This is a genomic window from Shewanella sp. Isolate8 (assembly GCF_022398495.1).
In the GTDB taxonomy this organism is placed as follows: domain Bacteria; phylum Pseudomonadota; class Gammaproteobacteria; order Enterobacterales; family Shewanellaceae; genus Shewanella; species Shewanella aquimarina.
In genome coordinates this window covers 287,102-343,980 of the sequence record NZ_JAKEVI010000003.1, presented here as the reverse complement: position 1 = coordinate 343,980, position 56,879 = coordinate 287,102, and the positions used below count along the sequence as shown (strand labels likewise).

The 56,879-nt window shown below is 55.7% G+C and carries 52 protein-coding genes (1 of these 52 cut by a window edge); 19 read left to right on the top strand and 33 right to left on the bottom strand.

The window, feature by feature from the left end; genetic code table 11:
* From L1D43_RS13995 to L1D43_RS13925, 15 genes are all read right to left on the bottom strand, one after another.
* Positions 1–1,562, bottom strand: partial view of an ATPase, T2SS/T4P/T4SS family gene (locus L1D43_RS13995; RefSeq protein WP_041508436.1) — the 5' portion only. 145 nt of this gene lie to the left of the window's left edge; only the first 1,562 of its 1,707 coding nucleotides appear in the window; its start codon is at positions 1,560–1,562; its stop codon lies beyond the left edge, outside the window.
* 9 nt (positions 1,563–1,571) lie between these two features.
* Positions 1,572–2,882, bottom strand: a complete 1,311-nt coding sequence (locus tag L1D43_RS13990) for a pilus assembly protein N-terminal domain-containing protein (RefSeq protein ID WP_239852524.1) — start codon at positions 2,880–2,882, stop codon at positions 1,572–1,574.
* The gene (gene cpaB / locus L1D43_RS13985; RefSeq protein WP_239852522.1) at positions 2,879–3,775 is read right to left on the bottom strand and encodes a Flp pilus assembly protein CpaB; all 897 of its coding nucleotides are present in this window, start codon (positions 3,773–3,775) and stop codon (positions 2,879–2,881) included. The genes L1D43_RS13990 and cpaB overlap by 4 nt, the downstream gene beginning before the upstream one ends.
* A 14-nt stretch (positions 3,776–3,789) precedes the next feature.
* Complete coding sequence (locus tag L1D43_RS13980; protein WP_239852520.1) at positions 3,790–3,981, bottom strand: hypothetical protein; 192 nt, start codon at positions 3,979–3,981, stop codon at positions 3,790–3,792.
* A 7-nt stretch (positions 3,982–3,988) separates the two neighbouring features.
* Complete coding sequence (locus tag L1D43_RS13975) at positions 3,989–4,660, bottom strand: hypothetical protein (protein ID WP_239852518.1); 672 nt, start codon at positions 4,658–4,660, stop codon at positions 3,989–3,991.
* 4 nt (positions 4,661–4,664) lie between these two features.
* A complete protein-coding gene (locus L1D43_RS13970) occupies positions 4,665–5,525 on the bottom strand; it encodes a hypothetical protein (protein ID WP_239852517.1) in 861 nt (286 codons plus the stop codon).
* The gene (locus L1D43_RS13965; protein ID WP_239852515.1) at positions 5,525–6,883 is read right to left on the bottom strand and encodes a hypothetical protein; all 1,359 of its coding nucleotides are present in this window, start codon (positions 6,881–6,883) and stop codon (positions 5,525–5,527) included. Before L1D43_RS13965 ends, L1D43_RS13970 begins: the two co-directional genes overlap by 1 nt.
* Positions 6,884–6,962: 79 nt before the next feature.
* Positions 6,963–7,271, bottom strand: coding sequence for a pilus assembly protein (locus L1D43_RS13960; RefSeq protein ID WP_239852513.1), 309 nt, complete (start codon positions 7,269–7,271; stop codon positions 6,963–6,965).
* Positions 7,272–7,332: 61 nt separating this feature from the next.
* Entirely contained in the window at positions 7,333–7,605 is a 273-nt protein-coding gene (locus L1D43_RS13955; protein ID WP_041508442.1) for a pilus assembly protein, read from the bottom strand.
* 123 nt (positions 7,606–7,728) lie between these two features.
* A complete protein-coding gene (locus L1D43_RS13950) occupies positions 7,729–8,349 on the bottom strand; it encodes a LuxR C-terminal-related transcriptional regulator (RefSeq protein ID WP_239852511.1) in 621 nt (206 codons plus the stop codon).
* Positions 8,350–8,612: 263 nt separating this feature from the next.
* A complete protein-coding gene (locus L1D43_RS13945) occupies positions 8,613–10,055 on the bottom strand; it encodes an insulinase family protein (RefSeq protein ID WP_239852509.1) in 1,443 nt (480 codons plus the stop codon).
* Entirely contained in the window at positions 10,052–11,479 is a 1,428-nt protein-coding gene (locus L1D43_RS13940) for a pitrilysin family protein (RefSeq protein WP_239852507.1), read from the bottom strand. The genes L1D43_RS13945 and L1D43_RS13940 overlap by 4 nt, the downstream gene beginning before the upstream one ends.
* A gap of 24 nt (positions 11,480–11,503) precedes the next feature.
* Entirely contained in the window at positions 11,504–13,039 is a 1,536-nt protein-coding gene (gene norR / locus L1D43_RS13935) for a nitric oxide reductase transcriptional regulator NorR (RefSeq protein WP_239852506.1), read from the bottom strand.
* A gap of 174 nt (positions 13,040–13,213) precedes the next feature.
* Positions 13,214–15,505 (bottom strand): nitric-oxide reductase large subunit, encoded by a 2,292-nt coding sequence (locus L1D43_RS13930; protein WP_239852504.1) that lies wholly within the window; start codon positions 15,503–15,505, stop codon positions 13,214–13,216.
* Between the two features lie 321 nt (positions 15,506–15,826).
* The gene (locus L1D43_RS13925; RefSeq protein ID WP_239852502.1) at positions 15,827–16,753 is read right to left on the bottom strand and encodes an LpxL/LpxP family Kdo(2)-lipid IV(A) lauroyl/palmitoleoyl acyltransferase; all 927 of its coding nucleotides are present in this window, start codon (positions 16,751–16,753) and stop codon (positions 15,827–15,829) included.
* A 105-nt stretch (positions 16,754–16,858) separates the two neighbouring features.
* Here L1D43_RS13925 and hldE point away from each other — a divergent pair, with 105 nt between their 5' ends.
* Positions 16,859–18,289 (top strand): bifunctional D-glycero-beta-D-manno-heptose-7-phosphate kinase/D-glycero-beta-D-manno-heptose 1-phosphate adenylyltransferase HldE, encoded by a 1,431-nt coding sequence (gene hldE / locus L1D43_RS13920; protein WP_239852501.1) that lies wholly within the window; start codon positions 16,859–16,861, stop codon positions 18,287–18,289.
* A complete protein-coding gene (locus tag L1D43_RS13915; RefSeq protein ID WP_239852499.1) occupies positions 18,286–19,137 on the top strand; it encodes a hypothetical protein in 852 nt (283 codons plus the stop codon). Before hldE ends, L1D43_RS13915 begins: the two co-directional genes overlap by 4 nt.
* A 109-nt stretch (positions 19,138–19,246) precedes the next feature.
* Here the strand turns inward: L1D43_RS13915 and L1D43_RS13910 are convergent, their stop codons facing one another.
* The 4 genes from L1D43_RS13910 to L1D43_RS13895 all read right to left on the bottom strand — a co-directional run bounded on the left by L1D43_RS13910 (position 19,247) and on the right by L1D43_RS13895 (position 22,630).
* A complete protein-coding gene (locus tag L1D43_RS13910; protein WP_239852497.1) occupies positions 19,247–19,531 on the bottom strand; it encodes a hypothetical protein in 285 nt (94 codons plus the stop codon).
* A 265-nt stretch (positions 19,532–19,796) separates the two neighbouring features.
* Entirely contained in the window at positions 19,797–21,179 is a 1,383-nt protein-coding gene (locus tag L1D43_RS13905; RefSeq protein ID WP_041508451.1) for an NAD(P)(+) transhydrogenase (Re/Si-specific) subunit beta, read from the bottom strand.
* A gap of 6 nt (positions 21,180–21,185) precedes the next feature.
* Positions 21,186–21,461: an NAD(P) transhydrogenase subunit alpha gene (locus tag L1D43_RS13900; RefSeq protein ID WP_011864469.1), complete on the bottom strand. Its 276-nt coding sequence runs from the start codon at positions 21,459–21,461 to the stop codon at positions 21,186–21,188.
* Positions 21,461–22,630 carry a Re/Si-specific NAD(P)(+) transhydrogenase subunit alpha gene (locus L1D43_RS13895; protein WP_239852496.1) on the bottom strand — a complete coding sequence of 390 codons (1,170 nt, stop codon included), beginning with the start codon at positions 22,628–22,630 and terminating at the stop codon, positions 21,461–21,463. Before L1D43_RS13895 ends, L1D43_RS13900 begins: the two co-directional genes overlap by 1 nt.
* A 332-nt stretch (positions 22,631–22,962) precedes the next feature.
* Between L1D43_RS13895 and L1D43_RS13890 the strand changes: the two genes are divergently transcribed.
* The 4 genes from L1D43_RS13890 (at position 22,963) to L1D43_RS13875 (ending at position 29,458) form a co-directional block, all read left to right on the top strand.
* Positions 22,963–24,747 carry an assimilatory sulfite reductase (NADPH) flavoprotein subunit gene (locus L1D43_RS13890; protein ID WP_239852494.1) on the top strand — a complete coding sequence of 595 codons (1,785 nt, stop codon included), beginning with the start codon at positions 22,963–22,965 and terminating at the stop codon, positions 24,745–24,747.
* A 78-nt stretch (positions 24,748–24,825) separates the two neighbouring features.
* Positions 24,826–26,523 carry an assimilatory sulfite reductase (NADPH) hemoprotein subunit gene (cysI, locus tag L1D43_RS13885; RefSeq protein ID WP_239852492.1) on the top strand — a complete coding sequence of 566 codons (1,698 nt, stop codon included), beginning with the start codon at positions 24,826–24,828 and terminating at the stop codon, positions 26,521–26,523.
* Entirely contained in the window at positions 26,516–27,268 is a 753-nt protein-coding gene (locus L1D43_RS13880) for a phosphoadenylyl-sulfate reductase (RefSeq protein WP_239852490.1), read from the top strand. Before cysI ends, L1D43_RS13880 begins: the two co-directional genes overlap by 8 nt.
* A 474-nt stretch (positions 27,269–27,742) precedes the next feature.
* The gene (locus L1D43_RS13875) at positions 27,743–29,458 is read left to right on the top strand and encodes a hypothetical protein (RefSeq protein WP_239852487.1); all 1,716 of its coding nucleotides are present in this window, start codon (positions 27,743–27,745) and stop codon (positions 29,456–29,458) included.
* A 72-nt stretch (positions 29,459–29,530) separates the two neighbouring features.
* On the opposite strand, the gene L1D43_RS13870 is transcribed toward L1D43_RS13875, so the two are convergent.
* The 3 genes from L1D43_RS13870 to L1D43_RS13860 all read right to left on the bottom strand — a co-directional run bounded on the left by L1D43_RS13870 (position 29,531) and on the right by L1D43_RS13860 (position 32,766).
* Positions 29,531–30,061 (bottom strand): redoxin domain-containing protein, encoded by a 531-nt coding sequence (locus L1D43_RS13870; RefSeq protein ID WP_239852485.1) that lies wholly within the window; start codon positions 30,059–30,061, stop codon positions 29,531–29,533.
* A complete protein-coding gene (locus L1D43_RS13865) occupies positions 30,054–31,541 on the bottom strand; it encodes a S41 family peptidase (RefSeq protein ID WP_239852483.1) in 1,488 nt (495 codons plus the stop codon). The genes L1D43_RS13870 and L1D43_RS13865 overlap by 8 nt, the downstream gene beginning before the upstream one ends.
* 298 nt (positions 31,542–31,839) lie before the next feature.
* Entirely contained in the window at positions 31,840–32,766 is a 927-nt protein-coding gene (locus tag L1D43_RS13860) for a phospholipase A (RefSeq protein ID WP_239852481.1), read from the bottom strand.
* A gap of 234 nt (positions 32,767–33,000) precedes the next feature.
* Between L1D43_RS13860 and cobA the strand changes: the two genes are divergently transcribed.
* The gene (gene cobA, locus L1D43_RS13855; protein WP_239852476.1) at positions 33,001–33,822 is read left to right on the top strand and encodes a uroporphyrinogen-III C-methyltransferase; all 822 of its coding nucleotides are present in this window, start codon (positions 33,001–33,003) and stop codon (positions 33,820–33,822) included.
* 23 nt (positions 33,823–33,845) lie between these two features.
* On the opposite strand, the gene L1D43_RS13850 is transcribed toward cobA, so the two are convergent.
* Both L1D43_RS13850 and L1D43_RS13845 read right to left on the bottom strand, forming a co-directional pair.
* The gene (locus tag L1D43_RS13850) at positions 33,846–34,682 is read right to left on the bottom strand and encodes a TIGR03899 family protein (RefSeq protein WP_239852475.1); all 837 of its coding nucleotides are present in this window, start codon (positions 34,680–34,682) and stop codon (positions 33,846–33,848) included.
* A gap of 91 nt (positions 34,683–34,773) precedes the next feature.
* Positions 34,774–35,940 (bottom strand): MFS transporter, encoded by a 1,167-nt coding sequence (locus L1D43_RS13845; RefSeq protein WP_239852473.1) that lies wholly within the window; start codon positions 35,938–35,940, stop codon positions 34,774–34,776.
* A 202-nt stretch (positions 35,941–36,142) separates the two neighbouring features.
* Here L1D43_RS13845 and L1D43_RS13840 point away from each other — a divergent pair, with 202 nt between their 5' ends.
* The 5 genes from L1D43_RS13840 to L1D43_RS13820 all read left to right on the top strand — a co-directional run bounded on the left by L1D43_RS13840 (position 36,143) and on the right by L1D43_RS13820 (position 41,796).
* A complete protein-coding gene (locus L1D43_RS13840; RefSeq protein ID WP_239852472.1) occupies positions 36,143–37,564 on the top strand; it encodes a FlxA-like family protein in 1,422 nt (473 codons plus the stop codon).
* Positions 37,565–37,597: 33 nt separating this feature from the next.
* Complete coding sequence (locus L1D43_RS13835; RefSeq protein ID WP_239852471.1) at positions 37,598–38,746, top strand: imelysin family protein; 1,149 nt, start codon at positions 37,598–37,600, stop codon at positions 38,744–38,746.
* 112 nt (positions 38,747–38,858) lie between these two features.
* Positions 38,859–40,490 (top strand): di-heme oxidoredictase family protein, encoded by a 1,632-nt coding sequence (locus L1D43_RS13830; protein ID WP_239852470.1) that lies wholly within the window; start codon positions 38,859–38,861, stop codon positions 40,488–40,490.
* A 195-nt stretch (positions 40,491–40,685) separates the two neighbouring features.
* On the top strand, positions 40,686–41,207 hold the full coding sequence (gene hemG, locus L1D43_RS13825) for a menaquinone-dependent protoporphyrinogen IX dehydrogenase (RefSeq protein WP_239852468.1): 522 nt from the start codon (positions 40,686–40,688) through the stop codon (positions 41,205–41,207).
* A 64-nt stretch (positions 41,208–41,271) separates the two neighbouring features.
* Positions 41,272–41,796, top strand: a complete 525-nt coding sequence (locus tag L1D43_RS13820) for a cytochrome b/b6 domain-containing protein (RefSeq protein ID WP_239852466.1) — start codon at positions 41,272–41,274, stop codon at positions 41,794–41,796.
* A gap of 106 nt (positions 41,797–41,902) precedes the next feature.
* Here the strand turns inward: L1D43_RS13820 and L1D43_RS13815 are convergent, their stop codons facing one another.
* Positions 41,903–42,946, bottom strand: coding sequence for a DUF2955 domain-containing protein (locus L1D43_RS13815; protein ID WP_239852465.1), 1,044 nt, complete (start codon positions 42,944–42,946; stop codon positions 41,903–41,905).
* Complete coding sequence (locus tag L1D43_RS13810; RefSeq protein WP_239852463.1) at positions 42,936–43,970, bottom strand: HlyD family secretion protein; 1,035 nt, start codon at positions 43,968–43,970, stop codon at positions 42,936–42,938. Before L1D43_RS13810 ends, L1D43_RS13815 begins: the two co-directional genes overlap by 11 nt.
* Before the next feature lie 401 nt (positions 43,971–44,371).
* Here L1D43_RS13810 and L1D43_RS13805 point away from each other — a divergent pair, with 401 nt between their 5' ends.
* Both L1D43_RS13805 and L1D43_RS13800 read left to right on the top strand, forming a co-directional pair.
* Positions 44,372–44,779, top strand: coding sequence for a hypothetical protein (locus tag L1D43_RS13805; RefSeq protein ID WP_239852461.1), 408 nt, complete (start codon positions 44,372–44,374; stop codon positions 44,777–44,779).
* A gap of 66 nt (positions 44,780–44,845) precedes the next feature.
* On the top strand, positions 44,846–45,553 hold the full coding sequence (locus L1D43_RS13800) for a DUF4328 domain-containing protein (protein WP_239852459.1): 708 nt from the start codon (positions 44,846–44,848) through the stop codon (positions 45,551–45,553).
* Positions 45,554–45,625: 72 nt separating this feature from the next.
* On the opposite strand, the gene L1D43_RS13795 is transcribed toward L1D43_RS13800, so the two are convergent.
* The 3 genes from L1D43_RS13795 to nfsB all read right to left on the bottom strand — a co-directional run bounded on the left by L1D43_RS13795 (position 45,626) and on the right by nfsB (position 47,952).
* Complete coding sequence (locus L1D43_RS13795; protein WP_239852457.1) at positions 45,626–46,288, bottom strand: thiol:disulfide interchange protein DsbA/DsbL; 663 nt, start codon at positions 46,286–46,288, stop codon at positions 45,626–45,628.
* Positions 46,289–46,477: 189 nt separating this feature from the next.
* Positions 46,478–47,137: a DNA-J related domain-containing protein gene (locus L1D43_RS13790; RefSeq protein ID WP_239852455.1), complete on the bottom strand. Its 660-nt coding sequence runs from the start codon at positions 47,135–47,137 to the stop codon at positions 46,478–46,480.
* A 161-nt stretch (positions 47,138–47,298) separates the two neighbouring features.
* Positions 47,299–47,952: an oxygen-insensitive NAD(P)H nitroreductase gene (nfsB, locus tag L1D43_RS13785; protein ID WP_239852453.1), complete on the bottom strand. Its 654-nt coding sequence runs from the start codon at positions 47,950–47,952 to the stop codon at positions 47,299–47,301.
* Positions 47,953–48,301: 349 nt separating this feature from the next.
* On the opposite strand from nfsB, the gene L1D43_RS13780 reads away from it, so the two are divergent.
* The 5 genes from L1D43_RS13780 (at position 48,302) to L1D43_RS13760 (ending at position 53,014) form a co-directional block, all read left to right on the top strand.
* Positions 48,302–49,132, top strand: coding sequence for a hypothetical protein (locus tag L1D43_RS13780; RefSeq protein ID WP_239852451.1), 831 nt, complete (start codon positions 48,302–48,304; stop codon positions 49,130–49,132).
* Between the two features lie 156 nt (positions 49,133–49,288).
* Positions 49,289–50,371 carry an endonuclease/exonuclease/phosphatase family protein gene (locus L1D43_RS13775; protein WP_239852449.1) on the top strand — a complete coding sequence of 361 codons (1,083 nt, stop codon included), beginning with the start codon at positions 49,289–49,291 and terminating at the stop codon, positions 50,369–50,371.
* 177 nt (positions 50,372–50,548) lie between these two features.
* The gene (locus L1D43_RS13770; RefSeq protein ID WP_239852447.1) at positions 50,549–51,685 is read left to right on the top strand and encodes an AI-2E family transporter; all 1,137 of its coding nucleotides are present in this window, start codon (positions 50,549–50,551) and stop codon (positions 51,683–51,685) included.
* 4 nt (positions 51,686–51,689) lie between these two features.
* Positions 51,690–52,622: a hypothetical protein gene (locus L1D43_RS13765; RefSeq protein WP_239852445.1), complete on the top strand. Its 933-nt coding sequence runs from the start codon at positions 51,690–51,692 to the stop codon at positions 52,620–52,622.
* Positions 52,623–52,804: 182 nt separating this feature from the next.
* On the top strand, positions 52,805–53,014 hold the full coding sequence (locus tag L1D43_RS13760; RefSeq protein ID WP_239852443.1) for a hypothetical protein: 210 nt from the start codon (positions 52,805–52,807) through the stop codon (positions 53,012–53,014).
* 52 nt (positions 53,015–53,066) lie between these two features.
* Here the strand turns inward: L1D43_RS13760 and L1D43_RS13755 are convergent, their stop codons facing one another.
* The 4 genes from L1D43_RS13755 to rihA form a co-directional block, all read right to left on the bottom strand.
* A complete protein-coding gene (locus L1D43_RS13755) occupies positions 53,067–54,008 on the bottom strand; it encodes a DMT family transporter (RefSeq protein WP_239852441.1) in 942 nt (313 codons plus the stop codon).
* 148 nt (positions 54,009–54,156) lie between these two features.
* On the bottom strand, positions 54,157–54,378 hold the full coding sequence (locus L1D43_RS13750) for a ribosome alternative rescue factor ArfA (protein ID WP_239852439.1): 222 nt from the start codon (positions 54,376–54,378) through the stop codon (positions 54,157–54,159).
* 263 nt (positions 54,379–54,641) lie between these two features.
* Positions 54,642–55,559, bottom strand: a complete 918-nt coding sequence (gene rbsK / locus L1D43_RS13745) for a ribokinase (RefSeq protein ID WP_239852437.1) — start codon at positions 55,557–55,559, stop codon at positions 54,642–54,644.
* 45 nt (positions 55,560–55,604) lie between these two features.
* Positions 55,605–56,615, bottom strand: coding sequence for a pyrimidine-specific ribonucleoside hydrolase RihA (gene rihA, locus L1D43_RS13740; protein ID WP_239852436.1), 1,011 nt, complete (start codon positions 56,613–56,615; stop codon positions 55,605–55,607).
* Between the last annotated feature and the right edge of the window lie 264 nt (positions 56,616–56,879).

Below are 56,879 nucleotides of genomic sequence, written 5' to 3'. Positions count from 1 at the left end.
AACTTGAAGATCTCCGAGAGCTGCACCACCGCGCCCTCGATGCCTGTTACCTCACAGATACTGGTGACCCGGCGCGAGCCGTCACAGAAGCGCGACTGCTGCACTATGATGTTGACCGCCGAGGTGATCTGTTCGCGAATCGCCGTTACCGGCAGATCCATGCCCGCCATCATCACCATCACCTCCAGACGTGAGATACAGTCTCTGGGAGAGTTGGAGTGTGCCGTGGTGAGCGAGCCGTCGTGACCCGTGTTCATCGCCTGCAGCATGTCCAACGCTTCACCGCCACGACACTCACCAATCACCACACGATCGGGGCGCATCCGCAGACAGTTCTTGACCAGATCACGGATCTCGATGGCACCCTTGCCCTCCTGATTGGGGGGACGGGCCTCGAGGGAGACCAGGTTGGGTTGATAGAGCTGTAGCTCGGCGGCATCTTCCACCGTGACGATACGCTCGTTATCGGGAATAAAGTTAGACAGCACGTTCAGCAGGGTGGTCTTACCCGAGCCAGTGCCCCCCGAGATGACCACGTTGCGCTTCTGCTTCACGGCGATTTCGAGGAACTCTGCCATGGCCGGGCTCATGGAGCCGAAGGCCACCAGATCGTCACAGCTCAGGCGTCGCTGCATAAACTTACGTATGGTGATGCAGGGGCCCTTGAGCGCCAGCGGGGGGATCACCGCATTCACGCGGGAGCCATCCTTGAGGCGGGCATCCACCATGGGCGAGCTCTCATCGATACGTCGGCCTATGGGGGTCACGATACGTTCGATGGCGCCCAGCACCGCCTGATCGTCTGAGAAGGCGATATCCGATAGGTAGAGGTTACCCGCTTTCTCATAGAAGATCTGATCATGGCTGTTGACCATGATCTCGGTGACATCCGGGTCGGCAATCAGCCCCTCGAGTGGCCCCAGGCCTATGGTCTCGTCCAGTACCTCTTTGGTGATCGCCGAGATCTCGATATCTTCGGGTAGCTTGAAGTTGTCGATGATCTGCTTGAGCAGCACCTCGCTCTGGGCGCGAAGCTCGGTATCGCTCATCTCGTTCACATTGACCCTACGCAGATCCATCTGCTTGAGTAGCTCGGTATGCACCTTGCGGCGCCACTCGTTGCGCCTTTGGATTTGGGCGCTCTGCTCTGACACTATCTGAGGTGTTGCCTCGACCGATGCTGCCACGGGCATGCTTGCTACAGGGGCGGCTGCGACGGGAGCCGCTGGTGGTGGCGTCTCAGCGGGGACGCTGGCCTGAAATTGTGGATCGCTGCTCTGTACCCTGAGCTGGTAATCACCTACTTGGATCTTGTCGTTGAGACTGAGGGGGCCGAACTCCTGATGCTTCTCATCGTTCACGCGTACGCCAGTGCGGCTTTTGTTATCGACGATGAAGATGCCATCCTCATTTTGCCGTAAGGTGGCGTGATGCTTGGAGATCTTAAAGCCTCGAAGGACGATCAGCTGGTCGGGATCTTTGCCCACGCGACATTCGCGATGGATACACTGAAACTCGCCGACCTTGGTGCCCTTAGTGGTGCTGACTAAGATATTAAACATGCGCTGCTCCTAGTCCAAGATGTAGAAAGCTTCGAGCTTGGTGGCTTCTTCTGCCATCTCCAGGCCACGATTGAGCTGAGTGTCATGCTCTTGCTGCCCCGGATAGACCACCACGGGCGTGACGAAGATAACCAGTTCTGTCTTGTCGTCTTTAAAGTCGCGCGACTTAAAGAGTTCACCCAGAATGGGAATATCGCCCAGCAGAGGGAACTTGTTGACTATCTTAGACATCTCGCTGTTGACTAGGCCCGAGATCACTATGGTTTCGTTGTTTTTTACGTTGATAACCGACTCGGTGCGGCGGGTTAGCATGCCAGGCACACCATCGACGGCCACCGAAGGGTCGATGGAGCTGACCTCGGCCATCACCCGGCTGACGATGTTTTGTTGATCATCGACCACAGGCTCGATATCCAGCTTGATACCGTATTCTTTGTATTCGACATCCACGGCGCCCAGGCCGCTGACGCTACGTATGGGGAACTCGCCACCGGCCAGGAAGCTGGCCGACTCGCCGCTGCGGGTGGTCAGATTGGGCTGCGCCAGCAGGCGGGCGTCGCCTTTTTCTGACAGCAACTGGATCTGGCTGCCGATGCCCGAGACGATACCCAGTGAGCTCCAGCCGCGGGTATCCAGCACACCAATGTTGCTGGTTATGGCTTCTGTGATGGCCTCGGTATATTGCCCGGGGGAGGCGACGTTGAAGATAGGATTGGCGGTGAACCCCTTGGCTACACCATAGGCCGGTCCGGCCATGGAGGTCTCCCATTTGATGCCGACGTTGTTGAGGGTCGACTTGTTAAACTCGACGATCTTGACCTGCATCTTCACCATGGGGGACATGGTCTTGGCAAACTTGAGGTATTTCACCAGAGAGACGATGTTAGGGCCGCCTTCGAGGACCTTCTCCAGCTGCTCCTTCTGCGCTAGGTCGGCTTCGCCCTGAACTATGATCAGGCCATCGCTTTCCGATACGGTGAGCGATGGGAAGGCGCTCAGCATCTTCTTGACCATGGCGGTCGTGGCAAGGCTGTTGTCTGGGGTGACGGTGAGGCTGAGCTTGATCAGCTTGCCATCTTTCTGCCACAACTGCAGGTCGGTATTGCCCGGGGCTTCGCCGATCAGCAAGACCCCCTTGTTGTCGACGACCTTGGCGCTGAGCACCTTGCCGTTACCCACGACGATGCGCTCGACATTGGCCGCCTTGTAGAGTTCGACGGCACCGACATAGAGCTTCATCGGGCGGTTGTTGTGCGCCATGCTCGAGGCGGGGAGCAGTAGGCATATCCAAAAAAATGCGACAATTTTCAATGTTTTCATAGTACGGCTTTATCTTTCAGTTGACTGAGTTGCTCTAGCATCTCTTTGGGAAGCGGGTAGGTTTGGGTACTGGTCTTGATGCCACTGCCGCCGGTGATCACCTCGACGGCAAGCTCGTGGTTTTTCTCTTCGCGGTTAAACAGCTGGCCCTCATGCATAGAGATAAACTCTAGCGCGCTAGACTCCTTCTGGTTTCTCAGCAGGGTGACGAACTTGCCTTTCTCTTTTGCCAGGGAGACGCGGGCCGCGTCGTTGACCGATAGCGCCAGGGTCACAGTGTTATAGGCGTTAGGATTGTCGTACAGGGTGTCGACCAGCTCTGGATTAACATCTATGCTGCGTCTGCCGGTGGCCAATACGGTGACATCTTCAAGCAGTAGCTGAAGTCTCTTTCGCTCGCCATCGCGGCCCTCTTCTTTGAAGGCCAGCAGGAGGTCGACATGATCCGAGGGCACCAGCATGCCGGCATTCGAGTTAAGTTCATCGATATCTATGGTGACGGCGCGCTGACCCTCTTTGAGGATGTCAGAGAACTGTGCCACACGCATGCCGGGCAGATAGGTTTCGATCAAGGGGCGGCCCGGAGCCATGGGTTGCAGCAACATCTGACCTGAGACCTCGCCGAAGCGGCTGGGGTGTATGGCATCCAGCGGCAGGGTATCGGCGCGGATCTGACGTACCGACATGTTGGCCTGGGAGATGATGTCGCCCTTTTGCAATTGCTGGGTGGCGACGATCACGTCGGCCATGGCGATGTTGTCCTTGGTTAACTCATCTCTGAGTTCCTGCTCTTTGGCTATGAAGTAATTCTTGGTCGCCCACGCCGAAATACCACCTAATATCAAGGCAATAACTAGCAGCACCCAATTGAAGTCAATTGATTTTAATTTCATCGTTAAACCTGAAGTTAGTTGGGGAGTATCGAGAGCGATTTCGTATAGGCAAACGCCGTATACCACTCGGTGAGGGCATCGGCGCACAGATCCAGCACATTGTCATCATTGCTGACGGGTGTGAGCAGAGCGGTGACTAAGGCGCCGCATACCACTAGGTATTCGACGCTGGCCTGGCCCCGACAGCGGGTGTTGCTTAACTGCATGGGTTCATCATCCTTGTTTCACTTGATTGGCAACTATGTAAACTTGCGAATTACGGGTATCGAAGCTGATGTCGACACTATTGGTTCCCTGGCTCATCTGCAGGGCGGCCTTACCCGATTGGGTATCGAGTATGGCGGTTTCTTCAATCCAGCCTCGCTGCTGGTAGTGGCGGCGGTAGTAGTGATAGTTGCTGGCCAGGCTACGAGTGCTGCTCAGCACTATGGTGCGTCCCTGTTTGTAGAGATCGGTCGAGGCGATATCCGACAGCAGGGTCGCGCCACTGGGCTGGGGGAAGGTGTTGCGTCTGACTTTAGTCAGCTCATTCTCTTCCATGTTCTTAGTGATGCCGACAAAGGCGGTGACGCCATCAAACTGCTGGCTGATACGAGCGGTCAGCAGATAGGGAGGCTGCAGGCTGTTGATCACTAGGTCGCCGTTAAAGGGACGCGAATCGAAGCGTTCGCTGTCCTTCTGCCAGGCCTTAGTAAAGAAGGCTGCCAGCTGAGCCTGGGTCTGGGTGTCTTTGACCACCCAGGTCTTCATGGGGTAGCCGTTGTAGCGCATCTCATCGGCGACTATTTCTACCTTGGCTGTGTCGGGAAAATCTATTTCTGGCCAGTCGCTTGCGTGTGAGAGGCTGGTGAACAGGACGAGGATAAGGGGGAAAAGCGATTTCATGGGGTTAGCCTCCACAGTTCTTGGTGCCATAGGTACATAGGCGATTAGCGGGTAGCACATCGGGCTCGACGAAACCTAGCTTCAGCGAGTTGGACTTGATCTCTTTGCCGAAGGGGATAATGCCGATGAGGTTCTGGGCGGTGCGGATCACGCCAACGTCCATATAGTTGGTCAGCACCAAGCGTCTAACCCGGTTCCTCACATGGTAGGGGCCGGCGGCGTTCCATCCCGAGGCGAGCAGGGCGCTTTGGCCGTGAACACTCAGATCCAGCTCGTCAAAAGGGCTCATGTTGAGGTTTTCCAGATCTGTCCTGATCTGGGTGCGATAGAACTGATCTCTGGGCAGTTTAAAGCCGGTGAAAGAGAGCATGCCCACGGCCTGCTCGACGGTCTTGCCGTAGGTGCCTGGCGTGCCTGTGCCCTGTTGGCTGCCGGTAATTCTGGCCAGTTCCTGCTCATCCTTGGCCGACTCCTGCAGGTTCTTGAGCAGCAGAGTGTTTGTGCCGTCGCGCCTTAGAGGATACTTGAGCAGTGGGTGGACCCTGTTGTCCCAGCTCCACTTTTCCTGATGGCGGCTCGCTATCTTGCGACCATCTTGCTGGTATAAGCGCCAGGGCAGGTATTGCATCTGCTGGTCATCCGAACGGATGGCCACATAGAGGCCACTGCGGCTGGGCATTCTGTCCGGTCGTCCCTCTTTCCAGACGGTGCGCTCCCAGGCGTTATAGTGCGCGGCCTGATCCGCCCTGTGCTGGGCTGAAGAAACCTTTGACAGTAGCGGGAAGACGACCAACAGGGGGATAATCACCAAGCTGAGTCCGACCACACTTTCGACCAATGCCTGGCCCTGTTGTTTTCTGGCCATTAGAGCATCCTCGTCAGGGCCAGCACTGTGCTGCGCTCGCCATTGGTAGAGTCGGTGAGACGAGTCTGCCAGAAGGGGTTGTAGAGGTTGCCATACTCGTGGCGACCATCGCGTCTGGCCCAGGAAGAGGTGATCTGCATCAGATCTCTGGGGCGAGAGTAGTAGGCCTGCGCCGTCGCCAGGGCCGTCATGCGATTGCCGAGCATCTCCTCGTCTTTCGCCGGATTGAGGCCATCACCCACCAGCTTGGTGCTGCTCGAGGTGCCGACCTTGTTCCGCTCCTTAGAGACCACCACGGCAATATTATCTGTCTGACTCTTCTTGTTGGCGCTGCTTGAGAGGCCAAAGAAGGGGCGCACCCCATTGTAGTCGCCACGGGTTTCCTGGGCGTAACCTGCGTATCGGGATGCGGTGCGATTGATGCTGCGACTACTGCCCCATGAGTGGCGATTGCCGACCCGGGCGATATTGGCGCGATCATCCGAGCTGGTTGAGCCCCAGCCCAGCGGGGTTTCCCTGTATCCGCGCCAGCGGCATCCTGACCAGCTACAACGAAACTTAGAGAGGTGAAAACTGATGGTGTCCATCGAGGTCCAGGACTCTGCCTGTCCATTTTTGTAGCTAATGAGATCGCTGCCACCGGTTTTTTGGGTTTTCCAACGTATGGGAAAGAGGGTCATCGACCAGATGCCGCCCAGCTTGTAGGTTCGCTTTGCGCTGAAAGGATCTCTGGAGGCCAGGGTCACGCCGATAAAATCTTTAAACTGGGTTTCCTTTCTGTTGGAACCGCGACTATGGCGCTTCTGGAATGATATCCAGGTATCTTTCACATCGAGAAACAGTAGCGGGTTTTGCGCCAGATCCAGCCTGGCTTCGCTATCGTTGGCTTTGACCACCTTGCCAGCCGATTCGATGCTGGAGGCCATGCCTGCGTAGTGGATAACCTGTTGTGAGCTGCTCAAGGTCCAGAGGATGGCGTCTTCGGCGTAGATCAAACCCTCAAACACGGGTTGTGCCACCTGATTGATGGTGCCCACCGCCTGTTCTATGCCGCGAACGACGGCGCCGACATAAGGTACCCAGCAGAGGCTGTAACAGGCATTCTGGGCGAATCTGTCTGTCATGTTAAACCAGGAGGAGAGCCCTACCATCTGCGCGATGGCGACCTGGTTCGCGACCGAGGCGCGGTTGGTATAGGCCTTGAAGTTGAAGTCTCTGGCGGCAAAGGTGGCAACGCTGTAGGCCGTGTTGTCGGCGGTATTTTGCAGCTTGGTCGCGTTGAGGTTGACCTTGGCCGTGTTAAAACTGTAGAGCACAGACATGAGTGCGAGCGACATCAGCATTAAAGACAATGCCATGGCCTGTCCTCGCTGTCTGGAGCGCATGGAATTCGGATGCATAGGAGTCTCTTGGCTAGTGTTCGAGGAAAGGGAGGAGTTAATCTACGCCGCTACCTGAGCCACCACCTGAGCCTGTACCACCGCTGGCCTTATTGGCTCCGTCGTTGTAATTACCTAGGTTGTAATCTTTATCGGCGACTTGATTGGCGCTCGATGCCGAGCCCTTGGCTGCCCCTATTTGAGTGGCTGAGTCTTGTCCTGATATTTCGGCTGATAGACCGGCGACCTGGTTGCGCACCGTCTGTCCGAAGAAGCTGTAGACACCAATTGCCGAGACGGCGATTAAGGCGACTATGATGATATATTCGGTCATGCCCTGACCTTTCATGTTTGTTCTCTTCACCATAAATTCCTTTTATGAATGACATCAATGCTAGCGGCTGGAGGCCGCTAGCATTGAAAAGGGCTTAGTTACCCGAAGCGCTCTTGTTGGCAGCGTCGTTATAGTTGCCTAGGTTGTAGTCCTTGCTAGCCACATTGTTTGCGTCGGTAGCAGAACCTTTTGCATTGGTAATCTGTGCTGCCGAATCCTGTCCAGACATCTCTGCCGACAAGCCTGCAACTTGGTTACGAATGGTTTGGCCGAAGAAGCTGTATACTCCGATGGCAGATACGGCGATCAGTGCGACAATGATGATATATTCGGTCATGCCTTGACCGCGTTGCTTTTTCTTTAACATCTCTTTTCTCCTTGAGAATATATAATTAAGACTCGGTTATTTTATCGTCATGCCCTAGTGTCTCAATTATCCCTAGGAATAATATTGTCGTGGCAAACCTACCCGTTGTTATTATTTTCCGTACTAGATTTGGTTATATTTAACCAGGAGCTGTCCTCGACTCTTGCAATCGGTTTTTTTGTAAATGTTTTGTAAATGCATCTTGATAGTATTGATTGAAACATTCATTTTATTTGCGGCTTCCGAGTTGCTTAGGCCCTTGCAAATAAAAGAGAGCACCTCTTTTTCCTTCTTGGTGATCCCCTGAAACAGCGCATGTCGCTCGGAGGCTTTAGCGGGTTGCTGCTGGGTCTGAATATAGTGCGACAGGGCGCTCAGGCTAAAAAACAGGTTACCCTCCAGCACATTGTCGAGCATCTGCACTATGGCGTGCGCAGGACTACATGCCTTTGTTGCACCGCTAAACCCATGTTTTATAAGTGTTAACTCATCTTCCATCGAGAGGCTTTCGCAGATGGCAATATGCTTGCCCGCCGACAAGAGCCCTGAGTCTATCTGACCTAGCTCGCCGTGAACGTCATTAAGAAAATGAAATAGAATTTTGGGGATTTGTTGTGGGGTGTGCCAGGCCGTGAGCGAGTTTGCGCTGGTATTAACTTTTAAATTGAGTAATCCAGAAACATGCTTTAACAGCTGAATATTTTTTGGCGACTGACTCAGGGTAAATATTTCACCATTATACATTTCACGTCCTTATGAGATTTATAATGTACTACTTTGTTACTAATAGGGTTTGTTTATTTATCTGAGCGTAAGACTTTATTATGACTAAATTATTAAACGCTCGTTTATTTTTACGTATTCTATATAAGAAGGAATTAATATCAAGGGGCGACAACTTAGGGTTTATATCCTTTTGGGCAGGAACCCCATAGGATATTGTGTCTAGGTGGGGGAAAGTGAATAGTGCTGGGGCGTGATTTTTACGCCCCATCTTTGAGGCGAGATTAGTCCACCGAGGTGAGCTTGAGTTGCCAGTCGGGTAGCTTTTCCTCGAGATCAGGCCTGATGCGTTCAAAGTCTCCGCGGATGACGATAACAGGTACTTGGCCAAAGTGTTGCTTTGCCATGGCTTGTAGCGATTCGGGTGTCATCTGTTGCCAGCGTAAGAGTCGATCGGATAGCGAGTCGACGCCTGCTTGACGTGCAATGGTCTGAGTGTAGTCCTCGATACGTTGGCCGGGATCATCTTGACGCAGGGCGAGCCGACTAAACTGAGAGGTCTTCAGTGCGGCGAGCTCGGCCGTCGAGGGCGGAGCATCGGCCGCCAGCGCCAGGTGATCTAAGATGCCACGAATGAAGGCGCCCGTATGCTGCTGTTGGGTGGCGCCAAAGTATTTGAGGATCCTTGCCATAGGATTGTTGAAACAGCGGCCATAGATACCATAGGTGAGGCCCCTTTGCTCCCTGAGATCGAAGTAGAGACGGCCAGAGAAGCTACGGCCGAGCCAGCGACTGAGGGCCTCACAGGCAAACGCCGAGTCGGCCTGGTCATCTTGCCCGAGTGGCAGGTGATAGCCGATCCGTACCTGAGTCTGTACCGTGCCCGGTGCATCGATCACAAACAGCTGCTTGCCGTAGGGGCTAAAAGTATCGACGAAGCTGGCCTCATCCGCTTGCTGCTGGCCCAGTTGGCTCAGGCTGGTGGCAAGTTGCTCCATTAAGCTGTCTTCCACCTGAGGGAGGCCCTCCAACAACAGATGCCATTGGCTCTGTGCCTTGGTTTGTTCGAGTAGGGCCAGTAGCTGAGGCTTATCCAGGCTTTGCTGTAGCTCCCTGTTATTCAAGGCCTTATTGTAGGGATGTGTGCTACCTAAGATCTTGTCGGCCCAGACCTGTTCTACCTCGCTGCCGTTAAAGGCCCTGATATGTTTATCCAGAGCCAGTTGGCGCCTGAGTTTGGCCAGATCCAGCTCGCCATAGGCCTCAGGTGACCAGCTCTGCACCAGGATATCCACCGCCTCCACTAGCTCAGATGCCGGGCATTTGAGGCTAAGCCTTAGGCCATGGATGCTGGGGTGTATGCTCAGGCTTTCGAGACAGGGCATGTCGTGGTGATTGGCCAGCTTGACGCTAAGCTGCTGCAGCGCCGTATGCAGAATATCGAGGTTTTCATAGGGAGCAGCCGGGCTGACGGCCAGCAGGTGTATACCGGCCAACTGCGAGGGCATGCCGGGGAGTCTATGTAGGCTCACCTTGTTTGACAGCGAGATAACCTCGGGGCGCGCCAAAGGTGTAAAGTCGCTACTTGCTAGCGCAGGGGCATTGGTCGGTACGTCGAAACTCGGTACCTTAGGGGCTTCTACCTGTGTAAAGGTTAGCCGGGTCTGCTGACAGCCACCGCTTAAGAGTGTGCAGGCGAGGATCAGGAGTACGTTTATCTGTCTCATAGTACCTTCTCCTCCAATGAGTCGGACATGCCGTCGGGGAGCCACTCTAATATCGCCTTGCCCCAACGTATGTACCAGGGGGGAAGCAGATCCAGGCGAACGAAACCCGGGCTGAGATATTGCTGGGTGACCCGCTTGATATCCTCCTGAGTCACGGCCGAAATTCGCTCCCAGGGGGCGGTGAGGGGATGCTCTCTATCTCTAAGTTGGCTGGCGCTGAGCAGATTGGCCAGGCTGACGTCGTTGTCGAGTTTACTCAGCTGGGTGAGTAGCCAACGGCGTTTGAGTTGATCGAGCTCGAGCGGCGTTACCCCCTGGCTTGCCAGAGTATCCACCATACCAGTGATGCGCTGACTGAGATCGTCGAGGGAGACCTTGGCTCTGGGGACCAGAACCAGGTTCATCACGCCAAGATGCTCCATGGAGAGGGGGACAGAGTAATGCAGCAGGGTGTCGGGCGCCTTGAGGTTCATCTGCTCCAGCATGCTGGTGCGGTTTTGCAGCAGATAGTCTTCGACCAGGGTGATGGCGGCGGCATCCGGATGCAGGGCGCCCACCGTGTGCCAGGCCAACATCAGCCCCGGCCAGGGGCCGCGGCTATCGACTATCTCGCCTCGCACCGGCTGTCGCTCGACGGCCAGGGGGGAGAAGTACGCCAGCGGACGACTGGGTTTCTGCCAGTTCCCGAAGTACTGCTCCACCCAGCTAAAGGTTTGTGACGGCAGGTCGCCGACGATAGCCAGCTGCATGGCATCTGGGCGGTAGAAGTCATGGTGGAAACGACTCAGGCTGGCGGGCGTGGCTGCCGACACATCGTCAACTGAGCCGATCACCGCGTGGCCATAGGGGCTGTCTTTTACCTGGTTGAGCAGAAAGGTCATGGCCGAGCGAATATAGGGCTGGTTGTCTATGGTGGTGGCCATCTCTTCGAGCACGGTTTGTTGCTGATTGCGTACCGTCTCTTCGCTGAGTCTGGGGCGGATGAAGCGATCCGATTCGAGCCAGAGCGCCAGCGCTAACGCCTGGCTGGGAAGATTGACATAGTAGTTGGTGGCATCGAAGAAGGTACTGGCGTTAAAGTATCCGCTGTGGGCACTCATGGTCTGGCCATAACTGTCGCCCGGGGCATTCTCGCTGCCCTTAAACAGCATGTGTTCGAACAGATGGGCGTAACCCGATTCGCCCTTGGTCTCGTTGCGCGAACCGACCGCAAATTGGCTGGAGATGGCGACACTCTGCTTATTGGGTAGCGGTAACAGATAGAGGCGTAGGCCGTTATCGAGCTCATGCCGGCTAAGCTTCTGCTCCAATTGATAGAGAGGCGCCGCCAGCGCCTCCAGACTGGGTTCACTGGCGATGGCGTTAAAGCCTAGTAGGCTCAGCAGAGCAACGAGCAGGGAGTAGCGGCGTGTCTGGCTTGGCATCTTATTGTATTTTCTGAAATTGACTTACTTTAACCCTATCCGTTTTGCCAGACGGTGTAAATTCCCCGAATCGACCTCGAGCTCTCTGGCGGTCGCGGCCCAGTTGTTATCGTGCTGGGTGAGGGATTGGCGTATGTAGTCGGCCTGAAAGGCTTCGGTCGCCTGCTTGAGGCTGCCACAAAATTGTGGCGCAACGGTTTTGCCGCTGCTCTGGACGCTGCGTGGCGCCGAGTTGGCGAACTCGAAATGCTCGGGATTGATAAGGCCGTTACTGCCGGACGACTGAGCCCTTGCAAGAATGGCCGCACGGTAGATGCTGTGCTCCAGTTCCCTGACGTTGCCGGGCCATTGGTAGCCCTCGAGCATCGCCAAACTGGCTGGACTGAGCCTCAAGGTCTGCAGTCCTAGTTGCTGACGGCAGCGCTCGACGAAGAAGCCGCTCAGCAGGGTGATGTCCTGCTCCCTTTCTCTCAGCGTCGGGGCAACTAAGGGGAAGACGCTGAGTCTGTGGTAGAGGTCGGCACGAAAACGTCCGGCTAACACCTCGTTCTTGAGGTTTTTATTGGTGGCGGCAATGATGCGCACGTCTACCTTGAGGCTGCGATCGTCACCGACGCGTTGCAGATCGCCATACTGTAATACCCTGAGCAGCTTGGCCTGCAGTGTTAGCGGCAGTTCGCCTATCTCATCGAGAAATAGCGAGCCCTTGTCGGCCATCTCGAACTTACCGCTACGGTTGCTGACGGCGCCGGTAAAGGCCCCTTTGACGTGGCCAAACAGCTCACTCTCGGCCACAGATTCTGGCAGGGCGGCGCAGTTGAGGTAGACCAGGGGCTGGCTGGCGCGCATGGACCCCTGATGGATCTCATGGGCGATCAACTCTTTACCCGTGCCCGTCTCGCCCATGATGAGGACGTTGAGATCCGTCGGTGCCACCACGGCGATCTCCTGCTTAAGGTTGTTCATCACCTGGGACTGACCAATGATCTCCTTGGTGCCTTCCTTATTCTGGGTCGTGCCGTCGTCCTTGTCCCACTGGGCCTGCAGCGCCTGTTTCTCCAGCTTGTCGATCAGCAGGGCGTTGTTGAGGGAGGCCGAGGCGATGGCGCTGATCCCTCTGAGCTGCTCATTGGTGAAGGACTTAAATTGATCCGGATCGAAGCCATCTATGGTCACTGCGCCGATCAGGCTGCCGTCGGCCAGCAGCGGCAGGCCGATACAGGCGTGTACCGTGAGGTTATCGCCCTGATTGGGGATCAGGCCGTCGTAAGGATCGGGTAGATCGCTGTCGGCGGGAAAGCGCACCACGTCACCGGCACGGGCGATCGCCTCCAGTCTGGGGTGCTCGTGGAGGACGAAACGGCGCCCAAGTACATCTGGGCTCAGGCCGTTGATGGCTAATGGGGTAAACTGCTGACCCTTAAATTCTAGCAGCGCCGCGGCGTCGCACTGCATACTTTCCCTGATGGTGTCGAGCAGGCGCGAGAACCTGTCATGATTGGACAATCCCGAGGTGATATCTAACGCCATCCGCGTCAGTTGGGTTTGACTTAGTGCCATGGGGTCTCCGAAATGTAGTACCTATGCCAGGCTGTATCCTTCTCTACTGGCATGCTGCGGCGGTTTTAGATCTTAGTATATGTCAATTTAACACTAATGTTTATTGTCATTTTTACACTTGCTTTGAGGGTAAAAAGGGGTCGCTATGACCCCTTTGTCGAGTGATGTTAGGCCTTATGCGTTAGCCGACAGTGTTGAATCGGCAATGGCTTGAGTACCCTTGGCACCGATGGCCTTCTTGATGATGTCGAACAGGAAGGCACCTAGGAACAGACCACCTGCACCGAAGATGACGTCACCAGGGACACGCATCCAAACCAGTGTCTCAACTAATGGGCTGTGGATCACTTCAGGTGAACGGGCGAACCAGTAGCCATTTTCGATGACGGCGAAGAACTGAGTCAGACCGACAGGTAGCAGTGACATGAAGACCATGGCCGCCAGACCTATGTTCAGGCTCCAGAAGGCACCCTTAAGCAGCTTGTCGCTCCATTGGATCTGACCGGTAAGACCGCGCAGACAGAAGAGCATCAGACCAACACCTAGCATGCCGTATACACCCATGAAGGCGGCGTGGCCGTGGGTCGCAGTAGTGTTAAGACCCTGGATGAAGTAGAGCGAGATCGGTGGGTTGATCAGGAAGCCCAGTACGCCGGCACCCACTAAGTTCCAGAAGGCGGTAGCCACGAAGAACATGATGGCCCACTTGTAGCGAATCATCCAAGGGCTGGCGTTACGCATACGGTAGCTCTCGATAGCCTCGAAGCCGATCAGTGCTAGCGGAACCACTTCCAGTGCTGAGAAGATGGCGCCCCAGGCGATCACACCCGTTGGTGTACCTGTGAAGTAGAGGTGGTGCAGGGTACCGATAAGGCCACCGGTGAGGAAGATAACCGTGGCGAATAGTACGGCGCCGTTGGCGCTACGAGCACGGATTAGACCAAGACGCACCAGCATCAGGGCGATAACAGAGGTCGCGAAGGTCTCGAAGAAGCCTTCTACCCATAGGTGAACTACCCACCAGCGCCAGTACTCGGCGATAGCCAGGTTGGTGTGCTTGCCCATGAAGAGACCGGCACCATAGAAGAGGCCGATGGCGACACAAGAGGCGTACAGTACCCAGATAACAGGGCGCATCTCACCTTGCACCTTAAGGGCTGGGCGGATGGCGGCGGTGACCAGGGTAAGCCAGATTAATAGACCAGCGAGTAGCAGTACCTGCCAGACGCGGCCGAGATCGATATATTCGTATCCTTGATGACCGAAGAGGAAGTTGGTATCCAGGTCGAAATATTGTTGTACACCGATCCATTCACCGGCCATTGAGCCCAGTACTACGATTACCAGGGCAACCCAGAGGACGTTGACGCCAAGGCGTTGGAACTTAGGCTCGTAACCCGATAGCGCAGGTGCGATATAGAGGCCGGTGCCAAGCCAGGCGGTGGCGATCCAGAATACTGCTAGCTGGGTGTGCCAGGTACGTGTTACTGAGTAAGGCAGGATCTCGGATAACGGAATACCGTAGAAGTTTTGGCCTTCTACCGCGTAGTGAGCCGTTATGCCCCCCAGGAGGACCTGTAGCAGGAAGAGACCGACCGCAGTAACGAAGTATTTACCCACGGCTTTCTGTGAGGCCGTTGGCTTCTTGAGGAACAGGGGATCTTCCTTGGCGGGTGTTGGCAGCTCTTCATGCTTGCCAGCCGCATGATGCCAAACCAGAGCGCCGACACCTGCGATCAGGGTCACGATACTCAGGATAGACCAGACGATGTTGTCAGAGGTTGGGGTGTTACCCAGCTGAGGGTCGAATGGCCAATTGTTTGTGTAGGTGTACTCTTGACCTTCACGTTCGGTGATGGCGGCCCAGGCACCCCAGAATAGGAAGGCGTTTAGCTGTTGACGACGCTCTAGGTCGGGTACAGTGCCTTCTTTCATCGCGTATTGTTCACGCAGAGTAGCCAGCTTAGGATCGTCACCGAAGAGAGACAGATAGTGATCCGAAACCTCTTCAATCGCCTTGACGCGGGTGTCAGACAGGCTGATGTGAATCTCACCATTGGCCGAGGTGGTCAGGCTGTTGTGGCGAAGATCGTCACGCAGAGACTGTTCGAGCCCGGCTTTCTTGATAGAGTCCAGTTCGTTAAAGCTTCTGCCATATTGCGCCTTGGCGGTGATATCTAACCAGGCCTGAGCCTCACGGTGTAGCCAGTCTGCGGTCCAGTCTGGGGCAACGTAGGAGCCGTGACCCCAGATAGAGCCTAGCTGGTGTCCGCCCATAGAACGCCAAACCAGTTGGCCGCGTTCGATATCATTTTGAGTGAACAGGGGCTGACCCTGAACATCGGTAAAGGCAGTGGGAATCGGAGGTTTTTCGCGATAGATGTCACTGCCTATGCTTAGCAGGACAGAGAATGAAGCGATAAGTACTATCAAGAGTGCTATCGCCGTTAGCCGTTGTTTGTTCATAGAGCCTCTCAGCGCAATATATTGTAGGTGTGGAGTACCCTGTAATAGCATCTAGTGTGCCAATTTTTTAAGTAGTTGATTATTAATGATTAACCTTGTGTTGGTGTCTTATTAAGTTGTCATAATGACAGCCCTGTTAAAGTGTAAAAATGACACCGTGTGTCAAAAAGACAGTGTGTGTTTTGTCTGTGTCGATTTGATACTTGTTGGCTCGGTGGGGTGATGCTTGGTGACAAAAAAGCCAGCCTCAATGGCTGGCTTTATCTGGCGTTTCCCGTTAGGGATTGAGCCTTCAGTGGCGAGATGAAAGTCTACAGGCCTCTAGCGATAGAGCGACGGGTCATCCTTATTGGGGCGCGTCTTGAAGCGTCTATGCAGCCACATATACTGCGCCGGGCTTCGTTCGATGATCTCTTCTATGATGCGGTTACCCCGCTTGGCATCTTCGAGCTCGTTCTCCCCAGGGAAATCCTCCAGCGGTGGCTGGATCTCTATGGTGTATCCCTTGTCATCCTGGTTACGCACCACAATGAATGGCAGTACCTTGGCCTTGCCCAGTTTGGCCAGGGTGGTGGCACCCGTGATGGTTGCGGCTTCCTGTACGGCGAAGAAGGGGATAAAGACGGCGCTTGAACGGCCAAAATCCTGGTCCGCGGTATACCAGATCACATCTGGGTTGCGCAGGCTGCGCACCATCTGCCTGAGATCCCGTTTAGGCACCAGTCCCTTGTTGGAGCGCAGGCGTCCCTTGACCTGAAGGTATTCCATCAGCGGATTATTGTGGGGACGGTAGACGCCTATGCCCGGCTGAAACTGGCCGAAGATACGAGCGCCCATCTCCAGTGGCAGGCAGTGCACCGCAAAGAGGATAACCCCCTGACCCGCCGCCAGTGTCTGTTCCACATTTTCCTGGCCTTTAATCGTCATGTGGCGCTGAATGCGTTCATCGCTCCACCACCAGGCGTTGGCGATGTCGAAGATAGCCTTGCCAGTCTCTTCAAAGTTTTGGGTCAACAAGGCCTGTTGCTCGGCCGGGCTCATCTCGGGAAAGCAGAGTTCGATGTTGCGTTTGGCTGTGTTGACGCGGCTGCCGGCGATTGCCATGGCTAAGCGGCCTATGCCTCGCCCCAGCTTCATCTGGGCCCTGAGCGGCAGCAGCTGGGTCAGGCGCATCAAGCCGACACCTAACCAGATGAGCCAGTATTTGGGATGGAAAAATTGAGCGGAGAATTGAGCGTTTTCGACCACGGTTGACCCTATGGGGTTTACAAAAATTACTGCTTATTCTAACTCAATTTGTTGGGAAAATTAGGTATAATCAGGGATTAATTTTCGCAAAAAGATAAGTGCCATATGAAGATTTCTCTGCCAGCTTTCGAAAAAGCAAACGTTCTGGTCGTCGGTGATGTGATGTTAGACAGATACTGGAGCGGCCCAACGGGGCGTATTTCGCCCGAGGCGCCTGTGCCTGTGGTAAGAGTGAATCAGATAGAAGACAGACCCGGCGGGGCGGCAAACGTTGCCCTGAACATCGCCGCCTTGGGCGGTCAGGTGAGCCTGGCGGGCATAGTGGGTGAGGATGAAACCGCTGCCGCCCTGACCCAAGGGGTTGAGGCCATGGGCGTTGCGCCTAAGTGGCACAGAGTGGCTCACCTGCCAACCATTACTAAGTTACGCGTCTTATCCCGCAACCAGCAGTTGATTCGCCTCGACTTCGAGGAGGCCTATCCGGCCGAGCAGAGCCAGGCCTTGCTGGAAAGTGCCGAGAAAGAACTGAATAAGGTGGCCGTGGTGGTCTTGTCAGATTATGCCAAGGGGGCCATAGATACGCCTCAGGCCTTTATCGCCAAGGCCAAGGCCAAAGGGGTCAAGGTGCTGGTGGATCCTAAGGGCAGTGATTTTTCCCGTTATCGCGGTGCCAGCCTGCTTACCCCTAACATGAGTGAGTTTGAGCAGGTGGTCGGTGCCGTGGTCGATGAGGCGGATCTTGTGGCCAAGGCCAAGCAGCTGATGCGTGATTTCGATTTCGAGGCGCTATTGGTGACCCGCTCCGAGAAGGGGATGACGCTGATCACCCAGGATGGCCCTGAGCTGCACATTCCGACTGTTGCCCGTGAGGTCTATGACGTTACCGGCGCCGGTGACACTGTGATTTCGGCATTAGCGACTTCGCTGGCGGTAGGTTGCGACTTGCCTGTGGCCTGCGCCCTGGCGAACACGGCGGCGGGTATTGTAGTAGGTAAACTGGGTACCTCAACCGTGAGCCGTATCGAACTCATCGCGGCGCTTAATCTGAGCCATGGCGAGAGTGGCTATGGGGTGGTGAGTGAAGATCAACTGGCCTATGCCCTGGAGCAGGCCAAGTTGAAGGGCGAGCGCGTGGTGATGACCAATGGCTGTTTCGACATCCTGCACGCCGGCCATGTGAGCTACTTGCAGCAGGCGAGAGCATTGGGTGACAGGCTTATCGTGGCCGTCAACGATGATGAATCGGTGAAGCGCCTCAAGGGTGACGGCCGTCCGGTCAACAAGCTGGAGCGTCGTATGGCGGTACTGGCGGGTCTTGCCTCGGTAGACTGGGTGGTGCCCTTCAGCGAAGACACGCCACAGCGCATCATCTCCAGACTACTACCCACCAAGCTGGTGAAGGGCGGTGACTACAAGGTAGAAGAGATCGCCGGTGGCAAAGAGGTGATCGCCGCCGGTGGCAGCGTCGAGGTGCTAGGCTTCGAAGATGGCGTCTCTACTACGGCCATCATCGAAAATATCATGGCCAAGCAGTGATCCTCGAGACGTTACTGATCGCCAGTGCCTGGTTCTGGGCGCCCATGCCCCAAGGTCAGGCCCTGGTATGTCAAACGTCTCATATTAAAGAGTGCCTAGCCCAGTTACCCCCTGAGGCCAGGGCGCAATTACCCCTCAATTCTCAAACGCTGGTGAGTCAGATGGGCCGTCGCGGTGCCATGGTCAGGCCCCTGGGCGATCTAGGTGTTACCAACTTAAGTGTTACCGGCCTGGTGTTGCTGGCCGAGGCGCGCATTCCCAAATCTTATTCGGCGCTGTGGAACGGCCAGGTCTATGCCCTGCCGATAGCGCAGGCCAAGCAGATGACCCTGGCTCACGAGCTGGGGCACCTGGCGGTGAGCCGTTCGCGCTCCACTTACTTGCAAGTCGATAAGCTAACGCCTTACCAACACGAGTGGCTGGCAGATTTTTACCTGCTCTGGTCGCTTGCCAAGGCAGACTGGCCGGAAACTCTGGCCTGGCAGCAGTATCACAGACGCAACCTAGAGGTGTTTGAGAACGTGAAGGCGATCTCTCACTGGTCGACGCCCATGCTCTCTCAGCTGCTCACTCGATATAGCTGGCAGGCGTTAGGGGCATTTGAGGATTTCGATAGTCTTATCGACGCCATCTATCCCGATCTGGTGCAATACGATCAGGAGACCCTAGATGAGTTTGCCAGCCTGCTCCACAGAGTGTTCGGCGCGGCGACCCAGGCTAAGTTACCTCATTACATGTTCTGGCGCAGACCCGAGATGGGCGTCATCATCCGGCCAACCCTGAACCACTTGATGGGGGAACAGGCGGCCGATCGCTGGTTGACTGAACAGGCGATGCAGGGGGAGTAATACCAATCGTAATGTTTTTCCTGCGCTATTTCTGATCACATATTTACTGTGATTGGTATAACCGGAACGTTTGGGAAATAAAAAAGGAGCCAGAGGCTCCTTTTTTAACTTATTGCTTTCGAGGTGGACGGCGTTCGCGCAGGATGATATCTGGGTTAAAGTCGATATCACCGTCATCGTCTATGGTCGCGAGTTGATCTTCCTGCTTGGCGATAGCCGTACTCGTTGTAGGGGTTTGTCTGACAAAGAGTAGCTGATAACCAAGTTTCGCTAAGGTGTAGAAGGCGAATCGCTGCGCCGTCGTCAACCTGTCCCAATGTTCGTTAGTGTGAGCCTGAGAAACGCGCCTATCCTCGAAAGAGAGCAGTCCATTATTTAGCACTTGAGTTTGCATTTTCAAAGCCTCTTTAGGAAACGCTAACATTGTTACATGATGATTATATAATCAGATGTTAAGTCAATATGCAAGCGATTCACCCGGCCAAAGCGTGGCCTCTCACGCTAAGTATAGCCGAAATGTTTGGATAACTTTTCACCAAAAAGCAAGGTCGAGAAGATAAAAAATAAACTGCAAATTTATCAAGAAGATTTATCTAAATTCATTTTTCGCGAGGCAATAAAAAAGGCCGTTAAACGACCTTTTTGTAGATGTTGTACGCTTAGTCCGCTTCTTTCAGGGACTGAGTCAGATCGACAATCGCCTTCTTACCGTCACCAAACAACATCAGGGCGTTATCTTTGGCAAACAGAGGATTGGGCAGACCGGCGAAGCCTGGGCTCAGGGAGCGCTTAACGACCACCACGGTACGCGCCTTATCGACGTTGAGGATAGGCATGCCGTAGATAGGGCTGCCCTTGTCCTCGCGGGCCATAGGGTTGGTCACGTCGTTGGCACCAATGACGATGGCCACATCCGTCTGCTCGAACTGAGGGTTGATCTCATCCATCTCGATCAGCTGCTCGTATGGCACCTCGGCCTCGGCCAGAAGTACGTTCATGTGGCCTGGCATGCGGCCAGCAACAGGGTGAATGGCGTAGAGCACCTGGGCGCCGCGCGCCTCCAGTATCGAGGCCAGCTCACGCACCGCATGTTGCGCCTGCGCCATCGCCAGACCGTAACCCGGGACAATCACCACGCGCTCGGCGGTTTCCAGTAGCATGGCGACCTCTTCTGGTGAAGAGGAGGTTACCTTGCCGGCGTATACCTCGTCGGCATCCACAGTCTCACCGCCTTCGGCCATGACACCAAAGAGCACGTTGAACAGCGAGCGGTTCATCGCCTTACACATGATCTGGGTCAGGATGATCCCCGAGGCGCCGACCAGTGAACCCGAGACGATCAGTACCGTATTGCCCGTGATGAAACCTGTGGTCGCCGCCGCGATCCCCGAGTAGGAGTTCAGCAGGGCGATAACCACTGGCATATCGGCGCCGCCGATAGGAACCACCAAAAAGAGGCCCAACAGCAGCGACACGGCGACTAAGGCGTAGATGAAGGTCGGATTACTCGGCGTGGTGACCACGGCAACCGTCAGTATCAGGGCCGCGATCAACAGGCTGGCGTTGATGAACTTGTTACCCGGTACCCGAATAGGGTTACCCGAGATAAGCTCCTGCAGCTTAGCAAATGCCACGAAGGAGCCCGACAGGGTCACAGAGCCTATAAGCACGGTCAGGCCGATAGAGATCAGCGCCACCACATGGGTCGCCGAATCGGGATCCAGGAAGCTCGCCAGGGCGATAAACAGCGAGGCGCCGCCACCGAAACCGTTGAGCAGCGCCACCATCTGCGGCATGGCGGTCACCTGGATCTTGGTGGCCATCACGGCGCCTATGGCACCACCCAGCAAGATACCGGCAATGATCCACTCATAGCTTAAGATGCTCTTGTCCAGCAGGGTTACCACCACGGCGATGAACATGCCCAGGGCCGATAACTGGTTACCGCGCACCGCGGTGCGGGGCTTGGTCAGCCCCTTGATCCCTAAAATAAACAGACTCGCAGCCACAAGGTAGGCGAGATAGATAATCGTCATACTCATGTTGGCTTATTTCCTCTTAAACATGGCAAGCATACGGTTGGTGACCATGTAGCCACCCACAACGTTAATGGTGGCCAGTACCACGGCGATGAAGCCCAGTACATTGACCCAGAGCCCCGCGCCTGAACCGGCCGCAAGCAGGGCGCCGACCAGGGAGATCCCCGAGATGGCGTTTGAGCCTGACATCAGGGGAGTATGCAGGGTAGGCGGCACCTTAGTGATCAGCTCAACCCCAAGGAATACTGCCACCACAAACAGGGTCAGTAGTAATAAGATCTCCATTATTGAGCCTCCTCTGTTGCCGCAAGTGACGGCAGTGATAACAGGTCGCGTAATCTGGCGTTAACCACCTCACCCTGATGGGTGACGACTGTGTCGCGCACAATCTCGTCGTCGAAGTCCAGCTGTAACTGGCCCTCATCGTCGACGATTAGCTTGAGCAGGTTTTCTATGTTGGTGCCATACATCTGGCTGGCGTGGGTCGCTGCGCTGCCAGCCACATTTGATGGCCCGAGTATGGTGACGCCGTTATGGACAACGGTTTGGTCCAGCTCTGTCAGCTCGCAGTTACCGCCGGTTTCGGCGGCGAGATCTACGATAACCGTGCCCGGCTTCATGGCATCCACCATCTCCTTGGTGATCAGCACGGGCGCCTTGCGGCCCGGGATGGCTGCTGTGGTGATGACGATATCCTGCTGGGCCAGCACATTGGCCATCGCCTGCTGCTGACGCTTGATAAAGTCGTCGCTCTGCTCGGCGGCGTAGCCCCCCTTGGTCTCGGTATTTTCAGTTTCAAGATCCAGCTCGACCGGCTTGGCGCCCACGGAGAGGATCTGCTCTCTGGCGGCGGGGCGAATATCATAGGCTTCCACCACGGCGCCCAGACGCTTGGCGGTAGCACAGGCCTGTAGGCCGGCGACGCCGACACCCATGATGAAGGCGCGGGCGGGTTTGAGGGTGCCTGCGGCCGTCATCATCATAGGGAACATGCGCGGCGCCTCATGGGCGGCCAGCAGCACGGCCTTGTAACCGGCTATGGTCGCCATGGAGGAGAGGATATCCATGCTCTGGGCGCGGGTGATCCTTGGTACCAGCTCAAGTGCCAAGGCGCTGGTGCCGGTTTCGGCCAGGGCGGCAGCATTTTCCGGTTGCGCCAGGGGATCCATCATGCCGACAAACAGCTGATGGGGTTTGGCCTTGGCCTTGATCTCCTCAAACTGCTCACCCTTAAGGTTGACCAGGGTGATGATATCGGCGCCGAGCACCTCGTCTCTGTCGGCAATGACGGCTCCCGCCTCTTGATAGGCTTGATCGCTAAAGCCAGCAGCGACACCCGCTCCGCTCTCCACGATAATTTGGAGGTTTTTTTTGATTAACCGAGTCACATTGGCCGGGATCAACGCGACGCGTTTTTCTTCGGCATGGCTCTCTTTAGGTAGACCTAGTTTCACTGAGAAACCTCTTAGTTGGGGACAGACGTCGTTATGAATTATTGGGTGGCTATTGTGGCGAGTCTGGACTTAGACACAAGCGCGAATTTTTCATAATCAGCACTCGTGCACTGGTCGGAGCAAAAAGTTTGCGCCAGTCCACAAAATTTCATTTCAAATTCTGTGGTTAAGGGCACAGCTTAAGCAAATATCGCTCACCACTCTCACTTTTGTAGCTCAAATTATGACCTTTGCATATTCCAAAAATGAATTAAAAATTAGATTTTATTCTTTTTTGCTTTTCTATTAAGCCACTAAGCTAGACTAATTACACTGTTATAGGGCCGTCTTCCATGCTGTTAAAAGAGCTTTCATCACTGGCTTCTCCTCTGTCTGCGACACAGGTGGATAAGCTTAAGCAACTCACCTCTGAACTCAACGCCGTGCAACTCGCCTGGGTAGGCGGCTACCTGGCGGCTACGGCCGAACTGAGCGGCGTGGCCGGCGAGGTGCAGCAAGCGCCCCAGCAGACCATTACCATTCTCTACGGCAGCCAGACCGGCAACGGCCGTGGCATCGCCAATGAGCTGGCCGAGAAGGCCCAGGCCCAGGGCTACAGCGTCAATTTGGTCTCCATGGCCGACTACAAGACGCGCCAGCTCAAGCAGGAGACACTACTGCTGGCCGTGGTGAGCACCCATGGTGAAGGTGAGGCGCCGGACGATGCCATCGAGCTGCACAAGTTCCTGGCCTCTAAGCGCGCACCTAAGTTAGACACCCTTAACTATGCCGTGCTGGCGCTGGGAGATTCCAGCTATGAGTTCTTCTGCCAGACGGGTAAAGATTTCGATCAACGCCTGAGCGCACTGGGTGCCAAGGCGATCGTGCCACTCACTGAGTGTGACGTGGATTACGAGTCGGCGGCGACTCAGTGGCAAGAGGCTGTGCTGGGCGCGGTCAAGCCATTGGTGGGCACTGGCGCGAGTGTGGTCTCTATCGGCAGCGCGAGCACCACGACGACGGGGTCGAGCTTTACTAAGCAGAAGCCCTACAGCGCCGAGCTCTTGGCGAGTCAGAAGCTGACTGGACGCGATTCGGATCGCGACGTGCGCCATGTGGAGATAGATCTCGGCGAGTCTGGCCTGAATTATCAGGTCGGTGATGCCCTGGGCGTCTGGTTCAGTAACAGCGACGCCCTGGTGGCAGAGATCATTAATGGCCTGTCTCTGGATGGCGAGGCCGAGGTGACCCTGGGTGACGCGACTTTAACTTTGACCCAGGCTCTTAAAGAGAAGCGCGAGCTGACCCAGCTCTATCCTGGGCTGGTACAAAACTGGGCGCAGCTGAGCGGCAACGAAGAGCTGCAGGCGATCAGCGAAGACAGGGAGCAGACCCGCCAGTTTATCCTCAAGCATCAGCTAGCCGATCTGGTGGCCAAGTATCCCGTGGACATCAGCGCCTTCCAGCTGGTGGAGCTGCTGCGTCCGATCACCCCAAGACTCTACTCGATTGCCTCGAGCCAGTCTGAGGTGGAGAGCGAGGTACACCTGACCGTGGCGTTGGTGGAAGACGAGCGCGAGTCGGGTACCCGCTTTGGCGGCGCGTCTCACTTCCTGGCAAGCGCCGAGGAAGGCGCCGAGGTCAAGGTCTATGTGGAGCCGAATAATCACTTCCGTCTGCCAGAAAACCCAGACACGCCTGTGGTCATGATTGGCCCTGGTACGGGGGTGGCACCGTTTCGCGCCTTCATGCAGGAGCGAGCGGCCCAGGGCGCTCAGGGCGACAGCTGGCTCTTCTTCGGCAATCCGCACTTCGAGCAGGATTTCCTCTATCAGACCGAGTGGCAGCAGTACCTTAAAGACGGCACCCTGACGCGCCTGGATTCGGCCTTCTCGAGAGATCAGGCCCATAAGATCTATGTGCAGCATCGCATCCTGGAGCGCGGCGAGACGCTATGGCAGTGGATCGAGCGCGGTGCGCATCTCTATATCTGCGGCGACGCCGAGCGCATGGCCAAAGATGTGCATCAGGCATTGATCGAGGTGATCAAGCAGCATGGTGGCAAGAGCGAGGAGCAGGCTGAGGCCCTGCTGGAAAGCCTGCGCAGCGACAAGCGTTACCAGAAAGACGTTTATTAATTGAGACAGGGCGCCAGTCGCCGACAGATTAACTTGCATGGGCAGAGCCGGTGCAAAAGAGACAATAGGGCAGCAGCCATGAGCGACCAGAAATTATCAGTAAACGAGTACCTAAAGACCGACAGTAACTATCTGCGCGGCACTATCGAAGAGGGGTTAGACACCTCGCTGACCGGTGCCTTCAACGACGCGGATCAGCAGTTGATCAAGTTCCATGGTTTCTACCAGCAGGACGACCGCGATCTGCGCAACGAGCGTAAGGAACAGAAGCTAGAGCCCCTATACAGCTTCATGTTGCGTGCCCGTGTCGCCGGTGGCGTCTGTACCCCCAAGCAGTGGCTGGGGGTAGATAAGATTGCCTCGACCCTGACCAGCTCTAACAGCATTCGTCTGACGACCCGCCAGACCTTTCAGTATCACGGCATCCCTAAGCGTAACCTCAAGACGCTGATCCAGGATCTGGACAGAGAGGCGCTGGACTCCATCGCCGCCTGTGGCGACGTGAACCGTAATGTAATGTGTAACCCTAACCCGGTAGAATCCAAGCTGCATCAGCAGGCCTACTACTGGGCCAAGAAGCTGTCGGATAACTACCTGCCACGTACCAAGGCCTACGCCGAGATCTGGCTGGGCGATGACAAGGTGGCGGTGAGCGAGAGCGAAGAGGTGGAGCCAGTCTATGGCAAGACCTATCTGCCACGTAAATTTAAGATGGCCGTGGCCGTACCGCCCGATAACGACGTGGATGTCTACACCAACGACCTTGGCTTCATCGCCGTGGCCGAAGATGGTGAGCTGGTGGGCTTTAACATGGTGGCCGGTGGTGGCATGGGCTCGACCCATGGCGAGGTCGCGACCTTCCCGCGTTTGGGCGACGACTTTGGCTTCATCAAGGCCGAAGACTGCCTCAAGTTTGCCGAGGCCGTGCTCAAGGTGCAGCGCGATTGGGGTAACCGCTCAGATCGTAAGCAGTCGCGCCTTAAGTACACCATAGTCAAGCATGGTTTTGAGGCCTTCAAGGCAGAAGTGGAACAGCGCGCCGGGGTAAAATTTGAACCTAAGCGTGAGGTGGTGATCGGCGATCGCGGCGATCGTTACGGCTGGATCAAGGGGGTGGATAATAACTGGCATCTGACCCTGTTTATCGAGGGGGGCCGTATCAAAGATCTGCCGGGACAACCGCTGCAGACAGGCCTGCGTGAAATAGCCCTGGTACACAAGGGTGATTTTCGCATGACCGCCAACCAGAACATCATCATCGCCGGTGTGGCCGAAGAGGATAAGGCGCAGATCGAGGCTATCGCCCGCAGTCATGGCCTGATGGGCAAGCTGATAAGCCCGACTCGTGGTCATTCCATTGCCTGTGTGGCGCTGCCGACCTGCGCCCTGGCGATGGCCGAGGCCGAGCGTTACTTCCCAGACTTCATGACCAAGGTGGAGGCACTGCAGGAGAAACATGGCTTCCTGGAACAGCCGATAGTGATCCGCATGACGGGCTGTCCTAACGGCTGTGCGCGCCCCTTCGCCGCCGAAATTGGCCTGGTGGGTAAGGCGCCTGGTCGCTACAACCTCTACCTGGGAGCGAGTTTCGAGGGGACACGCCTGAACAAACTTTATCGCGAGAACATTCAGGAAGCCGAGATTCTGGCGGCGCTGGATGAACTGTTTGCCCGCTACGTCAAAGAGCGTGAAGCTGGCGAAACCTTTGGTAACTTCACCGTGCGTGTCGGCGTGGTGAAGGCGGTTATCGATGCCGCTAAGGATTTCCATGGATAATTCAGTGATCTCTGCCCAGGCGCTAAAGGCTCTATTGAGCGCGCCAAAGGTTGAGCAAGATGCAGAGCTGGCCCGAGTCAACGCCTTCCTGGCGGGACTCACGCCCGCCGAGCGGGTGATCTGGGGCCTGGCTTACCTGCCGGGCACCCATGCGCTGTCATCGAGCTTCGGTATTCAGGGCGCCGTGATGCTGCATCTGGTCACCCAGGTACAGCAGGATATTCCGGTGATCCTCACGGACACTGGCTATCTGTTTCCCGAGACCTATCAGTTTATCGATGAGCTGACCGAGCGACTCAAGCTCAATCTTAAGGTGTACCGCGCGCCCATGACCAGCGCCTGGCAGGAGGCCCGTTTCGGTCGCCTGTGGGAGCAGGGGCTGGATGGCCTGGAGCAATACAATCGTCTCAACAAGGTGGTCCCCATGCAGACCGCGCTCAAGGAGTTAGAGGTAGGGACCTGGTTCGCGGGCCTGCGCCGCGCCCAGTCCAGCACTCGTGAGGATCTGCCGATTCTGGCGATCCACGGCGATCGCTACAAACTGCTGCCAATCTTAGAGTGGAGTAACAAGGATGTGCACGAGTATCTGACTAAGCACGACCTGCCTTATCATCCGCTATGGGAGCAGGGCTATGTGTCGGTGGGCGATACTCATTCCAGCCGCCCGCTGGAGCTGGGGATGACCGAAGAGGAGACCCGCTTCAACGGCCTCAAGCGTGAGTGTGGCCTGCACTACGAGATCTAAGGATTGGTGAAACAGGAGGCTTTATGAGATATAAAGCCGCTAGCGTGCTGATTCATTAGTACTTTCTTCTGATTTACGTACTTTTTTGCACTTCTTTTGCACATGGTTATGCACAGGTCAGAAATTTGAACTATAGTGGTAAGTTCCCGTAGATGGTTTTGGATTGTTGTCTGTATCGGAGCCGAATTGGATCCAGTCGCTTTTCTTCCTCTTTTAAGCGACGGGCAGAGCCGCCGACAAGATCGAAACCCAACTCGCTTGGCGAGAGCTAGATGTTTGATTGGTCTGCTGGCGCATGCTAATTAATAGCCATAGGCCCTGGATAGTCCGCTGCGGCTATCCAGGGATCTCCCCCGATAATCTTATTTCCCTTTTTATTCATCCATATAGTAATATCGACGCCATTCTTTTCTTACGTGCTGCCAGCTTGGGATAGGCCCGACTGCCCGCGCGATTTAACAGGGAGTTTATTGAATGAAGAAGGCATTAGTGGCGGTGGCAATCCTTGCCATAGGCGCAGGGGGCTACTGGGCGATGCAGCAGGCGCCTAAGTCCGTAGATAATCAGGTATTGGCCTATGTGCCAGCCGATACACCGCTGTTTTCCGCACAGATTGAGCCTTTTCCCATAAAGGATTATATCGACGCGCTTCCCGAGGCGCAGAAGCAATACCCTGCAGAGATGAAGACACTGCTGTCTGAGGACGAGGATCCCAGGGCCCAGTTTATCTTCCGTGTATTGGAGCGCTACTTCGATGCGTCCCAGGATGGGCAGCAGCTAGTCGATACCTTTGGCCTGCCCGACAAGATAACCAGTTATTTCTATACCCTGGGTGTGTTGCCGGTGATCAAGCTGGATATCGCCAATCCTCAACACTTCTGGGCGGTACTGGATAAAGCCGAGGCCGATAGCGGCCTGACGCACACGGCCAAGCAGCTGGGTGAGGTGAAGTATCGTGCCTATCGTCTCACCGACGATGGCGAGAACGAACAAGTGGATCTGGTATTTGCCATCGATAAGGGCATGCTGACTCTGACCCTGGAAACCAGTTTCTTCGAGCCTGAGCTGCTTGAAACCGCGCTAGGCATCAAACCCGTTCAGGACTCACTCGCCAAGGCGGGCACGGTCGATGAGATCATCAAGAAGCACGGTTTTAGCCTGGCGGGTGTTAGCTATCTCAACCATCAAGAGTTAGTTAAGGCGATCACCACGCTGGACGGTAACCAGATGGCGCGTCAGTTGACCCAGATCTTTAAGCTTATCCATGACGATCCCTTTGTCGAGCTGCGCACCCAGAGCTGTCAGAGTGAGCTTGCCGGCATCGCTGCTAACTGGCCCCGCACAGTGATCGGTTATACGGATCTCGAGGTGAAGAACAAGCGGGCCAAGATAGGCTTTAGCACTGTTATCGAGAGCAATAATCAGGTGATTCTCGGGGCCCTGAGCCAGATGCGCGGCTTTATTCCGGCCCATACCAAGCGCATAGACGCTGGGGTGTTCTCCATGGCCCTTGGGCTGGATGTGAATCAGTTTGTGCCTAGCATCTCTAAGATCTGGGATGATCTGCTTACCCCAAGCTATCAGTGCGAGCCGCTGGCGCAGCTACAGGGGGAGATGGAAGGTCAAAGTCCGGTCATGCTGGGTATGTTTACCGGTATGGCTAACGGTGTGAAAGGCGTTTCCTTCTCGCTGCTGGATTATGCCCTGGAGCAAGGTACCCAGCAGGTTTCTCTTAAGGAGCTCGATGCCATAGCGACCCTGTCGGCAGACGATCCGGCCACCCTGTTTAACATGGTGAAGCCTTTCGCACCTGAGCTGGCCAATGTCAGCCTGCCTAGCGACGGCAGCGCTGTCGATCTCGGCGCCGCGCTGCACCTGCCACCGTCACTCGGTGTGAGGGCGGAGATGGCACTGAAGGGACAGTACCTCACCATCTACACAGGCGAGAAGAGCAAGGCGATCGCCGATGCACTCGCGGGCGAAGCGCCGAGCGCTAACGGTCTTGTCTCCATGACGGCGGATTATGCCAAGCTATTTACCCCAGCCATGAACCTGATGGCCATGAGCGGCGAGCCTATTCCTGAGGAGTTAGAGGCGCTAAAAGATTATCGCACTCAGCTTAAGGTGGAGATGGATATCAATGCCAAGGGTATCGTCTTCGACAGCCTGGTACAGACCCAAAACGACTAGGAATCTGTTGTAAATTCACAAAAAAGCCCCGAGGCCTGAGCGCACGGGGCTTTTTTATCGCTTACTTTTAACTTACTCGGCCTTGGCGATACCTAAGGCAGCTAGGTTGGCGGCAATATCTTCGGCGGCCGTCTTAGGATGAATGTCCTCATCGATTTTCAATATGGTGCCATCCTCGCCTATGTAGAAGGTCACCCGGCTGGCGACCCGCACCAGGTTGAGTACGTCATAGGCCTTGGCGGTCTCCTTGGTGGGATCGCTGAGCATAGGGAAATCGGCTTTCTGCTCCTTGGCAAAGTTCTGGTTGTCTTCCAGATCATCGACGCTGGCCATCATGTAGACGGCCTTGAATTGGCGGATGAGATCCCCTTTCTCTACCAGTGACTTGCACTCCAAGGTGCAGCCTCGGGTGTTGGCCATGGGATACCAGGCTAAGACCAGCGTCTGTTTGCCCAGATAATCACTGAGCTGATAATAGTGGCCATCGGTAGCCTGAAGCCTGAAATCTGGGGCCTTGTCGCCCACCTTGAGATCGGTGGCATTGGCCTGCGCGGCAATGATCAGGCTCAGGCCGAGCAGGAGTCTGGTAACTAACTTATTCATGAGTGTTCCTTTCTGCGTTGCTAGGGTTATTTATAGGTTGTGTTTGCCCGCTCGCGCCGGGCGCAAACAGGCTGATAAGGTTTTCCCAGTAGACGACCTCATCCAGCGGCTGCTCGATATCGGGCTGGGTCGGCACGCCCGACAGGGCTTTTCCCGTGGCGTCATATATCTGGGTGGCGTTGAAACTTATCTTAAAGCCACTGTTTGGCAGGGTGATCTGCTGCTGTCTGCCATACTCGCCCCGTGTCGGCTCGCCCACCACTAAGGTGTCGGGCCAGGACTTGGCGAAGTGGGCTACCCACTGGCACTGCTGCCGACAATCTGGGCCAATCAGCAGCATCAACTTACCCCGTTTAGGGCGGGGAAGATACGACCAGGGTAGGCTGGCCAGGTGCCAAAACTTGGCCTGCCAGGGGCTAAAACCGGGTTCCTCTTCGGGCAGGTGTGGCCGGAGCAACTCCAGCTGTAACTGCTCCGCCTGACTCAGGCTAGCGGGCGGCAGGAAGCCTAGGGGCTTGAGGTAGTCGCTGCGCAGGTTAGGCCCCTTCTTGTAGCGTGCCACCGCCTGCAGGGAGTCTGGCCAGCCCGCCAGTAGCGGCGGTCTGATGTCCGGGCTGAATGTCTGGGCCAGCAGCCTGAGCAGCTCATCGCCCGCGCCATGAGCCTGGCGCAGATCCAATATGGTGACAGGGCTGGTCAGCGAGCGCTTGAGACGCTGCCCTAGTGGGCTGCCTGGATTGAAGCTCGACAGGTCATGGAGGCTAAACACCCCTTGCAGGTCGACACTGATCTGCTCATTGTCATTGCTACTTAGCGACTGAGGTGGCTGGCTGGTCAGCGCCAGGTTAACTTGGTGGCCGTTGCCCTGCTCGTCGCTCAGGGTGAGGCGACAGTGCTCGCTGGACGCCAGGCCTATCTCGCGCCTGAGCATGGCGATCATCCCAAGATACCTTGCCTGTTCGCTTACCATGTTGGCCAGGCTGGGGGGCAGAAAGGCTTGGGTGGCTGCAACCCAGAGGGCGATGGGCAGGCCATCGATATGGGTGATAATGGGCGCCTCACTGTCCAGCGGGCGATTGTCCTGGGTCAGCGCCAGCCATTTATCGTCTAACTTGCGCAGCTTGATCGGCAGATAGGCCTGGGCGGTGACACCCTCGAGCCGGGCGCTGGGATCGTCTATGGCCGTCAGTACCTTAAGCAGTTGCTGGGCAAATAACTGACGCTCACCGCCCAGGGGCAGCTGGCCCCGGGCCTTGTTGATCTGGGTATCCAGGTTCACTAAGTGCTGGGGGGAGGTGGCCGCGCTGGCGGAGTATTGGCTGAGATGTTGTTGCAGGTAGTTAAGATCAGACTGCATCTCCCGCGCCGAGAGCTGTGGCTTGGGCGGCTCTTCGCGCAGAGCGATCACCGTCAGCTGAATACAGCTCAGGGCCATGATGAGGCCGAAGCCATTGATGATGCTCTGGTGTCCGAATTTCATTCTACTTCCTAGGGCCTGTTTATCTTTCGCGTTCATTTTTGCAACATTCTGTATCGCTTTTATACAAGGCAGAGCGATTGTAATCTAGTGTGCTACATCAATGAGCGATAACGCAGTAGAAAAATGATACAGACGCTGCCCGCAGGGTTCGTCTTGAGCACGTTCAACTCTTTGTTACTCGGCTTTTATATAGAATAACTATACTTCAAGCCTCATGCCGCGATTTGAACGTGCTCAATTAGAACAAAAATTGTTCTCAAAAGGTCAACAGGCCCTAATGCGACCGACGGCCAAGGCGTTAGAGAATGTCGTTTATTGCGAAGCCTATGCCGATGCGCTGGGTATGGGCATTATAGTCGATGAGACTCTCGCCATAGCCGTTAAAATACTGCGTGTAGAGACGCAGGTTGCCCATGATGGGATAGCTCCAGGTAAACTCGACGGCGCCACGATTCGGGCTCTCCAGGTTGTTGCGCAGCATCAGCGAGAATCTATGTTTATCAACCCCATAGACCCCCATGAGTTCGAAGTTGCCCATGTAATCCAAGATGTCCGGATTATCATCCCCTCTGGGTGAGTCGGGCGTCTCTTTTTCATCTTCAGGTATGCGCCACCACACCTTGGCGGCGAGGGCAAATGGGCCGCTATCGAACACCATGGTGCCATAGATACGGTTCCAGCTACGGGAGAGATCACCTGACTTGCCGTTGGATTGGTGCACGGCGCCCACCCCCCAGAAGGAGTTGGTCAGCGGACCTATCTGCCAGTCGTTGTTGAACAGCATGAAGATCTCAGGTTCATGGTTGGTTTCGCGAAACGGCGAAGAGATGTCCTTGTTGTACACCTGCCAGTAAGACTGGTTGGTGTAGGCGAAAAACAGGTGGCCGTTGTCGCCGAAGACGTTATACATCAGGGGAAACTTAAAGCTTATCTGGAACTTGGCTTCCAGATTATCGATTTCCGAATTGTGCTCGTCTAGCTTGTCGGAAAAGGGCGCCATATTCGGAGAGCTGTTGTAGGTCACGGGCAGAATATAGTTGACCTTGTGAGGCGTGATCACGAAGGGCCTCTCAGAGGTGGCCAGCTCATCCTCGACGCGCTGGTCGAGCAGCGAACCATCCGCTTTGGTTTTCTCCTCTGCCGTGGGCTCGGCGCCGAGGCAGGTCACAGGCAGTGAGCATAGGCCGAATAGGGTAAGCCATTTAAGGTATTGGGTGGTTTGCATCCTTGTTTCCTCTCGTGTCGCAAGCTTAGCGCGTCGTCTCCAAATCTAGCCTATGTTTTAACATTTGAGTCCGCCGCATGCACCTATTTTAATTCTGTCTATTTGATTTGCTTAATTAAAAAACGGGTCAACCTTTTTAATAACCAAAAGGAATAAAACCTAATTAATTTCTATTTTTTTAAGGAATAAGAATGACGCTATATTAACCTCATCACTATTGTATGAGATGCGGATATGGAACTAATTACTCTACCCGGGCAGCAGGCACAGGGCAAAGTCTGGCTTGTGGGCGCAGGTCCAGGCGACATTGAGCTATTAACGCTCAAGGCCTACCGCATCTTAAAGAAGGCCGACGTGGTCTTGTTCGATGCCTTGGTGAGTGAGGAGATCTTGGCGCTTGCGCCCAAGGACGCCGAGCTGATCGCCGTGGGTAAGCGCGCCGGTAAACACAGCGCCGCCCAGGAGGAGATCAACCAGCTGTTGGTGACCAAGGCCTATACCCGCAAGAATGTGGTGCGCCTCAAGGGGGGCGACCCCTTCATCTTCGGCCGTGGCGGTGAAGAGCTGGAGACGCTCGTCGAGGCCGGGGTTGAGTTCGAGGTGGTACCAGGCATCACGGCGGCCAGCGGCACCTCTGCCTACGCAGGTATTCCCCTGACCCACAGGGATCATGCCCAGGGGGTCACCTTCATCACGGGGCACTGCAAGCTTGAGAGCCGCCCCATGGACTGGCAGGCCTATGCCAACAGCGCCAATACCCTGGTGGTGTATATGGGGATCCTCAACGCGGGCAGCATCCAAGATGGGCTGATCTCGGCCGGGCGCTCGCCCAACACGCCGGTGGCAATCGTCTCTAAGGCGACCACGGCGGCGCAGCAGCGTTTCATCGGTACCTTAGGAGAGCTGGCCGAACTGGCGGCGGACCCGGCGCTGGAGATGCCCGCCCTGATGATTATTGGTGAAGTGGTTGGCCTGGCCGATAGCCTGCACTGGTTCAATCCGGAAACCAGCCCTAAGACCCTGGATGCGACAGTAAAGCAGTCGCTGGGTCAGTAATCTACTTTTCAGTAATCAGCTTTTCAGTATTCTACTTTAAAGTCTTTCTTGAATAGTGCCTGCAGCGCGCGGGCGTACTCTTCATCAGCCTTGGGGCGCACCAGCTGCGCCAACTCGTCGCCGGTCGGCGTCAGTCGATAATAGTTAAACACCAGATGGCCGTGCTTAGGCGTCAGCGTCATCCGCTTGCCCGATAGGGTAAAGCTGATGGGATTCTTGGCGTTGAGCTGGCCCGTCTCAAACTCGCTCCTGTGTAATAGGCCCGCATCCACCAGGGTGAGTACAGAGGAGTAGGGCAGACCAAATTGCGACAGGGCGATCTGGGTGGTATCCGTCTTGCGAAACAGCTGACCTATGCCGCCGGCGTGGCGAAAGCCGATCACCAGCTTGAGCTTAGATTCGTTGTTGAAGGTCACCGCCATGCCCAGCGCCTTCTCGAACATCTGCGCCTCTTTGTGGGTCAACTGCTTAAGTGTGGCCAGACTCCTGAGGCTAAAGCTGCCGGGACTGGTGATCTCATTGGCCAGAATGCGTCCCCACAGCGCCTGCATGTTGCGGTTGTGGATCTGTTCTGCCAGCTGAAAGAACTGGTGGATCCAATCGGGGTCGAGATCCGCCCCGGTGACGTCCGACGGCGTGTGGGAGAGGGCGATGGCGTAGACGTTTTCCAGGTTGGCCTGATACTGGTTGGCGAGCTTGCGCAGGCGATGGTCGGAGCGCTCGGCCACAGAGGCCTGGGAGGGGCGATAATCCTCGTCGCTGCCCAGGCCGATCAGGTGGCCGAGTTGCAGGGCCTTGCGGCGGGCAGATACGTCGGGTTGGTTCGACCCTGAATTGGATAGCTTAACGATCTCGGCCATAATCTTTTCTTGTGAATAATCTTATCTTAGGTTGCCCTATTGTCAGATTCTATCTGAATTTCGCCCAAGGCCCTAGCCCCAACCCCTAGCTTCAGGCGTTGGCCGGCCAGTTAACGTGCTTATCCTGGGCCGGATGGCGCGGAATATTAAGGGCCAGCATCAGGGAGCAGAGGGCGAAGCCTGCCCCGATAAAGAACACCCATTTATTGGAGTAGAGCCAGAGCATCCCCAGCAGCGCCGGGATCACCACGGCTGCGATATGATTGATGGTGAAGCTGACCGACATGGTGGCGGCGATATCCTTAGGCTCGGCGATCTTCTGGAAATAGGTCTTGATGGCGATGGCCATGGCAAACAGTAGATGATCCAGCACATAGAGCACGGCGGCCATCTCGGCCTGCTGCACGAAGGCGTAGCTGGTGAAGATTACTATCAGGCCCACATACTCTATCATCAGGGCGTTGCGCTCGCCGATGCGGCCGATAAAGCGGCCTATGGCGGGGGCGAACAACAGGTTGACCACATAGTTGATCAGAAACAGGGCGGTGATCTGACTGACGCTATAGCCAAACTTCTCCACCATCATGAAGCCGGCAAACACCATGAAGATCTGCCGCCGCGCGCCGGAGAAGAAGGTGAGCAGATAGTAGAGCCAGTAGCGTCGTCTGAGGATCACCTTCTTGTGTTGCACCTCGCCTTGGGGAAACTGGGGGAAGTAGAGGGTCAGGGCGAGCACCATCAACAGCCCGAGTCCGCCTATGATGGCGTACATCCATTGATAATCCAGCTGCAGATAGGTCATCACAATCCAGATGCTGCCGTAGCCGGTGAGGGCGGCGGCCGAGCGCCAGGCCAGCGCCTTGCCTAAGAATCCCGCGGTCTCACTCTTGTCGACCCATTGCAGGGTGAGGGACTGATTGATGGTCTCGTAGTAGTGAAAGCCCACCGACATGAGTATGGTGGTCAGGTAGAGGCCCAGCACCTGAGGGAAGAAGCCTGTGATGCCCACCCCTATGGTCAGCAGCGCCAAGGAAACCAAGGCGAAGGTCTGTTCCCTGAGCAAGAGCAGAATGAAGATGGCGGTAAAGGCCAGAAACCCGGGAACCTCACGCAAGCTCTGCAATATGCCAATCTCGGCACCGGTAAAGCTGGCCCGCTCGATGACGAAGTTATTCAGCAGCACCTGCCACACAGAAAATACCAAGGACATCACGAAGGTCATGAGTAGTAAGAGGGTCTGCGGGTTCTTTTTTAACATTCCATTGGCTTCCTGTCTCAGTGGGGAAACTAGTCTACCCCATCGCCTGGATGCTACAAACTGGTTTCAATTTTTGCTTCCCTAGCACGCTTTGTCATCGATTTGTTATTAACAAATGTAAATTGTAATGCAAATAATTCTCATTTGAAATATTGTGCCCGCAATTTAATGGGGGATGTTGATTAATCAACATGGAGAGAAGATGACACTGAAATTAACCACCTTAGGGATGGCTATCGCTAGCTTGCTGGCGGGCAATGCCTATGCCGACACTCAAACGAATAGCACAGCCAACACCACCACCAATACTGCGAGCTTAGCCGAGTCGATCGCCAGGCAGGAGCAGGCGCTTATCCAGCTGAAACAGGAGCTGGCCCAGCTCAAGGCGCAGCAGGCCGAGAAGCAGTATGACCAGCAAGCCTTGACCCAGGCGGTGCAGGAGCAGGTGAGCCAGGAGGCCGAAAACAGCCCTTGGCGCCGCTTCAAGTTTGAGTCCTATGGCAGCATGAACTACACCAGCGACGAGTATTTCGACAACGTACAGGACACCACGCCCGAGCGTCGCGGCCGTCTGGATCTCGAGCGGATCGTCACCGAATTTGGCTATCAGTTCAACGACGAGTGGGACGTGGAGGTGGAGATAGAGTATGAACATGGTGGCACCGGCGCCGCGCTGGAATATGACGGCTTCGACGAGTTCGGCGAGTTTGAGTCGGAGGTCGAAGCCGGCGGCGAGGTGATGATCGAGAAGGCCCAGCTCAGGTATCGCCCGAGTAAAGCCTTCGGCGTCAAGTTCGGTAACATACACCTGCCCATGGGGCTTTCCAGCGTGCTGCATAAGCCTAACCAATACCTGACCGTACTGCGTCACCGCAGCGAGGCGGCCATGTTGCCTGCCGTGTGGAACGAGACGGGTATCGGCATCTTCGGCGACCTGGGAGATTTCCACTATCAGGCTCAAGTAGTTAGCGGCCTCAACTCTGAGTATTTCCGCACCTACGACTGGATAGCATCCGGCCATCAGAAGCGTTTCGAGCACATCAACGCCGACGAGCTGGCCTATGTGCTGCGTCTCGATTACGGCAGCTTCAAACTGCCAGGGCTGGCACTGGGCGCCGCCTATTACTATGGCAATACCAGTGGTAATCGCCACAAGAGTAACAAGCTGGCCGGTGACGGCAGCGTGAGCCTGCTGGCGCTCTCAGGTGCCTATGTGGACGGTCCCTGGATACTGCGCGGACAGTATCTGCAGGGCACCCTGGATGATGCCGATGCGATCACTCAGGCCAACAAGACCACCCCGGGCCTCAAGCCGGGCAACTTCGCCCAGCTGGGCAGCAAGGCAGAATCCTTCTTCGTCGAGGCGGGGCTGGATCTCAACCACTTCTTCTCTGTGCCGCTGACTGTGTTTGCCAACCTGGATTACGCCAACCCGCTGAGCGAGGTGGAAACCGGTACGGCCACCAAGCGCTATGAGAACACCTGGACTAGCGTCGGCATCAACTACTCGCCGATCCCCGAGATAGTGATCAAGGCCGAGGGCGGCCTGCATCAGGTGGCGGTGGCCGCCATTCCGGATACCCATTTCTTTGCCCTGGGCGTGGGCTATCAATTCTCGCTCTAACGGCGGACAACTTTGATTCTTATGGAGAGACAGATGAAACAATTTAAATATGGCGCGATCGCATTGGCACTCATTTCGGCTCTGGCGGCCTGCGGTGGTTCGGGCAGCGATGAGCCCGAGGTGGTAGTGCCCGAGACAGGTTTTAGTTTCGATGCCGACGCACTGATCGTCAACCTGAGCGACGAGGTGATCGTCAAGGGTTACAGCACATTAGCGGATCGCGGTGAGGTTTTGTTACAGGCCACCCAGACCCTGGTTGCCACTCCTACCCAGGCAAATCTTGAGGCGGCGCAGTCGGCCTGGAAGGCGGCCCGTCAGCCCTGGGAGCAGGGCGAGTCGCACATCTTCGGCCCGGTGGACTCGCTGGGGATCGATCCGCACCTGGATAGCTGGCCGCTGAACACCACAGATCTTAAGACGGTCTTAATCAACAGCAGCGGCTTCGATGCCGAGACCATCAAGGGCTGGAACGATGACGTGCAGGGTTTCCATACCATGGAGTTTTTGCTCTTCGGTGACGGCATTAACGACAATCTTAAGCAGATCGACGAGCTGACCGCCAGCGAGCGCGACTACCTCATGGGACTGGCCGAGGTGTTTCGTGACTACACCAAGCAGCTGGCCGATGCCTGGCTGGTGAGCCATGACGGCCAGGGTGGTAAGGCCTATGGCGAGCTGCTGAAGTCACCGGGTGTCGATGGCAACACCTTCTACAGCTCGCAAGTCGGCGTGTTAGAGGAGCTGATCCAGGGGATGATAGGTATCGTCGATGAGGTGGGTAACGGCAAGATCGCCGATCCCTTCGGTAGTTCTCTGGCCAATGCCGACACCTCTAAGGTGGAGTCGCAATATTCGTGGAACTCGCTGACCGACTTTAGCGACAACATCATAGGAGTGCGCAACGTCTATCAGGGTGAGTTCACCGGCGAGGCCGACAAGCAGGGGATCATCGATTTCGTGCGCGCCGCCGACGCCGAGCTGGCCAGCCGTGTCGCGGCAGAGATAGACAGCGCCATCTTGCAGATCCGCGCCATCGAGGGCACGGATAATATGCCGTTCCGCCAGGCGATAAAGGATGAGGCAGGCCGTGCGCGTGTCCAGAAGGCGGTCGACGCCCTGGCCACCCTGCAGGCGAGCCTTGAAAACCAGGTGCTGCCGCTACTCAAAGAGTGGAAGGTATAAGGCCAGCATAAAAGAGAGCTAAGGCTCTCTTTTTATTGCCCGTATAACCCCATAAAAATCAAGGCTAATGGCAAGAGAGCGATTTAGCCCGACCCTAATAAAGTGTGAAAAGATGATGAATAGCTTAACGAAACCCTCCACCCTGCTGGCGGCCCTGACCCTGGCTCAGACATTGGCCTTGACTGGCTGTGGCGGCTCGGGTGATGAGATAGAAGTGCCAGAGCCCGAGAAAGTTTATCCAGATTATACCCAGGTGACGGCATTGGGCGGTGACACTACCACCTTCGATGCCTCGAGTTCGGGCCACGGTTACTCTACCCCGGCGGTAAACCTGAGTGAGGCCCAGCTCGCCCAGCACTTAAGCGGTGACCTGAATTTTGAGACCGCCTTTACCACTGCGCCCAACGAGGAGCATCCTGAGCTCGACGGCCTGGGACCCGTGTTCAACAACGCCGACTGTAACTCCTGCCATCAGCGCGACGGCCGTAACTCGACGCCGATAGTGCCTGCGGGGCAAGCGCGCATCAAACTGGGCTCCGAGGCGGGGATCTTCCTGCGTATCAGCAAGGCGCCGGATCAGCCTTGCCTGCAAGGTACACCTGAGAACAACTACTGCGCGCCTATTCCTGTGCCCAACTTCGGCACTCAGCTGTTTCACCGCGGGGTGCTTAAGGCCAGGGAAGACTGGCAGCAGAACCTGTTCGGCGGTCAGGCGGATGTCTACCTCTCCTATGAGCAGAAGAAGGTGACTTATCCTGACGGCACAGAGGTGACGCTGAAGAGACCACTGTTTGCGGTGGAGAACCCCTTCGATGCACCGGGCGAGAGCCTCAACAGCAGTAATGTGACTTCTGAGCTGCTGCAGAGCGATGTCTTGATGGGCTGGCGCAATGGCATGCCTGTGTTTGGTCTTGGGCTGCTGGAGGCGATCCCCGAGGCGAGTATTCTGGCGCTGGTGGATGAAAACGATGCCGATGGCGATGGCATCTCAGGGCGTGCAAACTATGTGTTCGACGCCGTCAAGGCGCAGCGGGGCGAGAGCCATCCCGTCTCTTTGGGGCGTTTCGGCTGGAAGGCCAACACCCCCAGCGTGCGGGTGCAGTCATTGGGGGCGCTGCGTGGCGATATAGGGATCACTAACCCCCTATTTCCCGAGGAGAGCATAGCGGGCACCAGCATGCATGACAGCTATCTTGCCCGCACAGGGTTCGTCGATACCGGCAGCGGCGTCGACGGTGAGCCGGAGGCGAGCGCCGAGTTCAGCGACGACGTGGTCTTCTACGCCGAGACCCTGGCGGTACCGGCCAGGCGGCAGGTGGATGATGTTAAGGTGAGGGAAGGGGCGCGCCTGTTCGAGCAGGTCAACTGCAGTGGCTGTCACCAGCCCAAGTTTGTCACCAAGAGCAGCGGCGAGATCGGCGGCCTGCCTATGATAGCGGCGCTGAAGGGGCAGACCATCTATCCCTTCAGCGACATGTTGCTCCATGACATGGGCGAAGGACTGAGCGACGGTCGCCCGGACTTTCTGGCCAGCGGCAGCGAGTGGCGCACCCGGCCGTTATGGGGCATAGGCCTGACCCAGACGGTCAATCCCCAGGCGGGCTTCCTCCACGATGGCCGCGCGGCGAGTGTGGAGGAGGCGATCCTCTGGCATGGCGGCGAAGCCCAGGCGAGCACAGATAAGTTCATGGCCCTGACTCAGGCGGAGCGGGCACAACTGCTGGCGTTCGTCATGTCCCTATAAGGGAGTGTTTAGAGGATAAAAGCGCGGCCTAGGCTGCGCTTTTTTATGATGAAATGTATTCAGGGGGCAATTTGTGAAGTCGGTAAACTTAAGCCGGATTTTGCCCTTAGTCCTCGTGATCTGTTTCAATTAAATATTGCCCGATTTCCCCTATCATGATGCTATAGCAAGAGATAAGTCGATTTAGGGGCCTACGTGAGCAAAATATTAATCATCTATTCCAGTGTGCATGGGCAGACCCGTAAGCTGTGCGACTTCATGCAGCGCGAGCTCGAGGCGCTGGAACATAGCGTCACCTGTGCCAGCATAGATAACCCGCCCCCGCTCGAGGGCTTCGATAAGATAGTCCTCGGCGCTAGCATTCGCCACGGCAAGCATAACCCCAGGGTGTACGACTTCATTAGCCAGAACCTCGCACTGTTGCAGGAAAAGGCCAGCAGTTTCTTTTCGGTGAGCCTGGTGGCGCGCAAGCCCGCCAAGAATACCCCAGAGACAAACCCTTATATGCAGGCGTTTCTGGCCAAGTCGCCCTGGCAGCCTAAGCTGCTGGCGGTATTCGGCGGCAACCTGGATTATCAGGGTTATAACGCCCTGGATCGCAACATCATACGCTTCATCATGTGGATCACTAAGGGGCCGACGGCGCCGGACACCAGGGTAGAGTATACCGATTGGGATAAGGTGAAAGACTATGCTCAGCAGGTCGCTGCGCTCTAGCGAGGCTTAGAAATAAGACAGATCATGGGGTTCATGGCGTGAGCCATCTCGAAGGGAGAGCAAGATGAAGACACTGACCAAGCTGCGCGAGGTGCTGGAGACCTATCAGCATCTGTTTGTCATACTGTTGACCTTGTTTCTGGTGGGCACCAGCGGCTGGCTCATGATGGGGCGCACCCTGCGGGCCAACGCCTCGGTCTGGGATATTCTGCATGTCTACCTTGGGCTGCTTGCCGGGATCTTCTCGGTAACCATGTTGCTTATTAATATGATGCGTGGCCAGTGGCGGCAGTATTTTCCCTATCTGGTGGGCGACTTTACTCAGCTGGGTAACGATGTGTGTGGCCTGATGCGCGGTAAGTTACCCCAGGCCGGTGGCCGCGGTCTGTTTAGCGTGGTCGAAGGCATAGGCATGCTGCTGTTTGTGGCTGTGTCCGTTACCGGCCTAATGTGGTTTCTCACTCAGGGCAGTAGTGAGGCGCTCAATTGGCGTAGTTATCATCACAGCCTGGCCCATGGTTTCATCGTCTTCATGGTGATCCACGCGCTGTTTGCCATGTCCCACCTGCTGGACTTCATTCGCCGCTAGCATAGGCTAAGGTAAGGCTATTTCGCTAAGGCTTAACAGAGTAGCGTTAATGTGAATTTAAAATAAGAAAAGCGCGGCCATGGCCGCGCTTTTTCGTGGGCGTCATTTAGGCGTCTGGCTGGGGTGACTTGGCGTCTTCCGTCCGCGCTTTTGATGAGTCGAGGGGCACGGGCTCATGGTGCAGCAGGCTGAGTAGCAGACCACCTATGATGACGGCGATACTGATCGAGACCAGGCGCACCAACTGGGCATAGAGGGCATCAGACCCTATGTGAGTGATGATCTGATATACCAGCACCACGAAGTTGGTGAACAGCAGCTGATAGATAGAGAGGGGGCAGGATCGCTTGATGGCAAAGCAGGCCAGCTGTAGGCCGCAGAAGATCGCCATCCCCAGCACCACCCAGGTCGGCAGCCCGAAAGTGAAGGTCAGCATCACGGGGAAAGTGAAGAGAATACCTATGGCCGTGGTGATCAGTCGATTCTGCTTGAAGCTCTTGTGCTCCTTGGGATCTGCCAGTTTGATCATGCTGCCGATCGTGATGGCAATCAGCATGCTCTGAGAGCTGCCGATGCCGATCAAGGCCGCCAGCACTAAGGTCATGGCGGTGGTCTTAAATAATATGCTGCCCATATGGGTACTGCTGTCGTCTGCCTGGGTCTCATCGGGCAGTATGTCTTGCTCATCACCGGGAAACAGCAGGAAACTCAGATAGGTGAGGATCAGTGCCAGCACCGCCGATTTCATCAACAACCAGGGCAGCACCTCGATCGGTGCTTGTAACTGCTTACTCATGATGGTCATGATGATCACCACGATCAACATCAGGGTCGAGAGCAGATCTTTCGCATCTTTGTGGCTGCGATAGAAACTCCAGAACAGCAAGGACCAGCAAAACAGCAGGTAGCCAGTGGGGGAGTCCAGCAAGAGCCCGCCGATAAACACCAGTCCCAGACTGACAAATAAGACGATCAGCAGCAACTTAAGCATCATGCTCAGAGGCGGACGCGAGGGCATCAGGGTGAGAAAGATCACCATGAAGATGGGCGCCAGTATGGGCAGGGGCGCGGCTTGATGCCAGAGGTAAAACAGCAGCGCCAGCGGGCCAAATACCAGACGTATGATAGGGTTGGCTGGACTAAGAAACATAGGTCCAGATACTCACTATCTGCATCCAGATGCCAGCAAGAAACTCGCCTATGCTGCTCTGCTCTGTGTAGAAGGCCACAGTCGCCTGTGAGCCGTAGCGAATATTGCCTGGTGGCTTAGTGCCGGTAAAGACGATATTGACCGGATAGCGCTGAGCCTTGATGCCATTGCTGTCTGCTGTGAGAAAACCTGTATTCTGATCTATGTTGTTGCTGCCGCCTGTGCCCCAGCCTATGCTGTCGACCTTGCCTTCCAGTACCCTGCCCGGTAGGGCGTCGAGGACGATCTCGACCTTGTTGCCCACCTTAATGTGTTCCAGCGAGTTTTCTCTGACCAGGGCCGAGATCCACACGCCGCGAGGATCGATAAAGGTCAACATGGGAGAGCCGACATTGGCGCGCTGCCCCAGGGTGAGTTGCAGGTTGGTCACTACGCCCTTAGAGGGGGCCTTGACCTGAGTCCTTTGCAGATCCAGCTGGGCCTGCTCAAGGCTTGCCATGGCCGATAAGATCTGTGGGTTGTCCTGTCCCTTGGGGCCCAGCGCCTGCCTGGCCTGTACCAGAGAGGCCTCGGCCGCCTCCAGGTTAGCCTGAGTTCTGTCTTTGGCCTCGATGGCATTGTCCAGCTCCGCCTGGCTTAATACGCCCTGTCCGGCCAGCTCGCTCACGCGGGCAGCCTGCTCCTTGGCGTTGTTGCGAGCCGCGATGGCATCGACCACCTTGGCCTGAGCCACCTCGACTGCCGCCGTGCTGGCGCCGATATTCTGCCCGGCGAGTGACAGGTTCGCCTGAGCCGACTGCACGGCGAGGCGGTAGTTGCGCGGATCGATCTGAAACAGGGGCTCGCCCGCTTCGACGATCTGGTTATCTCTGACGTTTACCTCTGTGATATTACCTGCGACCTCGGAAGCCACTCTCACCAGGTAGGCATGCACCCTGGCCTCGCTGGTCATGGGCGTCACCCTGTCGGCCCACAAGCTATAGAGCCAGACGACTAAGATTAAGCCTATGATGTAAAAACTCATTTTCCGTGATGATTGTTCCGCAGCAGACATGCCTTCGCCTCGATGACTAGAGATTGTTTTATGGTAATCCTCGATTGTGTTACCAGCAAGTAACACCTCTTGTTTAAGTAGTTTTTATATGACCTAGGTAGCTAAAAAGATGAGGAAAGCGAGTTAGCCTGCTCAAGGTTAGGCCTTAGTTGCGCAGGCTTAGCAGAGGCGTCTTTGCAGCTAACTATGAGTGTGATAGCTTGGAGGGATCGCTTTGGTTTCGGGATCATTGTCTTGGCCGGCGCGAGCAGGGAATGAGGTTATTCATGGAAGGCACCTGGGATCTCTCCTAGCAATTACACACCTTCAGCAGTCTAGAGTTACCGACATTACCTAATGTTTTTATCTAAAAATTAAAGGATTAATTAAATATGCTTAGATTGAGCAAGGTGCATTTGCTGTTTCTCCTGGGTCTTGGCGGCTGCCAGGTCTCCCTTAACGGTATCCCGCCTATGCCCGAGGTGATCGAGCTAGCCGATGGTACCTTTAAGGTGTTTGTCGCACACCCCAGTAAGACACAGGTGGTGAAAACCTCTAAAGGATTTATGAATAAGATATGTAGTGACAAGGGAATGAGTTACGACATCATCTCTGAAAATATCGAGATGACGGGTGAGGCGATCGACCAAACCAAGAAATCTTCCTCCGTATCTGTCTTTGGAGTGAGCCGCACCGAATCAGAATATGAAACTAAACATATGCAGGAAGGGGAGGTGCATTTCAAGTGCGTCCCTGAAGATGAAGCGGCCTCGAGTCTGGCACATCACACGACGCCTTGAGCACGCACCTTAAAATTAGTGCTTCAGTAAGCGGATAGTGCCAACAATAACAATAGGAAAATCAAAATGTCAGGGAATATTTTTAAATTTAAAGACGCAAGACGGTTAACGCAATGGGTGCGCTATCTGCTTTATGCCCAGATCTTAGTTGCATTGATTGCCATAAGCTCCAATTATTTGGAGTATCAGCTGTTGATGGATTATGAGTCTGGGGCTTATCTCTCAGAGGAGCAGGCGGTTGCCGATGGCGACGCTAACGATCAACGTCAGCTGGGGGTGGCAGGTCTCTACTTTGTCGTCTTTATCGTTTCGGGCATCATGATCCTCAAGTGGATCTATCGGGCCAACTTTAATGCCCGCCAACTGGGCGCCAAGGAGATGACCTTCACCCCGGGTTGGTCTGTCGGCTACTTCTTTATTCCCGTGCTCTCCTTGTGGAAACCTTATCAGGCGATGAACGAGATCTGGCAGGCGAGTCATGATCCCGAGAACTGGAGTTTGAACGGCTTCAACTCCAGCGTGAGCCTGTGGTGGCTGTTGTGGATCGTCAGCAATATACTTGGGCAGGCCGTGTATCGTTTTGCGGATAGAGCCGAGGAGCTGCAAGACTTTATCAACGCTAACTTGGTGTCTCAGATCTCTGAGGTGGTCAGTATTCTTTTGGCCTTCGCCACCCTGAAGTTAATTAATCATATCTATCGGGCGCAGACCAAGTCCTTTGCCAGGGTCGAACAGGAAACCTATCAGGACGCGCAGCAAGTGGTTATTGGCTAGGGTAAATATGAAAAGAAAAAGGCACCCAAGGGCGCCTTTTTTATGGCCTGCTTTTTATCGTCAGGCGGGGGACTATTTGTGTTCTACCGCAAGGTAGTTGATCAGGTCGATCAGCTCGCCCAGGGTGCGAATTTGGCTCAGGTTAACCGCATACTTATCGTTGACGATAAAGGTGGGCACACTCTGGATGCGGAACTCACGCTGCTGGGCACGCCACAGGTCTAGCTTATCGCTGACCGCCTTGCTGTCGGCTAACTCGTCATACTTGCTGATGTCGATCCCCTGATCGGCAAACACCTTCTTGATGTCGTCGCGGGTATTAATGCTTGGCTTCTCATGGGCACTATGGTCGTGATCATGGTTGTGTCCATGGCCGCCTTGATCGCCCTGAATGGCGCTAAACATGGCGTGGATCATCTTGTCCTGTACGCCCAGCTCTTGGATGACGCCCAGTGAACGCATTACCTCGGTGCCGATATCAGAGTTCATGAAGTCTACGTGCTTGCTGTCGAAGCTGACTCGCTTGTCCAGGTTGGCCTTGATATCGCCTAGATACTGAGTCTCCATGTTGAAGCAGTTGTGGCAGTAGAAGGAGTAAAATTCGGTCAGCTTAGGGCTGGTGCTGGGGGCCTTGTCAGACACTGTCATGAAGTGTTGCCCCTCGACAAACTGGGTGGCAAAACTGGTGAGTGGCGCCACGGCGAGCGTCAGGGCGAGTGCGATATGTTTAATCATGATGATCCTTAAATTGATAGCGTCGTTGTGCAATCAATGGCTAACGTCAATCGACAATAGGGTTAGCCTAAATGCCAAAGCTTAATTATGACTGAAGCGGCAAGGAGAAAAAGGGGGCAGAGTGTGACCTGAGCGGAAGTTCTGGGATCTGCTTACCCGAGAAGAGGCTGGGCAGGTGATGAGGTTTAGCTAGCGAGATTCCCGCAGGGTCTGCCAGGCCTCGCAGACTCGCTTAAACTGAGCCGCGTCGCCACCGTCGCGGTCGGGATGCCACTGCAGCGCCAGTTTTCGCCACTGCTTGCGTATCTCTCTGTCGGTGGCGTCTTGGTCTAGCTCAAACACCTCCAGGGCGAGGCGTTTGGGCAGGGCGTTTTGGCGGGTGCCGATATAGTCCTCATAGCGTTGCCAGAAAGATTCCAGCATCTCCTGAATGATATCCGGGCAGGTGTCATAGTGCTGCCAGTCTAGATAATAGCTTCTTAGGGCGTCGTCCTGGCTCAGCTGAGTCTCTATGTTACTGGGAGGGATGCGAAATATCTGTATCTCCATCGCCTTGACCTGCAGGTAGCTGCCGGGCAGCAGCATGGCCTGCAACTCAAACAGGGCGTTCATCAGCAGGAAGTTTTGTTTAAACAGGGCCTTCTGCGGGTCGCTGTCCAATTCGCGCATCAGGCCTTTCTCCTGCAGGGCGGCGGCCAGGTGGTGTACCTTCCAGCTACGATTGCTTCGCTTCAACAGGGTGAGTAGTGGCCAGATCAGGGGATTATCACCTTTGATAGCAAAGCATTGGGTGGACGATGAGTCGTCCTCTAGTCTGGCTGCTGTCGGGCTCGATTTGGCAAGGAGCATACTGAGAGTCTCATCCGTGACTGGCGATAATTTCTACTATGACAAGGGGGCAAATAGAAGGCAAGTCTTATCGGCTTGTCGGGCCAGGAGTCGCAGGGGAAAGAGGGCAAGGCGATGCATGGGGCATGCATCGCCATCGGCCGGATAAATCGCGTAACCGGTTAGATCTCGGTGAAGAGTGTCTCGATAGGCAGGCGCGACTTAGGCAGCTTGGCGTTAAAGTCTTCCTCGCTGTGATAGCCCAGGGCCACTACCACAGAGGCGGCGTAGCCTTTAGCCGGCAGAGCCAGCAGCTGATTGAGCTTAGTGGCGTTGAAGCCCTCGATAGGGGTGGCGTCGATATCCAGCAGGCTAGCGCCCAGCAGCAGGGTGCCCAGCGCCAGATAGACCTGTTTCTCCATCCAGTGCTGACTGTCTTTTAGCTCGATTCTGTGCATGTTGGCGAAGAAGGAGCGACCGTTGTGCTGACCCTGTTTGGCCTCCTCATCGGCGAAACGACCGTCGGTATCTTCCTGTTCAAGCACCTTTAGCAGGTGGGCCTCATCCATGCTGGTCTTAGTGCAGAGCACCAACACATGGGAGGCGTTGAGGATCTTATCTGTATTGAAGGCGAAGTCGCTGGTGGCCTCGGCAATCTGCGCCTTGCCTTCGTTGGTCGAAGCGAGCACGAAATGCCAAGGCTGAGAGTTGGTCGAAGAGGGGCTCATACGGAGCAGTTGCTTGATCTCCTCGACCTTCTCCTGAGCGATCTTACGGCTAGGGTCGAATGCCTTAGTGGTGTAGCGCTTATTGGTGTAGAAACTGAGTTGTTGCATGCTAAGCATCCTCTGGTTGAGTCGATTCTTTATGTCGGTTGAGTCGATTCTTTATGTCGAAAGTGAGGCTGATTCTACGTGACTCTTTCACCGATAAAAACAGAGGAAAGTCACATATACTTTCAAAAAAATATTGATAATAAGCCGTCGTCAACCTGGGGATTAGCGGCTATGTATAGGGGAATCCCAAGGGGAATAGTCCAGGCGACAGCCCTGGCGATTACTTAGATAACAGTTGTCGCAGAAGTGGCGGTAATTAACTGACAAAAAAGGTAATTTATGCTTAACTTTCAAAACTGTCATCTTGAGTCGAGGGATTAACTCGGCTTCCCTGCGCGGAGAAGAAAACATGGCTTTTAAGATAGATTCATCCATCATCGCCTGGTCCCTGGCGGGGGCCTTGCTGAGTGCGCCTGCCACGGCCCTGGACTGGCGTCTTGGCGTCGGCGGTCACGATTACTATGTGGATGAAGCCGACTCGCACACCTTAGGCGCAGGAGTGAGCATTGGCCTGAGCCATCTCACCCAGGGTGACATCAAACTCACGGGTGAGCTGAATATCTTCGTCGACAACGATGTCGATGAACTCGACCCGGACCATATTCCCGTCTGGTTTAGCTCCTATTACAGCGCCGGTGGCGATCTTGTCTCACTCACGCAGCACTCTCGCCTCTTCTGGGATGTGAGCCTGGGCGGCAAGCGTAATACCGTCAGCTCGGTGGAGAAACAGGTACGGCTGTTTCCGGCGCTGGGCTATGGCTACCAGCGAGAGGGCTTCGAGGCCGATGTTAAGCTAGGGGGCGGTTATTACTTCCTCGAGATCGACGACGATGTCCCCCGCACGCGAGGCTATGACAGGGAAGATTTTCAAAATAAGACAGGCGCCTACACCCTGGCGGCGGCGACTCAGTTTGCCCTGGGCAAAGCGTTTGATCTCAGCCTGGCGGCGCAGCAGTGGCACGACGGTAGCGACTGGTTGGAGAATCAGCTGGAAGCAAGCCTTAGCTATGATGCCGACAGTTGGTCGTCCGAGAGTCGGCTCGTCTTCAGCGTGAAATATAACGAGTATAATCTAGACCCCTATGCCAGGGGCCCAGTGGACTCGCCCGACTATCTGCCGATTCTGCCCTGGAGCAAAGATCTCTTCGTCAGAGTCTATTTTGATATGCCCTGGGGTTGAGCCTGGCTGCGAGTGAGACAGGAGAGATGCGTAACGGTGCTAGCGGCAGGGCTTTTCTACTCATGATGGCTTTGCTGCGAGTAAGGGCTTTGCCGTTAGTATAGGTTTGGCTGTTAGTATAGATTTGGCAGTTAGTAGAGGCGTAGAGGAGGGGATGTGACCCAAACGTCAGCAACGGCGAGCCAGATACGGATCGCCAGTTTTAATCTGTACAACTTCATCGCGCCGCCCGACGCCTATTACGATTTTAATAACATCTACACTCAGGCCCAGTGGCAGCAGAAATGTGACTGGATAAGGCGCTACCTGGCGAGCCATGACCCCTGCGTCATCGGATTTCAGGAGGTGTTTTCGATAGAGGCATTGCAGGCTCTGCTGGCCGAAGCGGGCTATCCCCATTTTGTCACCGTCGATACGCCTGAGGTCAGCGACGACTTCATCTATCGCCACCCAGTGCTGGCCCTCGCCAGCAAGTATCCCATATTGAGCTGTGAGGCCTGCACTATCGATCAGACGGTCGCCAGCCTGATGGGTATCGCCCCTGGGTTTCAATACAGTCGCTTGCCCCTGAGGGCGACCATAGCCCTGCCTCACCTCGGCCCCTGCGATTGCTACGTGGTGCATTTTAAGTCTAAGCGTGCTCAGTTTGAGCCCGAGTTGGCACAGACATCGGTGCAGAGCTCAGGGAGTGAACCAACAGCAGCGCTTGCTGAGCCTGATAGCCAGGGCGGTGAAAAGGTGGCCCTGTTTGCCATCGAGGCGGCGGCCAAGTGGGCGTCTTCTCTGGTGCGCGGCACAGAGGCGAGTCTGCTGCGGCTCGCTATCGCCAGGCGCCGGGTCGAAACCGGCAACCCTGTGATCCTGATGGGCGACTTTAACGATAGTTTAGCCGGCGGTGTGCTGTCGGCCCTAGTGAGTCAGGATAGTCGTTTGCTTGGGGAGCTGGGAGAGGGCGCGTTTCAGGCCTATCGCCTGCAGGACGGCTACCTGCTTCACGAGCGCTCGCAGTACAGTCCCGTCTCCGTGGCGCGTCCAGCGACACATTATCATCTTAACCAGGGAGAGGTGATCGACTATATCCTGCTCTCCAACGAGTTCGATTCCCATAACGATCAGTGTCTGGCGGAGGTGAGCCAGTATCACACCTATGATAGCCACCTGATCAATCCTCAATATGAGCGCGACAGCCACAGCACAGATCACGCACCTGTGATGATTAGCCTTAAGATTAGGGAATAAGGTTAGGGAATAAGCTCAGGGAATAAGGGCAGCCCCCTCAACCTGAATGTGGGCTATAGTCTTGTTTTACTTGTGGGATTCATCGAGACTATCGGCTATATTTTGCTCAGCGCTAACGCCCGACGAATTGGATTAGCGCTTTAGTTGGACACTTACACATGCTGGGAAGGGAAAGTTATGGACAATGAAGCCAATGTGCAGCAGCGCAAGGCCTTTATCGGTAATATGACAGAGGCGGCGATACGCATAGGCCTGCTCGCTATCTTAGTGATCTGGACTTACGACATAGTCAGGCCCTTCATAGTGCCAGCCCTGTGGGGAGCCATCATCGCCGTCGCGCTGATGCCATTAACCCATAGACTGGAGCGTCTGTTAAAGGGGCGTCGTGGTCTGGCCGCAACTCTAATCGCCCTGGTGGGGATCGCCCTACTGGTGACGCCTTTCGTGGTGGTTTCCGGCTCCATCTTCGAGGGAGTGTCCAATACCCTTAAGGTGCTGCAGAGCGGCGAGATCAACCTACCCGAGCCGACCCAGAGGGTGGCCGAGATCCCCATCATAGGCGAGCGCCTGTTTGAGGCGTGGCACAGTATTGCCAGCAATCTGGAGAAGGCTATCCTGCATTTTCTACCCGAGATCAAGGCGGGCTTCGCGGCGCTGGCAGGGGTAATAGGCAGCAGCCTGGCCACCCTGGTGATGTTCATCATCTCGCTACTGATCGCCGCCGGCTTTATGGCTAACTCAGAACAGTGTGCCGCCGCCATGAGTAAGCTGGCAGTGAGGGCCGTAGGCCCCAATGCTCACGCCTGGGCCAGCCTGACCGCTGCCACCATCCGCAGCGTGCTGCTCGGGGTGGTCGGGGTGGCCTTTATCCAGGCCATGCTGATCGGCTCGGCCCTGTTTGTGTTCGGCTTGCCCGCCGCGGGTCTGCTGACGCTGGTGGCCCTGTTTCTGGGGATCGCCCAGCTGCCGGCACTGATCATAGTGTTGCCCCTGATAGGCTATGCCTACTCCTCCATGGAAGGCACCTCGGCAACTATCTTCAGCGTCTGGGTCTTCCTCGGTGGCATCTCGGACAATATTCTTAAGCCCATCTTGATGGGCCGAGGTGTAGATGTGCCCATGCCCGTGATACTGATAGGCGCCATCGGCGGCATGTTGTTTACCGGCATCATAGGCCTCTTCCTGGGCGCCGTGGTGCTGGCCATCTGGTATGAACTCTTTATCGCCTGGCTAAACGGCGGTGAGCCCGAGGCGGTATTGGCCCAGCAGTCAGAGAAAATGAGTTCATCGTCTGATCTTGAGGCGGCGGAGTAAGCCTATGTTAGATGCCGTCTGCCGGGTAGAGGGGCAATCCGAGAAAACCTATTCAGTGTTTAACTTTCAGCGCCTCGGCGAGCAAGAGATAGAGGCGCTGCGTCAGCAACTCTATTGCCCCGTATGTGACGGTAAGGCCTATTTTCGCAAGGCCTCGCGCGACGGTAAGGCGGCCTGTTTCGGCTCGCGCTATCATCAACCAGATTGCCCCGAGTTTAACCCCTCCGCCAGCCGTAAGCAGGAGGAGCAGGATGCCCTGGAGGTGAACCAGCAGTTGCTGGAGAGCGACGCCCTGAAGATAGATTTCAGCATGCCTACGAGACGTAAGGCGTCGCCGACTAAAGCCAAGGCACAGACAGAGGCTGAGACAAAGCTAAAGCCAGAGACAAAGCCAACTGACGCCGAGAAAGATAGCAGCGTGGAGAGCCCCAAGGGGAGTTATCTCGCTCAGGCAGAGGCAAAAGGCGAGCCCAAGGATGACTCAAGCGCCGAGTCACCTGATGAGCCTAAGATAGCGACCCAGGGGCTACAGAAACTCCTCCATAGCCTGCTGCGGGGCAGCGATCTGGCCGACTCAGATCTCTGGATCTATACCGATGACAAGTATCGCTGGCGGGCCAAGAACCTGTTCGTCAACTTTGCCGATGCCGAGCCCAACGAGCGCCATGCGCCGCGTATGTATTGGGGCACTATCTCCCATGCCGACAAGGCGATGCTCTGGCTCAATCCCGCAGACTGTAAGGATGTGGGCATTCCTATCGAGGAGGTTAAGGAGGCGCTGTGTAAAAGATTCGATATCCAAGATCGTGAGGATCTCGAGGGCGCAGGTATCATCCTCTTCGGTAAATGTTTCTGGAACAAAGACAAGACTCTCAAGATCATCAAGTTGTGGAACAAAGATCTTAGCCGTCTGCATCTGGTGAAGGCCGACGACTAAGGCAGCCTGGCAAGGCGCAATTTCTTGACGCTATTCTGGCCTTTCTAGCCCTTGCCTCAATATCCTTTCCCTAAATCCCTTCCGATTTAATCGCTTGCATGCCCCTTGGCTGGATTGGTACGCCTTATGCTCCATTAAGGGATAGCACCAGATGCCTCGGTAGTGAGGTTAAGGAGTCGGCAATGAGGTTAAATAGTCTATCACCCCTGCTGGGATTCGTGGTCAACCGGACCCTGTATGCCAGCAGCGAGGCCTACCGCCAGCGTATCGATTACATCTGCAAGTTAATCAGCCTCGCGGGCGGCGCTCAGCATCAGACTCATCCGGGGCCGGATAAGGCTGAGGTTAGTTACACCCGGCGAGAGCGCCAGGCCAGCCAGCTAGGCCGCTAAATCACTAAGCTGCTAAGTCGTTAAGCCGCTAGGCTGACGCAGGTTATGTGGGCTAGCGCGGCGTAGAGAGCCCGGCTCGCCTGCGGGCCAGCAGGGTATCTCCCCACTGAAACAGGCCGAGCCCCGCCAGTACCAGGCCTGCCCCTATCATCAAAGTTTGGGAGAGCTGCTCGTTATTCACCAGGGCGCCCAGCGCCATGGCAAAGACAGGGGTGATGAGGGTGACTAGGGCCACAGTGCTGGCATTGAGGTGCTGCAGGATATAGAAGTAGCCGATGAAACCTATCAAGGATCCGAAGATCCCCAGGTAGAAGATGGCGGCGATGGAGCGCATCGACCAGGTCTCTACCGGCAGGCTGGCATCGAAGATTAACCAGGCCAGTGCAAACAGGGGGGTCGAAAACAGCAGGGCTCCGACAGTGCTGGCGATGGGATGAATCGCCAGGTCCACCGTCTTGATCAGCACGCCGCTGAGGCTGAAGAGGAACACGGCGCATAGGATCAACACCAGGCCTATCCAGGTATCGCTGCCCAGGGCGAGCTTGGCCGAGCAGACCACCCCCAGGCCGCAGAACGCCAGGATAAGCGCGAGGATCCGCATGGGGCTGAATTTAGGTTCGTTCAGCAGCTTTTGGGCTAACAGTCCTGACACCAGCGGGGAGAGGCCGAACAGCAGCGACATGGTGCCAGAGGCCAGGTAGCGCGACGCGAAATAGCTCAGCAACATGCCACCGACTATGCCTATGGCGGAATAGGCGTAGAGCCTGAAGGCGGTGCGGTGCCAGGGCAGGCGTATGCTGCTAAACAGTATGATTAGGCTGCCAATGAACAGGGCGATCACCATGCGCGAGAGCACCGCCATGGTGGGATGCACAGTTTCGCTGCTCCAGACGATCCCCAGCGGAGTCGTCGACCAGATGAGTACCACGGCCAGAAACGAAACGGGAACCAGCCGAGGCAGTTGTGCTGGATCGGTTTGAGAATGGGAAGACATGCTAGCGAGGCCCTGGTACGAAAATAAGCAAAGAGTGATAGAGGCGATTTTGACCCAGTTTGCGTGGGAAAGCTATGGCCAAATGTGCTGTTGAGAAAAATTACTGATGGGGGATAAAAGGGGATGGAATGAGCAGTGAGTAGACGGCTTAACTTGCAATGGCGGGGCTTAATAAGTCAAAAGGGGCATTGCCCTTTAGCATATGCCCCTTTTGTTGTTGGCGTCTGTATGACCCTTTGCCCTTCTTGGGTTTCTCGACACGCATCTTAAACAGTTCGCTGGTGACGATTGCCTTTAAGGCGTTATCCTTGATGACGCCTCGGCCGCTCTCGTGGTGAGCGTGCGCGTTGCGGCGCGATTTCTTGCTCATGGTTTTCCTCTCATTTCAGTATTTAATCTGGTACTCACTTGCAGGCGCTGACTACTAGTTGGCTTTGAGCACTTGTTGGTAATGATCATCTATTGCCCCAGATAGTCAGGCGGCGCAAGATTACGCCCAGGCTGCCTAAAAAGCAAACAGTATTTTATCATAAATAAGTAAAACTTGTTTTACATTGTTATTCAGCAGCTTGAGTGATTTTATGTGTGAGTAGTGGGGGCAGCCTATCGTAAAATATGGGCTGCCTCAGTTATTTACTCGTGCTCTGCCAGCTCGTGGCGATAGGGGATAGAACGCTGGGCGCCGGCGCGGGTCACCGAGATGGCGGCGGCGCGATGGGCAAAGGCTACCGCCTGCTCTATCGATTTGCCTTCACCCAGGGCCACCATCAGGGCACCGTTAAAGGTGTCGCCGGCGGCCACAGTATCTAAGGCCTTCACCTCAACGCCTGGTATTAGGGCGCATTGGTCTTTAGTGCTGAGCAGGGCGCCTCGCTTGCCCAGGGTGATGATCACTATTTTTGGCCCGAATTGATGCAGCATCTGCGCCGCCAACTTGGCACTCTGTTCATCGATCACCTCTATACCGGTAATGGCCTCGGCCTCGGTCTCGTTGGGGGTGATCACATCCACCAGACGGAACAGGTCTTTGCCTATTACCATGGCTGGCGCTGGGTTGAGTATGGTGGTTACCCCGTTGGCCTTGGCATGTTCCAGGGCATTGAGCACAGTTACCGCAGGCGTCTCCAGCTGCAGCAGCAGGTAATCGGCCTTGGCGATCAGCTCAAGGTGGGGCTCGAGCGCCTCGGGCGTCAGGGTGGCGTTGGCGCCGGCCGAGACGCCTATGATGTTCTCGCCAGTATCGGCGACGAAGATCATCGCCGTGCCCGTTGGCTGCTGGTCCGTGTAGGTGATGCCATCCGGCGTGATGCCGTCTTGCTGCCACGCCTGGGCCATCGCCTGACCTATGGCATCTTGGCCCAGATGACAGATGAAGTCGACTCGGGTGTCCTCCCGGCTCAGGCGCGCCGCGGCCACCGCCTGATTGGCGCCCTTACCGCCGTGCTCCAGCCGGTAGCCTTGGCCCATCAGGGTCTGTCCAGGGCTGGGCAGGTGCTCCAGGTTCATCACGTGATCGGCATTGGCACTGCCGAGAATTAACAGTCTGGTCATAGTTTCCTCTCGCCTAGGGGGGAGGGCGAACCCTCCCTGGGCTGTCTACTGATTATAGGCGCTGAGACAGTCGACAATCAGGTCGACGAAGCCTTGACGATCTAAACCAAACAGTACGGTGGCGTTAGGGGCCTTGTCTGTGAGCTGATAGCGATCCACTAGCGTCATCCCCTGGGTATATTCCCCCTTGGTTTCGACGCCGACCCAGCAATCCTGGGCGGTGAATAGCTCAGGTTTTAGCAGCCAGGCGATGGTACAGGGATCGTGCAGCGGCGCCCCGGTAAAGCCCCACTTAGGATCTCTGTGGTAGATCATGAAGAAGTCTAGCAACTCGGCGACGCATTGGGCCACAGGGTTGGGGATGGCGCGGATCCGCTCGATATCTTCATCCATTATCTGTGCCTCGTGGGTCACGTCTAGGCCGCACATAGTAATTGGGATGCCCGACTTGAACACCATGTCGGCCGCCTCTGGGTCGACGAAGATGTTGAACTCGGCGGCTGGGGTCCAGTTACCCACTCCGGCGGCGCCGCCCATTAGCACGATGCGCTCGACCTTGCTGTGCAGCTCGGGATAGTTGGCGATAAACAGGGCGATATTGGTCAGCGGTCCCGACGGCACTAAGGTCACAGGTACTGCGCTCTGGCGCACCTTCTCGGCTATCAGCTCGACGGCGTTTTGTGCTAACGGGGCGAAGGCCGGGTCTGGCAATTCTGGGCCGTCTAGGCCACTCTCGCCATGAACGTTATCGGCGATAATCAGCTCCCTGGCCAGGGGCTTAACTGCCCCGCCTGCCACCGGCATGTCTGGGCGATTGAGCAGGGTCAGGATCCGCAGGGCGTTATTGAGGGTCTTGTCGGGTGTCTGGTTACCCGCGCTAGTGGTGACCGCCAGTGGATTGAGACGCTCGCTACTGAGCGCCAGAATGAGGGAGATCGCATCGTCGTGGCCCGGGTCACAGTCGAGAATGATAGGGGTCGCCGAGTCGAGCGGACGGATGGCTTTGGGAGAAGCGTGTGCTGCGTGAGAATGTGGGGCAGCGTTTGATTGAGTCATGGTACAGCTCCTTTGATTGACACCTGTGGCAGAGTAACACGCTTTAGGTGCGTGTCATCTCTGAGATGAAAATTTGTGATTGAGCAGACAAAGCACTAATTAGGCAAGTAAGCGGGCAAGTGGGCAAGTAAGTCAGGCAAGCGAGTGGGCAGATGAGTGGCCAGGGCCTAGCAGCCTTCATCATAGAGAGGAAATAAGCATATGCACTCTTATTAATTACGCGCTTTGGCTGCATAAGCTATTTTGAGAAGGTAGGCGAGATTA

Bases quoted from the DNA above. Each gene is read 5' to 3' on its own strand.
- L1D43_RS13830 (WP_239852470.1), top strand. From the start codon at position 38,859: ATGATGAATAGCTTAACGAAACCCTCCACCCTGCTGGCGGCCCTGACC.
- L1D43_RS13815 (WP_239852465.1), bottom strand. From the start codon at position 42,946: ATGTTTCTTAGTCCAGCCAACCCTATCATACGTCTGGTATTTGGCCCG.
- L1D43_RS13805 (WP_239852461.1), top strand. From the start codon at position 44,372: ATGCTTAGATTGAGCAAGGTGCATTTGCTGTTTCTCCTGGGTCTTGGC.
- L1D43_RS13760 (WP_239852443.1), top strand. From the start codon at position 52,805: ATGAGGTTAAATAGTCTATCACCCCTGCTGGGATTCGTGGTCAACCGG.
- L1D43_RS13860 (WP_239852481.1), bottom strand. From the start codon at position 32,766: ATGCAAACCACCCAATACCTTAAATGGCTTACCCTATTCGGCCTATGC.
- L1D43_RS13900 (WP_011864469.1), bottom strand. From the start codon at position 21,461: ATGGAGATCTTATTACTACTGACCCTGTTTGTGGTGGCAGTATTCCTT.
- cobA (WP_239852476.1), top strand. From the start codon at position 33,001: ATGGAACTAATTACTCTACCCGGGCAGCAGGCACAGGGCAAAGTCTGG.
- norR (WP_239852506.1), bottom strand. From the start codon at position 13,039: ATGGCACTAAGTCAAACCCAACTGACGCGGATGGCGTTAGATATCACC.
- L1D43_RS13835 (WP_239852471.1), top strand. From the start codon at position 37,598: ATGAAACAATTTAAATATGGCGCGATCGCATTGGCACTCATTTCGGCT.
- L1D43_RS13880 (WP_239852490.1), top strand. From the start codon at position 26,516: ATGGATAATTCAGTGATCTCTGCCCAGGCGCTAAAGGCTCTATTGAGC.
- L1D43_RS13780 (WP_239852451.1), top strand. From the start codon at position 48,302: ATGGCTTTTAAGATAGATTCATCCATCATCGCCTGGTCCCTGGCGGGG.
- L1D43_RS13810 (WP_239852463.1), bottom strand. From the start codon at position 43,970: ATGAGTTTTTACATCATAGGCTTAATCTTAGTCGTCTGGCTCTATAGC.
- L1D43_RS13905 (WP_041508451.1), bottom strand. From the start codon at position 21,179: ATGAGTATGACGATTATCTATCTCGCCTACCTTGTGGCTGCGAGTCTG.
- L1D43_RS13865 (WP_239852483.1), bottom strand. From the start codon at position 31,541: ATGAAATTCGGACACCAGAGCATCATCAATGGCTTCGGCCTCATCATG.
- L1D43_RS13950 (WP_239852511.1), bottom strand. From the start codon at position 8,349: ATGTATAATGGTGAAATATTTACCCTGAGTCAGTCGCCAAAAAATATT.
- L1D43_RS13870 (WP_239852485.1), bottom strand. From the start codon at position 30,061: ATGAATAAGTTAGTTACCAGACTCCTGCTCGGCCTGAGCCTGATCATT.
- L1D43_RS13790 (WP_239852455.1), bottom strand. From the start codon at position 47,137: ATGCTCCTTGCCAAATCGAGCCCGACAGCAGCCAGACTAGAGGACGAC.
- nfsB (WP_239852453.1), bottom strand. From the start codon at position 47,952: ATGCAACAACTCAGTTTCTACACCAATAAGCGCTACACCACTAAGGCA.
- L1D43_RS13970 (WP_239852517.1), bottom strand. From the start codon at position 5,525: ATGGCCAGAAAACAACAGGGCCAGGCATTGGTCGAAAGTGTGGTCGGA.
- L1D43_RS13930 (WP_239852504.1), bottom strand. From the start codon at position 15,505: ATGAACAAACAACGGCTAACGGCGATAGCACTCTTGATAGTACTTATC.
- L1D43_RS13820 (WP_239852466.1), top strand. From the start codon at position 41,272: ATGAAGACACTGACCAAGCTGCGCGAGGTGCTGGAGACCTATCAGCAT.
- L1D43_RS13910 (WP_239852497.1), bottom strand. From the start codon at position 19,531: ATGCAAACTCAAGTGCTAAATAATGGACTGCTCTCTTTCGAGGATAGG.
- L1D43_RS13840 (WP_239852472.1), top strand. From the start codon at position 36,143: ATGACACTGAAATTAACCACCTTAGGGATGGCTATCGCTAGCTTGCTG.
- L1D43_RS13980 (WP_239852520.1), bottom strand. From the start codon at position 3,981: ATGCAGTTAAGCAACACCCGCTGTCGGGGCCAGGCCAGCGTCGAATAC.
- L1D43_RS13975 (WP_239852518.1), bottom strand. From the start codon at position 4,660: ATGAAATCGCTTTTCCCCCTTATCCTCGTCCTGTTCACCAGCCTCTCA.
- L1D43_RS13945 (WP_239852509.1), bottom strand. From the start codon at position 10,055: ATGAGACAGATAAACGTACTCCTGATCCTCGCCTGCACACTCTTAAGC.
- L1D43_RS13755 (WP_239852441.1), bottom strand. From the start codon at position 54,008: ATGTCTTCCCATTCTCAAACCGATCCAGCACAACTGCCTCGGCTGGTT.
- L1D43_RS13845 (WP_239852473.1), bottom strand. From the start codon at position 35,940: ATGTTAAAAAAGAACCCGCAGACCCTCTTACTACTCATGACCTTCGTG.
- L1D43_RS13770 (WP_239852447.1), top strand. From the start codon at position 50,549: ATGGACAATGAAGCCAATGTGCAGCAGCGCAAGGCCTTTATCGGTAAT.
- rihA (WP_239852436.1), bottom strand. From the start codon at position 56,615: ATGACTCAATCAAACGCTGCCCCACATTCTCACGCAGCACACGCTTCT.
- L1D43_RS13990 (WP_239852524.1), bottom strand. From the start codon at position 2,882: ATGAAAACATTGAAAATTGTCGCATTTTTTTGGATATGCCTACTGCTC.
- L1D43_RS13960 (WP_239852513.1), bottom strand. From the start codon at position 7,271: ATGGTGAAGAGAACAAACATGAAAGGTCAGGGCATGACCGAATATATC.
- L1D43_RS13750 (WP_239852439.1), bottom strand. From the start codon at position 54,378: ATGAGCAAGAAATCGCGCCGCAACGCGCACGCTCACCACGAGAGCGGC.
- hldE (WP_239852501.1), top strand. From the start codon at position 16,859: ATGAAGATTTCTCTGCCAGCTTTCGAAAAAGCAAACGTTCTGGTCGTC.
- L1D43_RS13795 (WP_239852457.1), bottom strand. From the start codon at position 46,288: ATGATTAAACATATCGCACTCGCCCTGACGCTCGCCGTGGCGCCACTC.
- cpaB (WP_239852522.1), bottom strand. From the start codon at position 3,775: ATGAAATTAAAATCAATTGACTTCAATTGGGTGCTGCTAGTTATTGCC.
- L1D43_RS13940 (WP_239852507.1), bottom strand. From the start codon at position 11,479: ATGCCAAGCCAGACACGCCGCTACTCCCTGCTCGTTGCTCTGCTGAGC.
- cysI (WP_239852492.1), top strand. From the start codon at position 24,826: ATGAGCGACCAGAAATTATCAGTAAACGAGTACCTAAAGACCGACAGT.
- rbsK (WP_239852437.1), bottom strand. From the start codon at position 55,559: ATGACCAGACTGTTAATTCTCGGCAGTGCCAATGCCGATCACGTGATG.
- L1D43_RS13800 (WP_239852459.1), top strand. From the start codon at position 44,846: ATGTCAGGGAATATTTTTAAATTTAAAGACGCAAGACGGTTAACGCAA.
- L1D43_RS13765 (WP_239852445.1), top strand. From the start codon at position 51,690: ATGTTAGATGCCGTCTGCCGGGTAGAGGGGCAATCCGAGAAAACCTAT.
- L1D43_RS13965 (WP_239852515.1), bottom strand. From the start codon at position 6,883: ATGGCATTGTCTTTAATGCTGATGTCGCTCGCACTCATGTCTGTGCTC.
- L1D43_RS13890 (WP_239852494.1), top strand. From the start codon at position 22,963: ATGCTGTTAAAAGAGCTTTCATCACTGGCTTCTCCTCTGTCTGCGACA.
- L1D43_RS13875 (WP_239852487.1), top strand. From the start codon at position 27,743: ATGAAGAAGGCATTAGTGGCGGTGGCAATCCTTGCCATAGGCGCAGGG.
- L1D43_RS13850 (WP_239852475.1), bottom strand. From the start codon at position 34,682: ATGGCCGAGATCGTTAAGCTATCCAATTCAGGGTCGAACCAACCCGAC.
- L1D43_RS13955 (WP_041508442.1), bottom strand. From the start codon at position 7,605: ATGTTAAAGAAAAAGCAACGCGGTCAAGGCATGACCGAATATATCATC.